The organism is Enterobacter sp. FW301-JW81 (assembly GCF_058788735.1).
In genome coordinates this window covers 409,723-465,969 of record NZ_JBYTBA010000004.1, presented here as the reverse complement: position 1 = coordinate 465,969, position 56,247 = coordinate 409,723, and the positions used below count along the sequence as shown (strand labels likewise).

Here is a 56,247-nt window from a genome sequence, read left to right as displayed (position 1 = left end):
AAGTATTTTGTTGGTGAAGGTAAAGCAGTTGAAATTGCGGATGCCGTAAAAGCAACCGGCGCGTCAGTCGTGCTGTTTGACCATGCGCTGTCTCCGGCTCAGGAACGTAACCTGGAACGTCTTTGCGAATGCCGTGTTATCGATCGCACGGGTTTGATTTTAGATATTTTTGCTCAGCGTGCACGTACCCACGAAGGTAAGCTGCAGGTTGAGCTGGCGCAGTTGCGCCATCTGGCGACGCGGCTTGTGCGTGGCTGGACCCACCTTGAAAGACAGAAAGGCGGGATTGGTTTGCGCGGTCCGGGTGAGACCCAGCTCGAAACCGACCGTCGTTTGCTGCGTGGCCGTATTACCCAGATCCTCTCACGTCTGGAACGCGTTGAGAAACAGCGTGAGCAAGGGCGCCGCGCGCGCTCAAAAGCCGACATCCCGACGGTGTCGCTGGTGGGGTATACCAACGCCGGTAAGTCCACCCTGTTTAACCAGATTACTGAGGCCCAGGTGTATGCCGCAGACCAGCTGTTTGCGACCCTGGACCCAACGCTGCGTCGTATCGACGTTGCGGACGTCGGCGAGACGGTGCTGGCGGATACCGTAGGGTTTATCCGCCATCTGCCGCACGACCTGGTCGCGGCGTTTAAAGCGACCCTGCAGGAGACGCGACAGGCGACCCTGCTGGTACACGTGATTGACGCTGCAGACGTCCGCGTGCAGGAGAACATCGACGCGGTAAACGTGGTGCTCGAAGAGATCGACGCCCACGAGATCCCAACTCTGTTGGTGATGAACAAGATCGATATGCTGGAGGATTTCGAGCCGCGTATCGACCGAGATGAAGAGAACAAACCGATTCGGGTCTGGCTTTCTGCCCAGACCGGTATTGGTGTGCCACTGCTTTTCCAGGCTTTGACAGAACGTCTTTCCGGTGAGGTAGCCCAGCACACGCTGCGATTGCCGCCACAGGAAGGCAGGCTGCGCAGCCGGTTTTATCAGCTTCAGGCGATAGAAAAAGAGTGGATGGAGGATGACGGCAGCGTGGGGATGCAGGTGCGTATGCCGATCGTTGACTGGCGTCGCCTCTGTAAACAAGAACCTGCGCTGGTCGACTATATCGTCTGATCAGAAAGGGGATGCCTGAATAATTCGCCCTTGCATAACAAATATGGAGCATATACATGGCGTGGAATCAGCCCGGTAATAACGGACAGGACCGCGACCCGTGGGGAAGCAGCAATAATCAAGGCGGCAACTCTGGGGGAAATGGCAACAAAGGTGGTCGCGAGCAGGGGCCGCCGGATCTGGATGATATCTTCCGCAAGCTAAGCAAGAAGCTTGGTGGTCTTGGCGGAGGTAAAGGCTCTGGCTCAGGTGGAAATTCCACCCAGGGGCCGCGCCCGCAAATGGGTGGCCGCGTGGTGGGCATTGTTGCCGCTGCCGTAGTAATCATCTGGGCTGCTACCGGGTTCTACACCATTAAAGAAGCGGAACGCGGCGTCGTTACGCGTTTTGGTAAGTTCAGCCATCTGGTTGAGCCGGGCCTGAACTGGAAGCCGACCTTCATTGACGACGTGACCGCGGTAAACGTGGAATCTGTCCGTGAACTGGCGGCATCGGGTGTGATGCTGACGTCTGATGAGAACGTGGTGCGCGTTGAGATGAACGTGCAGTACCGCGTCACCGATCCTGAACGTTATCTGTTTAGCGTGACCAGCGCCGATGACAGTCTGCGCCAGGCGACCGATAGCGCCCTGCGCGGGGTAATCGGCAAGTACACCATGGACCGTATTCTGACCGAAGGTCGTACCGTTATTCGTAGCGATACCCAGCGTGAGCTGGAAGAGACCATTCGTCCGTACAACATGGGTATCACTCTGCTGGACGTTAACTTCCAGGCCGCTCGTCCGCCGGAAGAGGTGAAAGCCGCGTTTGATGACGCGATTGCTGCCCGTGAAAACGAACAGCAGTACATCCGTGAAGCGGAAGCGTACACCAACGAAGTTCAGCCGCGTGCTAACGGTCAGGCGCAGCGTATTCTTGAAGAAGCGCGCGCGTACAAGACCCAGACCATCCTGGAAGCCCAGGGTGAAGTGGCGCGTTTCGCGAAGATCCTGCCGGAATATAAAGCGGCTCCGGAAATTACCCGCGAGCGTCTCTATATCGAGACCATGGAAAAAGTGCTCAGCCACACGCGTAAAGTGCTGGTTAACGACAGCAAAGGCGGAAACCTGATGGTCCTGCCGCTGGACCAGATGCTGAAGGGCGGTTCTGCACCGGCTGCGAAAGACACCAGCGGTGCGAATAACCTGCTGCGTCTGCCACCAGCCTCTTCAGGCAGCGCCAGCGCGAACACAACGCCTTCTTCGAACGATGGTGACATTATGGACCAACGCCGTGCTAACGCGCAGCGTAACGACTACCAGCGTCAGGGGGAATAAGGATGCGTAAGTCAGTTATTGCGATCATCGTCATCGTACTGGTCGTGCTGTATACCTCGATCTTTGTGGTTAAAGAAGGCGAGCGTGGGATCAAATTCCAGTTCAGCAGCGTCGTCCGTGACGGTGACAAGCGGCCGGTGATTTATGAGCCGGGTCTGCACTTCAAGGTGCCGTTCATTCAGTCGGTGAAAACGCTCGATGCGCGTATCCAGACGATGGATAACCAGGCCGACCGTTTCGTAACGAAAGAGAAGAAAGACCTGATCGTTGATTCCTATATCAAATGGCGCATCAGTGATTTCAGCCGTTACTTCCTGGCGACAGGCGGCGGCGACGTTTCTCAGGCGGAAGTGCTGTTGAAACGTAAGTTCTCTGACCGTCTGCGCTCTGAGATTGGTCGTCTGGATGTGAAAGATATCGTCACCGACTCCCGCGGTCGTCTGACGCTGGAAGTGCGTGATGCGCTGAACTCCGGTACAGCGGGCACGGAAGATGAAGTCTCAACGCCGGCTGCAGATGATGCGATTGCCAAAGCGGCAGAACGCGTTCAGGCTGAAACCAACGGCAAAGTGCCGGTGATCAACCCGAACAGTATGGCCGCGCTGGGTATCGAAGTGGTTGACGTGCGTATCAAGCAGATCAACCTGCCGGTGGAAGTGTCCGAGGCGATTTACAACCGTATGCGCGCCGAGCGTGAAGCGGTAGCCCGTCGTCACCGTTCACAGGGTCAGGAAGAGGCTGAGAAGCTGCGTGCCGCAGCGGATTACGAAGTCACCAAGACGCTGGCAGAATCTGAGCGTCAGGGCCGTATTCTGCGCGGTGAAGGTGATGCGGAAGCCGCGAAGCTGTTCGCTGATGCCTTCAGCCAGGATCCCGACTTCTACGCCTTTATCCGTAGCCTGCGCGCCTATGAGAATAGCTTCCAGAGCAACCAGGATGTGATGGTGCTCAGCCCGGACAGCGATTTCTTCCGTTATATGAAGACGCCGACTAACGCAACGCGATAAACTCAGGCTCGTTTGAGTATTCAAACCACCGCTCCCAACGGAGCGGTGGTTTTCTTTTATAAGGATTAAAAATGAATTCAACGATCTGGCTGGCACTGGCGCTCGTTTTAGTCCTGGAAGGACTGGGTCCGATGCTTTATCCGCGCGCGTGGCGTCGTATGATCGCCACAATGAGCCAACTTCCGGATAATATTTTGCGTCGTTTTGGCGGCGGTCTTGTGGTTGCTGGCATCGTTATCTACTACATGTTGAGGAAAACGATTGGCTGATCAAAAAGTGGTCGGATTTGGCGTACTTTGAGGTCAAAAAGTGCTGTATATCTGAAAAAGCGATGGTAGAATCCATTTTTAAGCAAACGGTGATTTTGAAAAAAATGGGTAACAACGTCGTCGTACTGGGCACCCAATGGGGTGACGAAGGTAAAGGGAAGATTGTTGATCTTCTGACTGAACGGGCTAAATATGTTGTACGCTACCAGGGCGGTCACAACGCAGGCCATACTCTCGTAATCAACGGTGAAAAAACCGTCCTCCATCTGATTCCATCAGGCATTCTTCGCGAAAACGTCACCAGCATCATCGGTAACGGCGTTGTGCTGTCTCCAGCTGCGCTGATGAAAGAGATGAAAGGTCTGGAAGACCGTGGTATCCCTGTTCGTGAGCGTCTGCTGCTCTCTGAAGCCTGCCCGCTGATCCTGGATTATCACGTGGCGCTGGACGTTGCGCGTGAAAAAGCACGCGGCGCGAAAGCGATCGGTACCACCGGTCGTGGTATCGGCCCGGCTTATGAAGATAAAGTTGCACGTCGCGGTCTGCGCGTGGGTGACCTCTTCGACAAAGCAACTTTTGCTGAAAAACTGAAAGAAGTGATGGAATATCACAACTTCCAGCTGGTGAATTTCTACAAAGCTGACGCTGTTGACTACCAGAAAGTGCTGGATGACGTCATGGCGATTGCAGACATTCTGACCGGTATGGTTGTTGATGTATCCGATCTGCTGGACCAGGCGCGCAAGCGTGGCGATTTCGTCATGTTTGAAGGTGCGCAGGGTACGCTGCTGGACATCGACCACGGTACCTATCCGTACGTAACCTCTTCTAACACCACCGCAGGTGGCGTGGCGACCGGCTCTGGCCTGGGTCCACGCTATGTGAACTACGTTCTGGGCATCATCAAAGCGTACTCCACTCGCGTGGGTGCGGGTCCATTCCCGACCGAGCTGTTTGATGAAACCGGCGAGTTCCTGTGCAAGCAGGGTAACGAGTTTGGCGCGACCACCGGTCGTCGTCGTCGTACCGGCTGGCTGGATGCGGTTGCCGTGCGTCGTGCAGTGCAGATTAACTCCCTGTCTGGCTTCTGCCTGACCAAGCTGGACGTACTGGACGGCCTGAAAGAAGTGAAAATCTGCGTAGGCTACCGTATGCCAGATGGCCGCGAAGTGACCACCACTCCGCTGGCAGCTGACGACTGGGAAGGCATCGAGCCAATCTACGAAACCATGCCGGGCTGGTCTGAGACCACCTTCGGTGTGAAAGAGCGTAGCGGCCTGCCTCAGGCGGCGCTGGATTACATCAAGCGCATTGAAGAACTGACCGAAGTGCCGATCGACATTATCTCAACCGGCCCGGATCGTACTGAAACGATGATCCTGCGCGACCCGTTCGACGCATAATCTTCGTGAATGCTGGCCTGCGGGGTGACCCGTAGGCCGGATAAGCGTAGCGCCATCCGGCGACCGCTCCTGGATCTCCGCTTTTTCGCCCCGTCTGTCAAATAAATTAGCCGCCAACTATCTGGCTGGTTTATCATCATTAATGAATATCTCTGCGGTTTGTCCGCGATTTCCCTTTTTCCTGAGGTTGATGTGCAGTTAACAAGTTTCACCGATTACGGCTTACGTGCGCTGATCTACATGGCGTCGTTACCCGATGGGAAAATGACCAGTATCTCTGAAGTGACAGAGGTCTACGGCGTATCCCGTAATCATATGGTCAAAATAATCAATCAACTTAGCCGTGCCGGATACGTTGCTGCCGTCCGCGGGAAGAATGGTGGGATCCGTCTCGGTAAACCGGCACAGAGTATTCGTGTTGGCGATGTGGTACGTGAACTGGAACCGCTATCTCTGGTGAACTGCAGCAGCGAGTTCTGCCACATTACGCCCGCTTGTCGCCTGAAACAGGCGCTTTCTAAGGCCGTGCAAAGTTTTCTCATGGAACTGGATAACTACACGCTGGCCGATTTGGTTGAAGAGAATCAACCGCTTTATAAATTATTGCTGGTGGAATGAAGAAAATTTCCACCGGAGCTGACAACGGAGGAACCGACATGTCACACGATCCTTTCCAGGAACGCGAAGCCGAAAAATACGCGAATCCTATCCCCAGCCGCGAGTTCATCATTGAACACTTAACAAAACGCGAAAAACCCGCCAATCGTGAAGAACTTGCCGTTGAATTAAACATTGAAGGTGAAGAGCAAATTGAAGCCCTTCGCCGCCGCCTGCGCGCAATGGAGCGCGACGGGCAGCTGGTCTTTACCCGCCGCCAGTGCTACGCGCTGCCAGAACGCCTCGATCTGCTGAAAGGGACCGTTATTGGTCACCGCGATGGCTTCGGCTTCCTGCGCGTTGAAGGGCGTAAAGACGATCTGTACCTTTCATCTGAACAGATGAAAATGTGCATCCACGGTGACCAGATCCTGGCACAGCCGCTGGGCGCCGACCGTAAAGGTCGCCGCGAAGCGCGCGTCGTGCGCGTTCTGGTGCCAAAAACCAGCCAGATTGTTGGCCGCTACTTTACTGACGCGGGCGTGGGCTTCGTGGTGCCGGACGACAGCCGTCTGAGCTTCGACATCCTGATCCCACCTGAAGAGGTAATGGGTGCCCGCATGGGCTTTGTGGTGGTGGTGGAACTCACCCAGCGCCCAACCCGTCGCACCAAGGCGGTAGGTAAAATCGTCGAAGTACTGGGCGATAATATGGGCACCACGATGGCCGTTGATATGGCGCTGCGTACCCATGAAATTCCATATGTCTGGCCGAAAGCGGTTGAAGAGCAGATCGAAAGCCTGCGTGAAGAAGTGCCGGAAGAGTCCAAAGTGGGCCGCGTGGATCTCCGCTCCCTGCCGCTGGTCACGATCGATGGTGAAGACGCCCGCGACTTCGATGACGCCGTCTACTGCGAGAAAAAACGCGGCGGCGGCTGGCGTCTGTGGGTGGCTATTGCGGACGTCAGCTACTACGTCCGTCCGCATACCCCGCTGGATAACGAAGCGCGCAGCCGTGGCACCTCAGTGTACTTCCCGTCGCAGGTTGTCCCTATGCTGCCGGAAGTGCTGTCTAACGGCCTGTGCTCCCTGAACCCGCAGGTTGACCGTCTCTGCATGGTTTGTGAGATGACCATCTCCACCAAAGGGCGCTTAACGGGCTACAAGTTCTACGAAGCGGTAATGAGCTCGCACGCGCGTCTGACCTATACCAAGGTCTGGCATATGCTGCAGGGCGACCAGGAGCTTCGCGAGCAGTATGCGCCGCTGGTCAAACATATTGAAGAGCTGCATAACCTCTACAAAACGCTGGACCAGGCGCGCGAAGAGCGCGGCGGGATCTCGTTTGAGAGCGAAGAGGCGAAGTTTATCTTCAACGCTGAACGCCGCATTGAGCGTATCGAACAGACCCAGCGTAACGATGCGCACAAGCTCATCGAAGAGTGTATGATCCTGGCGAATATCTCGGCGGCACGCTTCGTCGAAAAAGCCAAAGAACCGGCGCTGTTCCGTATTCACGATAAGCCGACCACGGAAGCCATTACGTCGTTCCGCTCCGTGCTGGCCGAACTCGGTCTGGAGCTGCCGGGCGGCAACAAGCCAGAGCCGCGCGATTACGCCGAGCTGCTGGAGTCCATTAGCGATCGTCCGGATGCAGAAATGCTGCAGACGATGCTGCTGCGCTCAATGAAGCAGGCGATTTACGATCCGGAAAACCGCGGCCACTTTGGCCTGGCGCTGCAGTCTTACGCCCACTTTACGTCGCCGATCCGTCGTTACCCTGACCTCTCCCTGCACCGCGCGATCAAGTATCTGCTGGCGCAGGAGCAGGGCCACAAAGGGAACACCATCGAAACCGGTGGCTACCACTATTCGATGGAAGAGATGCTGCAGCTGGGTCAGCATTGCTCCATGGCCGAACGTCGTGCCGATGAAGCCACTCGTGACGTGGCGGACTGGCTGAAGTGTGACTTTATGCTGGACCAGGTCGGTAACGTCTTCAAAGGCGTGATTGCCAGCGTGACCGGCTTTGGTTTCTTCGTTCGTCTGGACGAGCTGTTTATCGACGGTCTGGTGCACGTTTCCAGCCTGGATAACGACTATTATCGCTTCGACCAGGTCGGCCAGCGCCTGATTGGTGAATCCGGCGGCCAGACCTATCGTCTGGGCGACCGTGTGGAAGTGAAGGTCGAGGCCGTGAATATGGACGACCGTAAAATCGACTTCAGCCTGATCTCCAGCGAACGCGCGCCGCGTAACGTCGGTAAAACCGAGCGTGAAAGGGCGAAAAAAACCGGTAACGGTAAACCGGGCGGCAGTAAACGTCGTCAGGCGGGCAAGAAGGTAAACTTCGAGCCGGACAGCGCCTTCCGCGGCGAGAAGAAGCAAAAGCCGAAGGCGGCGAAGAAAGAAGCTCGTTCAGCGAAAAAGCCTTCTGCTAAGACCCAGAAAATCGCTGCCGCCACCAAAGCCAAGCGCGCGGCCAAGAAAAAGCAGGCGGAGTAATTTTCCCCTCACCCTGACCCTCTCCCCACCAGGGAGAGGGGTAATATTTATTACGAGAACCATCAATGAGTGAAATGATTTACGGCATCCACGCGGTGCAGGCCCTGCTGGAGCGCGCACCGGAGCGTTTTCAGGAAGTGTTTATTCTGAAAGGGCGTGAAGACAAGCGTCTGATGCCGCTGATCCACGCGCTGGAAGCGCAGGGCGTGGTGATCCAGCTGGCAAATCGCCAGTTCCTGGATGAGAAAAGTGAAGGCGCGGTTCACCAGGGGATTATCGCCCGCGTGAAGCCGGGCCGTCAGTATCAGGAAAACGATCTGCCGGATCTGATCGCCGAACTGGAGAATCCGTTCTTCCTGATCCTCGATGGCGTAACCGATCCGCACAACCTCGGCGCGTGTCTGCGCAGCGCGGATGCGGCGGGCGTGCATGCGGTGATCGTGCCGAAAGATCGTTCTGCACAGCTGAATGCGACGGCGAAGAAAGTGGCCTGCGGCGCGGCGGAAAACGTTCCGCTGATCCGCGTGACCAACCTGGCGCGCACCATGCGTCTGCTGCAGGAAGAGAACATCTGGATCGTCGGTACCGCCGGTGAAGCGGATCATACCCTGTATCAGAGCAAAATGACCGGCCGCCTGGCGCTGGTGATGGGGGCTGAAGGTGAAGGTATGCGTCGCTTGACGCGTGAGCACTGCGATGAGCTGATCAGCATCCCGATGGCGGGCAGCGTGTCGTCCCTGAACGTTTCCGTTGCGACGGGCATCTGCCTGTTTGAAGCGGTGCGTCAGCGGGGATAGCCTGTTGTGCCGGGTGGCGGCTTCGCCTTACCCGGCCTACAAAGGCACGGTACCGTAGGCCCGGTAAGCGCAGCGCCACCGGGCATTAACCTCACTCCTCTAACGACCGCAAATGGTCATCCTTCCTCAGCGTCAACAGCGCGACAATACTCACTACCGCCGTCGCCATCACGTAATACGCCGGAATATCCAGGTTCCCCGTCTGCTTAATCAGCCCGGTAATGATTAGCCCCGCACATCCCGAGAAAATCGCGTTCGACAAAGAGTAGGCCAGCCCCAGCCCCGTATAGCGCACGCGCGTCGGGAACATCTCCGAAAGCATCGCGGGACCCGGACCTGCCAGCATGCCCACCAGACCACCGGCAATCAATACCACGACCGCTTTCACCGCCAGCGTGCTGGACTCCGCCTGCAAAATTTTCAGCAGCGGCAGGGCGAGGAGCAGCAGCAGTACGGTAGCGATAATCATCACCGTACGGCGGCCAATCCTGTCACTCAGGATCCCTGACGGGATAATCGTTAGCGCAAAACCAATGTTCGATATCACCGCTATCAGCAGCGCCTGGTTAAACCCGGTGTGCAGCGCTGACTGCAGATAGGTCGGCATAATGACCAGATAGGTATACCCCGCCGCGGACCAGACCATTACGCGGCCAATCCCCATCATGATGGCTTTGACCGTGGCGACGGTATCCGCCTGAGCAACGAGCGATTTTTCCTGCTGCTGCACAAAGCTTGGCGTCTCCTCCATACTGACACGCAGCCACAGCGCCACAACGCCCATGGGCAGCGCCAGGAAGAACGGAATGCGCCAGCCCCAGTCATGCAATGCCTCAGGCATGAGGAGGACGGAGAGCAGCGCCACGATGCCTGCGCCCGCTAACAAGCCCAGCGCCACGGTAAAGGACTGCCACGCGCCATACAGGCCGCGCTTGCCGCGTGGGGCAAATTCCGTCATCAGCGAGACCGCACCGCCGTACTCGCCGCCCGCGAACAACCCCTGCAGGATACGCAGCAGCGTGATAATCAGCGGCGCAGCGATACCGATGCTGGCGTAGACCGGCACAAGACCGATGGCGGCGGTAGCGAGCGTCATCAGCACCAGCACAATAATCAGCGTCGGTTTTCGGCCGATGCGGTCACCGATGCGGCCAAACACTACCGCACCCAGCGGACGGAAGAAGAAAGCGATGGCAAATGAGGCGTAGGTAAGGATCAGGCTGGTGAGCCCCGCTTCCCCTTCAAGCTGGAAGAAATTCTTCGCAATGACGGTCGCCAGAAAACCGTAGACCGCAAACTCATACCACTCGATAAAGTTACCAATGGAGCCTGCAATTAATGCTCGTTTGTGCGCGTCCGGTTGCATAACTTTCCTCACTGAAAGGGGGGGAGAATAAATTATTCAACAAAGCCGAAGGGATGAAATAGTTTATTCTTATGTTCTGTGAGCCATTTCACGAATGATATCAGCGGGATCGCCACTGTGTGACGTCACTCCCATGCAGCGTTAACGGGGTCTGTCCATACTTACCTTCATTGCCACTGAAGGAGGGAGACAGCATGCACTGGCAAACGCATACCGTTTTCAATCAACCCGCACCGCTCTCTAACAGCAACCTTTTCCTCTCGGATTGCGCCCTGCGTGACGCGGTGACGCGAGAAGGAGCCGAGTGGGATATCGAACTTCTCGCCAGTATTGGCCAGCAGCTTGGTACGGCAGAATCACTGGAGCTGGGCCGATTGGCTAACGTTAATCCGCCGGAGCTGCTACGCTATGACGCCACCGGAGAGCGGCTGGATGACGTCCGCTTTCACCCGGCCTGGCACTTGCTGATGCAGGGGCTGTGTGCCAACCGCGTACATAACCTGGCATGGGAAGAGGAGGCGCGGAAAGGCGCGTTTGTCGCCCGGGCCGCGCGTTTTGTCCTGCATGCTCAGGTTGAGGCGGGCACGCTTTGTCCCGTCACCATGACGTTTGCCGCGACGCCGCTGTTGCAGCAGGCGCTTCCCAAAGCCTTTCACGACTGGCTAACGCCATTGATGAGCGATCGTTACGATCCTCATCTCGCCCCCGGCGCGCAAAAGCGCGGCCTGCTGATCGGCATGGGGATGACGGAGAAGCAGGGCGGCTCGGACGTGCTCAGTAACACCACCAAAGCGGAGAAATGCAGCGACGGCAGCTACCGGCTGGTGGGGCACAAATGGTTTTTCTCCGTCCCGCAAAGTGATGCGCACCTGGTGCTGGCCCAGGCGAAAGGCGGGCTATCCTGCTTTTTTGTGCCGCGCTTTTTGCCCGACGGACAGCGCAACGCCGTCCGGCTGGAGCGCCTCAAGGACAAGCTCGGGAACCGCTCCAACGCCAGCAGCGAGGTGGAGTTTCTTGATGCCTCCGGCTGGCTGCTGGGGGAGGAGGGCGAAGGGGTTCGGCAGATACTCAAAATGGGCGGACTGACGCGCTTCGACTGCGCGCTGGGCAGCCACGGGCTGATGCGGCGGGCGCTCTCGGTGGCGCTGTACCATGCCCATCAGCGTCAAACCTTTGGCAAAAACCTCATCGATCAGCCGTTAATGCGCGAGGTATTAAGCCGGATGGCGCTGGTGCTGGAGGGACACACGGCGCTGCTGTTCCGCCTGGCTCGCGCGTGGGATAAACGCGCCGATCCGCAAGAGGCTGCCTGGGCGCGGCTGTTTACCCCGGCCGCGAAATTTAGCGTGTGTAAAGCGGGCATTCCGTTTGTGGCTGAAGCGATGGAGGTACTGGGAGGAATCGGGTACTGCGAGGAGAGTGAACTTCCCCGCCTGTACCGCGAGATGCCGGTGAACAGCATCTGGGAAGGATCCGGCAATATCATGTGCCTGGACGTGCTGCGCGTACTGGCGAAGCAGCCAGGTATTCACGACCTGCTTGCCGATGAGTTTGCACAGGTAAAAGGGCAGGACAGACACTTCGACCGCAGCTGGCGGCAGCTTCAGCAAAAGCTGCGTAAGCCGCAGGAGGCACAGGGCCGGGAGATTGCTCAACAGCTCTTTTTACTGGGCGCCGGCAGCCAAATGCTGCGGCACGCATCGCCCCCGGTGGCGCAGGCGTGGTGCCATATGATGCTGGACACCCGTGGCGGTACGCTGATGAGCGAGCAGGTACAAAGTGACCTGCTGCTGCGCGCCACGGGCAGGGTTGGCTAGCTTTTAAGCTGGAACAGGCTCACCAGCTGGGTCAGGTGTGAACCCTTCTCGCGCAGCGTTTGTGCGGTTTGCTCGCTGCGCGAGATACGATCGGCATTGATATGCGACGCTTCGCCAATATGGGTCATGGCGAGATTCACCTGGCCTATGCCTGCGGATTGCTCGCGTGACGCATGGTTAATCTCGGTGACCAGCTGGCTGATGTTATCGATATGAATGATGATGTCATCCATCGCCAGGCGCGTCTGTTCAGACAGCGCATGGCCCTCACTCACTTTTCTGAGCGTATCGCCGATCAGCTGTTCAATCTCCTTCACCGCGTTAGCGCTGCGTCCTGCCAGAGCACGAACTTCCTGCGCGACAACGGCAAACCCTTTTCCGTGCTCGCCCGCGCGGGCCGCTTCCACTGCCGCATTCAGCGCCAGAATATTCGTCTGGAAAGCGATGGACTCGATCACGCGGGTGATGTCTTCGATGCGTTTTGACGCTTCGCGAATGTCGTCCATGGTCGACACCGCGTGGGTGACCGTTTCACCGCCCTGATGGACCGCGAGCGAGGTTTCGCCCACCAGCTGCTGGGTTTGCTCCATGTTAGCGGCATTTTGCTGTACGGTCGCGGCCAGCTGCTCCATGCTGGCGGAGGTCTCTTCCACGCTGCTGGCCTGCTTGTTGATCTGCTCTGAAATCTCGCCTGTATCGGAGGCCAGCGCGTTGGTACCCAAATGGATCTCGCCTGCGGCCTCGCGAACCTGCAAAACAATTTTTTGCAGGCCGCCGCCGATGCCGTTGATGGCATCGATCAGCTGGCCGACCTCGTCCTGGCGCGTCACGGGCAGGCTGGAGCGGAGATCGCCTGCGGCGTATTGCCGGGCAAGATGGATCACATTACGCAGCGGTCGGGTCAGCACGCGGCGAATAAGAATCACGAACAGGCCAGCAAAGAGGATGGATAAGACCACGCCGGCCAGCAGGAAACGGTCGCGCATGGCGGTGACGCTTGAGAGCAGCACCGATTTATCCACTTCACCCACGATAGTCCAGTTCCAGCCTGGCAGCGGGGTATAAGCCATCTTCAGCGTGCGACCGTCGTCGCTTGTGCGTTCCAGCGTGCCGGGCTTATCACCCAGAAGCTGCTGCTGCGTCGCGCCATCCCACTTCGGCAGTTGCCCTTCTTCAGTGGCGTGGAACAGGTATTGCCCGCGCGTTTTACCGCTGCTGCGATCCAGCACAAAGAAGTGACCGCTTTCGCCCAGGCGGCGGTTGAGGATTTTCTCGCGCATCACATTCCAGGAGTGGGTAATGTCCACTCCGACAAAGACAATCGCAATGACCTGTCCTTCGGCGTTTTTCATGGGCTGGTACTGGGTGATGTAGCGTTTGCCAAACAGCAGCGCCAGGCCACGGTAGACGTCACCTTTGTTGACGGCGGCAAAGGCCGGGCTGGAGGTATCCAGAACGGTACCCATTGCCCGTTCGCCATTCTCTTTGCGAAGAGACGTGGCCACGCGGACAAAGTCGTTACCGCTGCGTACAAACAGCGTCGAAATGGCTCCCGTACGGTTCAGGAACTCGTCAGACAGGGTGTTGTTTTCATGCAGCCCGGTTTCGCCACCTTTCAGAAGTGGAACGCTGAGCCCGTTAATCGTCTGGGGTTGGGAATTATCAATATTCAGCGGCTGCGGTAAAAAGGTGGTAAACAGCCGGGTATAACTCTCAACCTCTTCACTCAGACTGGTGTTAAACATCTGCACCATGTCGACCATGCCGGTGGACTGATTATGCAGGTCTTCTACCGCAAGGGCTTCAAGCTGCTGGCTGGCTTTTTGGCTGAGCAGAAAAGTGAAAAGCAGAAACAGCGTGGCGACACTGACGCCCGTCAGCAGCGATAGCTTCGTCCCCAGTCCTGCACGGCGAAAAACGTTGATCATAAATTGCTCATCATTGAAAAGGTATGGTTCTTCAACGGCAGAGCGGAGATTACGTTTACTTAATTAATGTAACAAAATGTTATTTTATTGTTCTTGATTGGTTTTCTATAAGATAAAAAATTTGCAAAAACGAAAAGCCACTAAAAATAAGTGGCTTTTATCAGGAGGGATATTACACGTAGAGAATGGCCTGTACCCGCCAGTGGTCGATATGGTTATCTTCCTGCATCTGGATGATGCGATACCATGAAGCACCCTGCTCATCGGCCTTTAATGCCACGACACGTTCAACGTCCTGCGGACTCCCCGAGATATTATTCACGGAGATCTGGCCAATTTCATTCAGGCCAGTCACACAGTCAGCACTGGCGAATTCTGCTGACTGCGCGGTGGTGCTCACAAGGCCTGCAGAGAGCAACAGTGAGGTCAAAGCAAGAGTTCGTTTCATCGTCAGCTCCATTTCACATATCTCCGGTATCCGCCGGGCAATCCTTCGCGAATAAACTCCTTTCCATTGACGCGGGCATGGAGTTTATTGTGGACAGGAAAATGTCTATGGACGCAAAGCAGTGTAAATGTCGTTCAAATGAAAACCATTATTTACGGTACAAAATAGCCTGCGAGTACCACTGTCCCGTTATGATGGTTTCATCGATCATAATGATGACGTAATAATCTGCTTTGGCGGCGACGGCCTGTGCTTTTATTGCCGCTTCTGCGTCATCCGGAGAACCGCGAACCAGCGCGGAGACGGTGCCCATTCGTTGTAATCCTTCCGTCTGATTACGACGAATCTCCTGTGGATGATCGGCGACCGGTGGAGCGGGTTGCGGCGTTCCCTGAAGCGCGCTACAGCCACTAAGCAGAAACACCAGCAATAAAGCAGCAAACCTGCGCATAACCATATCTCGTTTCCTGATAGCCATAGTGTAGTTGTCTGTGAATTTAGTTTTGGGGGAATGTTCCCGAAGTGTTATCTGGGACGTATATTTCGAATGAAAATGGCGTGAAAGCGTAACCCAGTTCTCAACATTATGAATCATACATTCGCACAGGGTCGACAATGATTGAAATTGAAATACGCCACCTCGGCGACCATGAAATTTTACACGCGATGCCCGCGGGAAAACGTGATAAACCGCTGCCTGTTGTCGTTTTTTATCATGGCTTTACGTCATCGAAGCTGGTCTACAGTTATTTTGCGGTGGCGCTGGCGCAGGCGGGTTTTCGGGTAGTGATGCCGGATGCTCCCGACCACGGCGCACGCTTTGCGGGCAATGAACAGGCGCGGCTTGGGCGGTTCTGGCACATTCTGTACGGTAGTCTGACCGAGTTTGCCGGGTTGCGCGATGCGCTTTATGAGGCCGGGCTGGTGGCCGATAATCGGCTGGCAGTCGCCGGGGCGTCGATGGGCGGTATGACCGCGCTGGGAATTATGACGCATCATCCTGAAGTGAGGTCCGTCGCCTGTCTGATGGGCTCGGGCTATTTTACGTCGCTGGCGAAGACCCTATTTCCTCCTCAGGATATAGCGGAAATCGCCGCGACGCTGGAAGGGTGGGAAGTGACCCGGGCACTGCCGCGCCTGGCCGATCGCCCGCTGCTGCTGTGGCACGGTGATGCAGATGATGTGGTCCCGCCCGACGGAACCTTCCGCCTGCAGCAGGCGCTGCAGCACGAGGGGCTGGATGGCAACCTGACCTGCCTGTGGGAAGCGGGCGTCCGCCACCGCATCACCCCAACGGCGCTGGACGCCACGGTGGCGTTTTTCCGCAAACACCTCTAAACGCGCAGGATTTTCACGCCCTGATCTTCCAGCTTCTTGAGGATTTCAGGGTTGGCACCTTTGCCGGTGATCACCATATCGATCTGTTCGGCACGGCTGAATAACATCCCTGCGCGTTCGCCGACTTTGCTGCTGTCGACCAGCACAACGAGCTTGCCCACGACGTTGAGCATGTTTTGTTCCGCCATCGCGGTGAGCATATCGGTTTTATAGAGGCCATCTGCGGTAAGGCCTTTCCCGCTGGTAAACATCCAGTGCCCGGCATAGAGGCTGTTTTCACTGTCCTGCGGGCTGAGCGTAATGGACTGGCTTTTGTTGTACTGGCCGCCCATGATCACGACGCTCTCATGCTCCTGATCGATAAGATAGTTGGCGAGCGGTAGGTAGTTGGTGATGATTTGCACCGGCTTGCCGCACATTTCGCGGCCCAGCAGAAACGCCGTGGAGCCGCAGTTGATAACGACGCTCTCACCGGGATTCACCAGCTGGGAGGCCGCTCGGGCAATGCGCACCTTTTCATCGTGATTTTGCGCCTGATGAATATTCATCGGTGTCCAGCGGGGGCGCTGCTGGCTGATTGCTTCCGCCCCGTTGCGAACCTTTTTGAGTTTGCCGCTTTCATCCAGCTTGTTGATATCCCGCCGCGCCGTTGCCGGGGAAATACCTAAACGTTCGATCACTTTCTCGACGGTGATAAACCCTGTTTGCGCCAGGAGTTCCAGGAGAATTTGATGCCGTTGCGCTTCCGTCATGAGCTATTCCGATAAGAATTGATTTGAAAAGATGATATTTGAAATAGCGTGAAATTACTAAAAGAAATATGACATCGCCAGACATCCGTCTGGCGATGTGGTTGCACAATCAGAGGAAGGACTTGAACGGCAGATCTGGCTCAATGGTGAAGCAATCATCGAAACCACGTGGGTAGTGATATTCCAGATTATCTTTGTCCAGCGGCCAGGTGAACTTGCCGCCGACCTGCCAGATGAACGGCTTGAAGCCGTACTTCAGGCGATCTTTTTTCATCTCCCACAGCACGCGGATTTCCTGCGGATCGGCCTGGAAGTTTGACCAGATATCGTGGTGGAACGGGATCACTACTTTGGTGTTCAATGCTTCCGCCATGCGCAGCATATCGGCGCTGGTCATCTTGTCAGTAATGCCGCGCGGGTTCTCGCCGTAGGAGCCCAGCGCTACGTCAATCTGGTGCTCGTTACCGTGCTTAGCGTAGTAGTTGGAGTAGTGAGAGTCACCGCTGTGGTACAGGGAACCGCCAGGGGTTTTAAACAGGTAGTTCACCGCACGCTCATCCATACCGTCCGGCAGTACGCCAGCGGCTTTCTGGTCGGCTGGCAGGGTAATCAATGCCGTACGGTCAAAGGCATCCAGCGCGTGAATTTCAATATCTTTGATTTTCACCACGTCGCCAGGCTTCATCACGATGCAGCGCTCTTTCGGCACGCCCCAACCGATCCACAGATCCACGCAGGTCTGTGGCCCGATAAACGGCACATCCTCAGCGCAGTTTTGCATGACCGCTGCTGCCACGTTCACGTCGATATGATCGTTGTGATCGTGAGTGGAGAGAACGGCATCGATCTGACGAATCGCAAACGGATCGAGCACAAACGGCGTAGTACGCAGGTTCGGCTGCAGTTTTTCAACGCCCGCCATGCGCTGCATCTGATGGCCTTTTTTCATCAGCGGGTTGCCGTGGCTCTGTTTGCCCGTGCCGCACCAGAAATCGACGCAAATATTCGCGCCACCCTCTGATTTCAGCCAGATGCCGGTGCAGCCCAGCCACCACATAGCAAAGGTACCAGGAGCAACCTTTTCCTGCTCGATCTCTTCATTCAGCCAGCTACCCCATTCCGGGAAGGTGCTCAGAATCCATGATTCACGGGTGATGGTGTTTACTTTACTCATCGTTTTGGCTCCTGGTTTTAATCAAAAGTAATCATTAGGTGATTTGTTGTGATTAATGCTTGCACCATTTGATGCGCTTTGCAATGGCTAAAATGAGGAATTTTATCTGTTCGACTTAACGGATTATCCGCTTTTTCCTTGTTAGACTATTGCGCATTAAAGATTAATTATATGAATAATAAGGATTAATTAATTTTTATCATGCGGTAGTGAAAATCATTACTAACACCATGGAAATAAATTGCGTGATGCGTCACAAATAATCAAATTCAATCTTGTGGTGATTATTTGTGATTAATAGAGTGGTGGAACCAACCACACAGGGATTGCCCCTCGTGTTCTCATTTCTGGAGAGAGTTATGGAGATCCTCTACAACGTCTTTACCGTGTTCTTCAATCAGGTAATGACTAACGCCCCGCTGTTGCTGGGGATTGTGACGTGCCTGGGCTATATCCTGCTGCGCAAAAGCGTGAGCGTGATTATCAAAGGCACGATTAAGACCATCATCGGTTTCATGCTGTTGCAGGCGGGGTCAGGCATCCTGACCAGCACGTTCAAGCCGGTCGTGGCCAAAATGTCGGAAGTGTATGGCATCAACGGTGCCATCTCTGATACCTACGCCTCAATGATGGCCACCATCGATCGCATGGGAGATGCCTATAGCTGGGTGGGTTACGCGGTTCTGCTCGCCCTGGCGCTGAACATCATCTACGTTCTGCTGCGCCGCATTACCGGTATTCGCACCATCATGCTGACGGGACACATTATGTTCCAGCAGGCGGGGCTGATTGCGGTTTCTCTCTATATCTTCGGCTACCCCATGTGGACCACGATTATCTGCACCGCGGTGCTGGTATCGCTCTACTGGGGGATCACCTCCAACATGATGTACAAGCCAACGCAGGAAGTGACCGACGGCTGCGGCTTCTCCATCGGCCACCAGCAGCAGTTCGCCTCCTGGATTGCCTACAAAGTCGCACCGTATCTGGGTAAAAAAGAAGAGAGCGTTGAAGACCTTAAGCTGCCTGGCTGGCTGAATATCTTCCACGACAACATCGTTTCAACCGCCATTGTGATGACCATTTTCTTCGGTGCCATTCTGCTCTCCTTCGGTATTGACGTGGTGCAGGCGATGGCGGGGAAAACCCACTGGACGGTTTATATCCTGCAGACCGGTTTCTCCTTCGCGGTGGCGATTTTCATTATTACTCAGGGCGTGCGCATGTTCGTTGCCGAGCTGTCAGAAGCTTTCAACGGCATCTCCCAGCGCCTGATTCCCGGTGCAGTTCTGGCCATCGACTGTGCCGCAATCTACAGCTTCGCGCCAAACGCGGTGGTCTGGGGCTTTATGTGGGGCACCATCGGCCAGCTGATTGCGGTGGGCATTCTGGTGGGCTGCGGCTCGTCCATTCTGATCATTCCTGGCTTTATCCCGATGTTCTTCTCCAACGCCACTATCGGCGTCTTCGCGAACCACTTTGGCGGCTGGCGCGCGGCGCTCAAGATTTGCCTGGTAATGGGCATGGTTGAAATCTTCGGCTGCGTGTGGGCGGTCAAGCTCACCGGTATGAGCGCCTGGATGGGCATGGCGGACTGGTCAATTCTGGCACCGCCGATGATGCAGGGCTTCGCCTCCGTCGGCCTGGTCTTTATGGCCGTCATCATCCTGATTGCTCTGGCTTATATGTTCTTCGCGGGCCGCACGCTGCGCGCTGAAGAAGATGCGGAAAAACAAACAGCAGAAGTTTCTGCTCATTAAGGAGTTTCGATTATGACCGTACGTATCCTGGCTGTCTGTGGCAATGGGCAAGGTAGCTCCATGATCATGAAGATGAAAGTGGACCAGTTTTTAACCCAGTCAAACATCGATCACACGGTGAACAGCTGCGCAGTGGGTGAATATAAAAGCGAGCTGAACGGCGCGGACATCATCATCGCCTCTACCCATATCGCCGGTGAAATCACCGTGACGGGCAATAAATATGTCGTGGGGGTACGCAATATGCTGTCGCCTGCGGATTTCGGTCCCAAGCTGCTGGAAGTGATCAAAGAACACTTCCCACAAGACGTGAAGTAAGGACGCGCCATGAAACTACGTGATTCGCTTGCAGAAAATAACTCCATCCTTTTACAGGCTGAGGCCAGCACCTGGCAGGAAGCGGTAAAGCTGAGCGTGGATTTACTGGTCAAGGCTGACGTGGTCGAGCCGCGTTACTACCAGGCCATTCTTGATGGCGTGGCGCAGCACGGTCCTTACTTTGTCATTGCGCCAGGTCTGGCCATGCCGCATGGCCGCCCGGAAGAGGGCGTGAAGAAAACCGGCTTTGCGCTGGTGACGCTGAAAACGCCGCTGGTCTTTAACCATGAAGATAACGACCCGGTTGACATCCTGATCACCATGGCGGCCGTTGATGCCGACACCCACCAGGAGGTGGGCATCATGCAGATCGTCAATCTGTTTGATGATGAAGCTAATTTTGACCGTTTACGCGCCTGCCGCACCGAGCAGGAAGTGCTGGATTTAATCGATACCGCCACTGCGGCGGCAGTCTAAGAGGAATTGAAAATGTCATTACCTATGTTGCAGGTCGCGCTCGACAACCAGACTCTGTCTCACGCCTACGAAACGACTCGCCTGATTGCGGAAGAAGTCGACATCATCGAAGTGGGCACCATTCTGTGCGTCGGCGAGGGCGTTCGCGCCGTTCGTGACCTGAAGGCCCTCTACCCACATAAAATCGTGCTGGCGGATGCCAAAATTGCTGACGCAGGCAAAATCCTCTCCCGCATGTGCTTCGAAGCCAACGCCGACTGGGTCACCGTGATCTGCTGTGCGGATATCAACACTGCGAAAGGCGCACTGGACGTGGCGAAAGAGTTTAACGGTGACGTGCAGATTGAGCTGACCGGCTTCTGGACCTGGGAGCAGGCGCAGGAGTGGCGTGACGCAGGTATCCAGCAGGTGGTTTATCACCGCAGCCGTGATGCGCAGGCAGCTGGCGTGGCATGGGGTGACGCGGATATCAGCGCGATTAAGCGTCTGGCGAATATGGGCTTTAAGGTAACCGTCACCGGCGGCCTGGCGCTGGAAGATCTGCCGCTGTTTAAAGGCATTCCAATCCATGTCTTTATTGCCGGTCGTAGCATTCGTGATGCGGCGTCTCCGGTGGAAGCGGCGCGTCAGTTCAAACGCTCTATCGCTCAGCTTTGGGGCTAAGGAGCGGGTATGTTGTCAAAACAGGTCCCGCTTGGCATCTATGAAAAGGCACTCCCTGCGGGGGAGTGCTGGCTGGAGCGGCTGCAGCTGGCAAAAGAACTGGGTTTCGATTTTGTCGAAATGTCAGTGGATGAGACGGACGAGCGCCTCTCTCGCCTCGACTGGAGCCGGGAGCAACGTCTGGCGCTGGTGAGCGCTATCGCTGAAACGGGCGTGCGAGTGCCCTCCATGTGCCTCAGCGCCCATCGCCGTTTTCCTCTTGGGAGTGAAGATGATGCCGTGCGTGCGCAGGGGCTGGAGATCATGCGTAAAGCCATTCGCTTTGCCCAGGATGTCGGTATCCGCGTGATTCAGCTGGCGGGTTATGACGTTTACTATCAGGAAGCCAATGACGAAACGCGCCGTCGTTTCCGCGATGGTCTGAAAGAGAGCGTTGAGATGGCAAGCCGCGCGCAGGTCACGCTGGCGATGGAGATCATGGACTACCCGTTGATGAACTCCATCAGCAAGGCGCTGGGCTACGCGCACTATCTCAATAATCCATGGTTCCAGCTTTATCCCGATATCGGCAACCTGTCGGCATGGGATAATGACGTACAGATGGAGCTGCAGGCGGGCGTCGGTCATATCGTGGCGGTGCACGTCAAAGATACCCGTCCAGGCGTATTCAAAAATGTTCCGTTCGGTACCGGGGTGGTGGATTTCGAACGGTGCTTTGAAACGCTCAAACAGACTGGTTATTGCGGGCCTTACCTGATTGAGATGTGGAGTGAAACGTCGGACGACCCGGCGGCAGAAGTGGCAAACGCACGGGACTGGGTGCGTGAGCGCATGGCGCGGGCGGGGTTGCTGGAGGCTGAACATGCTTAAGCTCAAGCAGCAGGTCTTTGAGGCCAACATGGATCTTCCTCGTTATGGCCTGGTGACATTTACCTGGGGTAACGTCAGCGCTATCGATCGCGAGCAGGGCCTCATCGTCATTAAGCCCAGCGGTGTGGCGTATGACGCCATGAAAGCAGACGATATGGTGGTGGTGGATCTCGAAGGGCGTGTCGTTGACGGCAAATGGCGGCCTTCGTCGGATACCGCGACTCACCTGGCGATGTATCGGCGTTATCCGTCGCTTGGTGGGGTCGTACATACCCACTCGACCCATGCCACCGCCTGGGCACAGGCGGGTCTGCCTATACCGGCACTTGGGACGACGCATGCGGACTACTTCTTTGGCGACATTCCCTGCACGCGCGCATTAACGCAGGCTGAAGTGGAAGTCGAGTACGAGCTCAACACCGGGAAGGTCATCATCGAAACGTTGGGCGAAAGTGAACCGCTGCATACGCCGGGGATTGTGGTGTACCAGCACGGCCCGTTCGCCTGGGGTAAAGATGCTCACGGCGCGGTACATAATGCCGTGGTGATGGAAGAGGTGGCCAAAATGGCGTGGATTGCCCGCGACATCAATCCACAGCTTCAGGGCATTGATGATTACCTGATGAACAAGCATTTTATGCGTAAGCACGGCCCGAATGCCTACTACGGGCAGAAGTGAATAAGCGCTCTGGAATACCGAAAAACAGTTGTAACCGGTGGTATTCCGGAGCCATTCATAAAAAAAAGCCCCCGGGCAGGGGGCAACGTAAACTATGGCTATGTTCTCGTTGTTGGCTTTCCTGGTGCTAGCGTTAAAGCGTTATCGGTAAATATCTGCACTGGCGTGCATGTTGCCGTTGCTGCCGGGCTCACGGGTTAACATCACGTGGTAATAGGTTGCGCCCTGCGCATCGGTTTCTTCGTTTAGTGCCTGATCTGCTTCACTTTCCGTGGCGAAATTATGATTGATGTAAATGACGCCCAAGCTTTGCACATCATCCATGTTTCTGGCCTGCCGGCCGTCTATTTTGATGGCTGCCATCGCGTTTGCACTGAGCAAAAGCGCCGCCATTACGGCTAATGCGATTTTTTTCATGATATGCGCTCCACGACTGCGTGCTGTGAGAGGGGGGATGCTCCTTCTTGAATTCAGGTGGTCTCTGATTAAAGTGTAATCACTCCTCCGGCGAGGATGCGTGACCATTTCTGATGCAGTTGTTCAAAAAAACAACGCTTCCTGATGCGATTAATTTTAAATCACCCACTTAGACCCGCTTCGCGCTTTGTGCGAATTATTTGCGCAATCAGCTTGAGTTTCCTGGGGGGCGCAAGTATTATGACGCGTCAATTTTTCAGCCGACCTTTAACACGTTCCTTGCCTCCCCGGGCCTCGGCTGACCCAGACAGGAGGCTGAATAATCCGTAAGGAGCAATTCGATGCGTCATTACGAAATCGTTTTTATGGTCCATCCTGACCAGAGCGAACAGGTTCCGGGTATGATCGAGCGTTACTCTGCTGCCATCACTGGTGCAGAAGGTACGATCCACCGTCTGGAAGACTGGGGCCGCCGTCAGCTGGCTTACCCGATCAACAAACTGCACAAAGCACACTACGTTCTGATGAACGTTGAAGCTCCGCAGGAAGTGATCGATGAGCTGGAAACTACCTTCCGCTTCAACGATGCCGTTATCCGCAGCATGGTTATGCGTACCAAAAACGCAGTTACCGAAGCATCTCCGATGGTTAAAGCGAAAGACGAGCGCCGTGAGCGTCGCGATGATTTCGCAAACGAAACCGCAGATGATTCTGATGCTGGGGATTCTGAAGAGTAATTTCTGATGACCAACCGTCTGGCGTTGTCCGGCATCGTATGCAGGGCTCCCCTTCGAAAGGTCAGTCCATCAGGAATTCCTCATTGCCAGTTCGTGCTTGAGCATCGTTCTGTGCAAGAGGAAGCCGGTTTTCACCGGCAGGCGTGGTGCCAAATGCCCGTTATTATTAGCGGATACGAAAACCAGGCCATTACTCACAGTTTAACGGTCGGTAGCGCAGTAATCGTTCAGGGGTTCATTTCTTGCCACAAGGCAAAGAACGGCCTGAGCAAAATGGTTCTGCATGCCGAGCAGATTGATTTGATAGATTCTGGAGACTAGCCATATGGCACGTTATTTCCGTCGTCGCAAGTTCTGCCGTTTCACCGCGGAAGGCGTTCAAGAGATCGACTATAAAGATATCGCAACGCTGAAAAACTACATCACCGAAAGCGGTAAGATTGTCCCAAGCCGTATCACCGGTACTCGTGCAAAATACCAGCGTCAGCTGGCTCGCGCTATCAAACGCGCTCGCTACCTGTCCCTGCTGCCGTACACTGATCGTCATCAGTAATCGGGCACGGTCCATTAATACGACTTTAAGAGGATAAGGTAATGCAAGTTATTCTGCTTGATAAAGTAGCAAACCTGGGCAGCCTGGGTGATCAGGTAAACGTTAAAGCGGGCTACGCTCGTAACTTCCTGGTTCCACAGGGTAAAGCTGTTCCAGCTACCAAGAAAAACGTAGAGTTTTTCGAAGCACGTCGCGCTGAACTGGAAGCCAAACTGGCTGACGTTCTGGCGGCTGCTAATGCTCGCGCTGAGTCAATCAACGCACTGGGCACTGTTACCATCGCTTCCAAAGCTGGCGACGAAGGTAAACTGTTCGGTTCCATCGGTACCCGCGATATCGCTGATGCAGTAACTGCTGCTGGCGTTAAAGTGGCTAAGAGCGAAGTTCGTCTGCCGAACGGCGTTCTGCGTACCACTGGTGAGCACGAAGTTGACTTCCAGGTTCACAGCGAAGTGTTCGCTAAACTGGTTGTTAACGTTGTAGCTGAGTAATTTTTTACTCTGCTCACGTCGAAGCGCCGGCCTTGTGCCGGCGTTTTGCTTTTCTGGGGAGCCAGAATTCATCATTTCTTCTTGTATGGTAGCTATTCCTGTCGCATTCTCTGATAATAAATTGAAACGCAATTTTATTTATGAGATTTGTCATGGATTCCGCTCTGCCCACGCCTGTCTTTGCTCGCCGAAAGGTGGCCTATGCCTGCGCCACGCTCTGCTGTCTGCTCTGGGGTAGCTCCTACCCGGCCATTAAAAGTGGTTATGAGCTTTTCCAAATCGCAACCGATGATATTCCATCGAAAGTGGTGTTTGCCGGATACCGTTTCCTGTTTGCCGGTGTGTTGCTGCTGCTGTTTGCATTGGCCCAGCGAAAACCGATTGGCAGGCTTACGCCCACGCAGTTTGGCCAGCTCACCATCCTCGGCCTGACCCAGACGACTATTCAGTACACTTTCTTCTATATAGGCCTGGCCTACACGACGGGGGTGAATGGTTCAATCATGAACGCCACTGGAACCTTCTTCAGCGTGCTGTTGGCGCACTTTATCTACCACAACGACAAACTCAGCTATAACAAAACGCTGGGCTGTATTCTCGGGTTTACCGGGGTGATGTTGGTGAACTTCCACAGCGGGTTAAGCGATTTCCAGTTTGTCTGGAATGGCGACGGGTTTGTGGTGCTGGCTGCTTTTATTCTCTCCGCTGCCACGCTTTACGGAAAACGCATCTCCCAGACCGTCGACCCCACGGTGATGACGGGCTGGCAGCTGGCTATCGGTGGACTGGTGTTGGTGGGGGGCGGATATGCGACAGGCGGAACGCTGGAAGTGCACAGTATGAAGGCCATCGCCGTGCTGGGGTATCTGACGCTGCTCTCATCCGTAGCCTTTGCGCTGTGGAGCGTGCTGCTGAAAGTAAACCGCGTCAGTATGATTGCACCGTTTAACTTCGTTGTGCCGGTAGCAGGCACAGTATTATCCGCCATTTTCCTCGGGGAAAATATTCTGGATATCAAATATGCGATTGCGCTGGTATTGGTCTGTTCGGGGATCTGGTGGGTAAATAAGCGGAGTGCCTGAGAACAGTGTGCCGGGTGGCGGCTACGCCTTACCCGGCCTACAGAACTAGCGTGCGCGAATAAAACTGCCGTCAGGCTGGCGGGTAAACAGCACCTGTTGACCATTGCCTGTATCAATCGTTAAGCCTGTCACCACACCGCTGGCATTCTGGCGAATCTGCACCATCTGACCATTCTGCAAGTTACTGAGCGGCTTACCCGCGCCTTCCACTTTCGCCATAGCATATACGTCGGTCGGCGGCAGGTTATGGTCGCGGAACAGCTGCGCCAGGGTTTTGCCCGGCTCTACGCGATAGTAACGCCACTGTTGCTCAATGCCGGTGGGCTGCTGCGTCTGTGGCTCAGCGGTAGCCTGCTCCTGCGGCTGTTCTTCCTGAACGGGCTCTGGCTCAACAGGCGCGACCTGACCCGGATCGTTAGACGGGGCGACGAGCTGCGTCTGCATCGGCTGTGCGTCAGGCTGCGGCCGCGTTTGCGACTGAATGTCCAGCTGAGCGTTGCGGGTGACGGGCGCGTTATCAACATCATCGCCCCCGGAAGGAAGCAGGAAGCCCACGATCACCATCAGCGCGCCAATGATGATCCCTCTGCGATGCAAAGGAGGCAGCGGATCCATGATGCGAAAATTGTCCGGCGCCTGCCAGATTTTCGCCAGGGTAGGTTTCAGTTCAAATCGCCCGGGCATGGCACTCCTCCTGCTCCGCGTATTTTTTATCCTGTGCTCCGAAGTATAGTTTGCTAACTGCCTGAACGGCGTAGCAAACCCGACATCCGTGACATCAGTTCGGGATTAATCCTGGTTATCTCTATTGTTTCTGTTTCGTCGCGGTTTGTCACCTTAACTTCAGACAAAGTTTTACCCATAAGGGCATGGCTGATATGCTGCCCGCTACTTTAAATGTGATGGAAGGAAAACCCATGACCACCCCGACTTTTGACACTATCGAAGCGCAGGCAAGTTACGGTATCGGCTTGCAGGTAGGACAGCAGCTGAGCGAATCCGGCCTGGAAGGTCTGTTACCAGAAGCGCTGGTGGCGGGTATCGCTGACGCGCTGGAAGGCAAACAGCCTGCCGTTCCGGTCGACGTTGTGCACCGCGCGCTGCGTGAAATCCACGAACGTGCTGACGCCGTGCGTCGCGCGCGCTTTGAAGAAATGGCAGCCGAAGGCGTGAAATATCTGGAAGAGAACCGTGAGCGTGAAGGCGTGAACAGCACCGAGTCCGGTCTGCAGTTCCGCGTGATCAATCAGGGCGATGGCGCAATCCCGGCGCGTACCGATCACGTTCGCGTACACTACACCGGTAAGCTTATCGACGGCACCGTCTTCGACAGCTCCGTGGCACGCGGCGAACCGGCTGAATTCCCGGTGAATGGCGTTATCGCGGGTTGGATCGAAGCGCTGACCCTGATGCCAGTGGGTTCCAAATGGGAACTGACTATCCCACATAACCTGGCATACGGCGAACGTGGCGCTGGCGCGTCCATTCCGCCATTCAGCACCCTGGTGTTTGAAGTCGAGCTGCTGGAAATTCTGTAATCGACTTTTCTTATTTCCTCTTCCCGGTTGGGGAGAGGAAAATAGTGTTAAAACCTATAGTTACGACGCAATCAACATTTTATCTTGCAAACGAAACAGTTGCGTGTATTTTTGTGAGCTGTTTCGCGCTGTATGAGTGATATGACACTCACTTTCAACATATTGTTAACATAATATCTAAATCATAGTATTCATCCCGCCGATTCTTACCTAATATCGATTAGCCCTTACAAGGGAACGTCATCCTTTGACGTATTTAAAGGCCAGAAGAGCCTTAACAACACAGACAGGCATAAACAGGAAAATATCACATGGTAGATCAGGTCAAAGTCGTCGCCGACGAAGAGGCGTCGTCTGAACAGTCGCTACGGCGCAATCTCACAAACCGTCATATTCAGCTCATCGCCATTGGGGGTGCCATCGGTACCGGGCTGTTTATGGGGTCAGGCAAAACCATTAGTCTGGCCGGGCCGTCAATCATATTCGTTTATATGATTATCGGCTTTATGCTGTTCTTCGTGATGCGTGCAATGGGTGAATTGCTGCTCTCGAACCTCGAATACAAATCCTTCAGCGACTTTGCTTCAGACCTGCTCGGACCGTGGGCGGGCTATTTCACCGGCTGGACCTACTGGTTCTGCTGGGTCGTGACCGGTATGGCGGATGTCGTGGCGATTACGGCTTACGCGCAGTTCTGGTTCCCGGGGCTGTCGGACTGGGTGGCTTCGCTGGCGGTCATTGTTCTGCTGCTGAGCCTGAACCTCGCCACCGTTAAAATGTTCGGTGAGATGGAGTTCTGGTTCGCGATGATCAAAATCGTGGCGATTGTCGGGCTCATCGTTGTGGGTCTGGTGATGGTTCTTACTCATTTCCAGTCGCCAACGGGCGTTCAGGCCTCGTTTACCCATCTGTGGAATGACGGCGGCTGGTTCCCGAAAGGCATCAGCGGCTTCTTTGCCGGCTTCCAGATTGCGGTGTTTGCTTTCGTGGGGATTGAGCTGGTGGGAACCACGGCAGCAGAGACCAAAGATCCCGAGAAGTCTCTTCCGCGCGCCATTAACTCCATTCCGGTTCGTATCATCATGTTCTACGTCTTCGCGCTGGTCATTATTATGTCCGTGACGCCGTGGAGCTCCGTGGTGCCAACCAAGAGCCCGTTCGTTGAACTGTTCGTGCTGGTAGGCCTGCCTGCTGCCGCGAGCCTGATTAACTTCGTGGTGCTGACCTCTGCGGCTTCATCTGCCAACAGCGGCGTGTTCTCAACCAGCCGTATGCTGTTTGGTCTGGCGCAGGAAGGCGTGGCGCCGAGCGCCTTCGCGAAGCTGTCTAAGCGTGCGGTACCGGCGAAAGGTTTGACCTTCTCCTGCATGTGCCTGCTGGGTGGCGTGGTGATGCTCTACGTGAACCCAAGCGTGATTGGCGCGTTTACCATGATTACCACGGTCTCTGCGATCCTGTTTATGTTCGTCTGGACCATCATCCTGTGTTCATACCTGGTGTACCGCAAGCAGCGTCCACACCTGCATGAAAAATCGATCTACAAGATGCCGCTGGGTAAGCTGATGTGCTGGGTGTGCATGGCGTTCTTCGTATTCGTGCTGGTTCTGCTGACGCTGGAAGATGATACCCGTCAGGCGCTGATCGTCACGCCGCTGTGGTTTATCGCGCTGGGGCTGGGCTGGGTGTTTATCGGTAAGAAACGTATGGCAGGCATGCGTTAAGCCTGTTGCCGGGTGGCGCTGACGCTTACCCGGCCTACGTTCGAGGAGTTGTAGGCCCGGTAAGCGCTAGCGCCACCGGGCCTTTTTATTCCCCGGCTAATGCACGCGGGAACAGAACGTTGTTCTCAAGACTGATGTGTTCCATCAGATCGTCGATCGTTTCGTTAATGCCGTTGTACATCGCTTTCCACGTTGTGCACGCTTCTGGCGGCGGCGTGACGTTGTTGGTGGTGTGTTTGATCACTTCCAGCAGCTCGCCGGCGTCATCATGTTCGCTTTCCATCACGCTGATTGGCCCCATTGCCTGGCTACCCATTCCCTGTTTGATCATCGGGAAGAGGATCTGTTCTTCTTTCATCATGTGGCTGGAAAGCTCTTCGTGCAGCATCGTCAGGTATTTCGCCAGGCCGCGCGGTACGGAAGGTTTGTCGGCGTGTACGCGCTCCACTTTGGTTGCCTGCAGGATCAGCTCCGGCAGCTGTTCACGGTGACGGTCATGGTAACGCACGATGATATGGTCAATGATTTCCGCGAGCGGGGCGGTTCGCCAGTCTTTATCGACGGGTTGCTGGGCCAGCTCCGCCAGCTCTGCTTCAATCACCTCAACGTCCAGCTCCTTGCGGGAAGCCGCACGTGCCAGGGTTTGCTTACCGCCGCAGCAGTAATCCATATCGTATTTACGGAACAGCGCAGAAGCGCGAGGAATGGAGAGCGCCAGCTCGCCGAGGGGTTGGTCGCGAAAGGCCATATCAGTTACCTCGTCATCAATAATATAAGTTGCATATTAAATGCATCTTTAAGGCGGCGCTATACCCCTTTAGAGGGAAGGGTAAAAATGAGATGTAGATCACAAAAAATAGCCTTTTTAACTCCCTGAATGGGCTCAGGAAAATGGTTTAGAAACTTTTTAAAGGTGTAGAAACAGTAAACAACCCGCCGCGCCTGCCGATATATCCACGTCAGACAAACCTGCATATAACAAAGGCTACGCATGTTTAAACGTATAAAAGTCATTACCCTTCTTATTTCGGTGCTGCTTGTGCTCGGCATCATGCAAGTGATTTCCGCGGGTATCTTTATCAACGCGCTGAATAACGATAAAGACAACTTCACCGTATCGCAGCTCTCCAGCAAGAACGTGGCGGAGTTTACCGATGCGTGGATCAGTCTGAACCAGGCGCGCGTCACCCTGAACCGCGGGATGCTGCGTCTGCAAAGTAGCATGGCCTCTCAAATTAACGGCGGCCAGTTGAACGAGCTGGTGACCACGGCGAAAAACCTGCTGGCTGAAGCCCAGGTTCATTACGATAAATATTATGCGTTGCCAAATACCCCAGGGCTGGATGAGAACCTGGCTAACCGACTCGAAGAGCAGTACCGCATATACTCTTCCACGCTGACGCAAATGAACGTTCTGCTGGGCCAGGGCAATCTGGAAGATATGTTCAAGCAGAATGCCGAACAAAAGCAAAACGCGATGCAGACGGTTTATCGTGAATGGCGTGAAGCGCAGGCCGCGCTCACGGATAAAGGCATTCAGGATAATGAAAGTGATTACAAGCACATCCTGTGGATCCTCTCTGCGGTCATGCTGCTGGTGGTTGTGGTGATTATCTCCAGCTGGATTGCCATGCGCCGCGTGCTGCTGCTGCCTCTGGAAGAGGTGATTAACCATATCCGCGCCATTGCGGCAGGGGATTTAACCCAGCCGATTCAGGCAGACGGTAAAAATGAAATGGCGATCCTGGCGCGCAACGTGCAGGAAATGCAAACCTCGCTGGCGAACACCGTGGGGGTGGTGCGGGAAGGTGCAGATACCATTTATACCGGTGCAGGTGAAATTTCTGCCGGCAGTAACGATCTCTCTTCCCGCACCGAGCAGCAGGCCGCTTCTCTGGAAGAGACGGCTGCCAGCATGGAACAGCTGACGGCAACCGTAAAGCAGAACGCCGATAACGCGCGTCAGGCTTCGCGTCTGGCGCTGGATGCCTCCTCAACCGCGAAGAAGGGCGGCAACGTGGTGGAAGGCGTGGTACGCACGATGGACGAGATCGCTACAAGCTCCAGCAAAATCGCGCAAATTACTAACGTGATCGACGGGATTGCCTTCCAGACTAACATCCTGGCGCTGAACGCGGCGGTGGAAGCGGCGCGTGCAGGCGAACAGGGCCGTGGCTTTGCGGTCGTGGCCGGTGAAGTGCGTACCCTTGCCCAGCGCAGCGCCCAGGCGGCAAAAGAGATAAAAGCGCTGATCGATGATTCCGGCGAGCGCGTAAACGCGGGTTCGCAGCTGGTTAATGAAGCCGGCGCCACGATGGCAGAGATTGTGAATGCGGTCACCCGCGTTACCGACATCATGGGTGAGATTGCCTCGGCCTCTGACGAGCAGAGCCGCGGTATCGATCAGGTAGGTCAGGCGGTGGCCGAGATGGACCGCGTGACCCAGCAGAACGCCTCGCTGGTTGAAGAGTCTGCGGCCGCGGCGGCGGCGCTGGAAGATCAGGCTGCACGCCTGAACGAAGCGGTGGCGGTGTTTAAAATCACCCGCAACCAGGCGGTGAAGGCGGCTCCGGTGAAAACCTATGTGCCTAAAGCGCAGCCCGTAGCGGCTGCGTCTGAAGCGAACTGGGAAACGTTTTAATATCATGCCGGGTGGCGCTGACGCTTACCCGGCCTACAATACCGCTCCTCGTAGGCCGGGTAAGGCGTAGCCGCCACCCGGCAAAAATCACAGCTCCGACGCCGGAACGACCCTCGGTTTTTCCGGCTTCGCCCTTACCGCCATCACCACCCCTACCACCAGCAACGCAATCCCGCAGGCCGTTAACAGCGGCGGCACGCTCTGGCGCATCAGGAAGGTATAAAGCAGCCCGGCCAGGGTTTCGAAGACAATCAGCGGCCCTAAGATCACCGTCGGCAGCTTCTGGCTGGCAATGTTCCAGCACAGCGCACCCACCCATGAACACAGCACCGCAATCGCCACCATCAGGCCAATAAACACCCACGGTCTTGGCCCGAAGGGCTGGGCGAAGTCGGGCTGTTGATGGCCTAACCAGATGCACGCCCCGACATACCCCACCAGTGAGACGGGTAGCGTGACCAGCGCCTGTGCCGTCGCCCACATCATCGGATGCTTGTCCGGGTTCTCCCGCAGCCAGCGCGCATTGCGCAAGGCATACCAGGCCCAGCAGGCCACGGAAATGAACGCCAGCAAAATGCCAGAACCGTAACGCCACAGGTCAAAATCCACCAGCCCATGACGCAGCTCGGCGATATTGACGCATACCAGACCCACGGCGGTGCAAATCAGCGCTGGCGTCATTTTTGACCACGCCAGTTTGCCGTCGCGGTGGCTGTAGAGCAGGTTCGCAAAGACGGGGATAACGACCGGCAGCGTGCCGATAATCATGGTGGATACCGGCGCGCCGGTGCGCTGAATGGCGCTGGCGAGGCAAACGTAATAGATAAGATTGCCCATCATGGTCAGCGCCAGCGCGGTGCTCCAGTCCTGACGGCTGAGCTGGCGCAGGCGCGCGCGTCCCAGCCACGCCAGGGGCAGGGCAATCAGCCCCAGCGCAAGGTAACGTCCGGTCGACTGCAGTATTGCCGGGTACTCGGGCACGATCAGCGGGCCGACAAAAATCAGTCCCCACATCATCCCGGCCAGCAGGGCATACAACACACCACTAATCATTTTTCCATCCACATTGATTCACGTTGCGCTCAGTGTAGGCGGGAGAAAGGGGCGCGTATTGTATGAGATTGCGCATTAGCGCCGGGTGACCTGCTTCTGGTAGCGCACGGGCGTAATGCCGTAGCGGCGGGTAAACGCGCGGGTTAAATGCGACTGGTCGGTCAGCCCGGCCGCGGCAGCGACTTCGGCTGCGGGCATGCCGTGCGTGAGGAACGCTTTGGCGCGCCACAGGCGGATGGCCATCAGCATCTGATGCGGCGTCACGTGAAAATGGGCTTTGAACTGGCGCTGGAAATGGTAAGGGCTCAGCGAGACGATGCTTGCCAGCTCGTCCAGCGTCAGGGCGTGCATATAGTTATCGTGCAGATACTCGCGTACCCGTTCGAACCGATGCGCACCTTCGTGAACGACCGGCGCGTGGCGGGCTAACGGCTGAAAGGTCTCGATCAGATCCAGCAGCAACCCTTTTTGCGCCAGCGGATCGTCCGTATGCCACAAGCCATAAATGAGCCTGCCGATTTGCTGCGAGCGCAGCGGGTCATAACGGGTTACATCGCTAAACCACCAGTGCCGGAGGCCGGTGACCTCTTCCAGCAGGTCGGGCTCGATATAAACCATCCGGTAGCGCCAGCCGTCTTCGGTGGCGGACTCGCCGGTATGGATCTCGTCCGGGTTCATGGTCACGACGGATTTTTCAGGGGCGAGATGCTGGGTGCCGCGATAGCGAAAGCGTTCGGCACCGGTTTCAATGGTGCCGATACCGAAGGCTTCGTGCGTGTGAGGCTCAAAGGCATAGCGGGAAATATGCGCGTGATAGAGCTCGATGCCCGGCACCTGCGCCAGATGGCGAAAGCGCGCGCTGTCTCTCTCATCAATGAACTGTTCCGGTACGCCTTGCACGGTGAGCCTCCTCGTGGGTCATCTCTTCATTATCAAAGATGACCCGAGGGGATGCCACAAAAAATAACCAGTCCTTAACAATTACAGGATGGCTTTGACGCTCTCCGCCAGCGTTGTGGTCGGGCGGCCGATCAGCTTGCTCAGGGTACGGCTGTCGTCGAACAGGCCGCCTTTCGAGGCGCCCACGTCGGAGTCCGCCAGCATATCCGCCAGCCCGGCAGGCAGGCCAACGCCCTTCAGCGCGGCGGCAAAATCCGCTTCGCTCAGGTTCTGATACGCCACCGGCTTACCGCTCTGCTCGCTCAGTTCAGCAGCCAGTTCGCTCAGCGTCCACGCGCTGTCGCCCGCCAGTTCATACACCTTACCAGCGTGACCTTCCTCAGAAACGACTTTGGCTGCAGCCGCCGCGTAATCTGCACGGGTCGCAGAGGCAATTTTGCCTTCGCCTGCCGCACCAATAAAGACGCCATGCTCCAGCGCCGGCGGTGCGCTCGCCAGATAGTTTTCGGTGTACCAGCCGTTGCGCAGCAGGGCATATGGCACGCCTGACGCTGCCAGCGCTTTTTCGGTCTGGACGTGTTCAACGTGAAGACCGAGCGGTGATTTGTCCGCATGCAGCAGGCTGGTGTAGGCGATAAATTTCACGCCGGCGGCTTTGGCGGCGTTAATGACGTTCTGGTGCTGGGTCGCGCGCTGGCCCACTTCGCTGGAGGAGATCAGCAGCAGTTTATCCACGCCGCTCAGCGCGGCGGTGAAGGTGACTTCGTCCGTATAATCAGCCTGACGAACCACAATACCCTGCTGGCTTAAGGCTTCCGCTTTCGCCGGGTTACGTACGATGGCTACAATCTGGCTGGCCGGTACGGTTTTCAACAGCTGTTCGATAACGAGATGGCCAAGCTGGCCGGTAGCGCCGGTAATTGCGATCATGATGAATCTCCTTCGTGTTTGTCTGGTGTTGTGGCACACTAGCACCATAGCTAACTTTTAGTAAGTACGTACAAAAAGGTAAGTATGAAAACAACGATTCCGACGCTCAGCGAACAAATGCGCGATGGCAATCTCTTCGCGGAACAGTGTCCTTCGCGGGAGGTGCTTAAACACGTGACCAGCCGCTGGGGAGTACTGATTCTGCTGGCCCTGCGCGCGGGAACGCACCGCTTTAGCGATCTGCGCCGTAAAATGGGCGGAGTAAGCGAAAAGATGCTGTCCCAGTCACTCCAGGCGCTGGAGCTGGACGGGTTTGTCGATCGCGTGTCGTATCCGGTTGTGCCGCCGCACGTAGAGTATAGCCTGACGCCGTTGGGTATTGAGGTCAGCGAGAAAGTCGCCGCGCTGGCGGACTGGATTGAGGTAAATACGCCGAAGGTGATGGCGAATCGGGACGATCGTGCGGCGTAAAAGCCGGGTGGCGGCTTCGCCTTACCCGGCCTACCCGCAGTTCGTAGGCCGGGTAAGCGAAGCGCCACCCGGCACAATCACCGCTACTTGCTCAAATCCACCTGATAAATCGCGAACCCGATATCATCCGTCGCCACCTTTTTCATCGGATACTGCGCCTTATCCTTAATAAACGCGGCTGCCTTATCGGACGGTGACGTTTCAACGCGGATGTCCAGCGGCGTATCGCTGTGGATCGGCGCCAGACGCCAGTTGTTATCCACTGCCGGGTGAATTTCCCCTGCCTTTTTCGATTCGGCGCCGATCCATGCCGCCAGCACCGAGCGGTTTTCGTCCGGCGAGGCGAAGGCGATGTGGCTGTCTCCCGTACCGGCAAACTTACCGCCGTAGGCGCGATAGTTATTGGTCACGACCAGGAAAGTGGCTCCCGGGTCTATCGCCTTGCCGTTGAAGGTCAGGTTTTTGATGCGTTCCGCCTGCGGGTTAACTGCATGACACTCGCCGTCATATTTCGCCGGCTGGGTGACGTCAATCTGGTAATTCACGCCGTCGATCACGTCGAAGTTGTAGGTGCGGAAACCGTCCCAGTTAATCAGCGACTGCGGCTTACTGCTGTGCGGGTCAATCTGGTTAAACTGCCCGGCGGAGCACTCCAGCCACTCTTTCACCTCCTGGCCGGTCGCTTTTACTACCACCAGCGTGTTCGGGTAGAGGTAGAGATCGGCGGCGTTACGGAAGGTCAGCTGGCCTTTTTCGACTTCCACATAGCTTGCCGGGTCATTCTTACGCCCGCCTACCTTGAATGGCGCAGCGGCGGAGAGCACCGGCAGTTTTGCCAGATCCGGATCGCCCTGAATAAAGTGTTCGGCATAGGCTTTCTGCGCCATATTGACCACCTGAACGGTTGGGTCATCCTGAACCAGCGCCAGGTAGCTGTACATGTTGTCGGCGGATTTGCCGATCGGTTTGCTGACGAAGTCGCGCGTGGCGTCGTGATCGTGCATCAGCACCTCGACCAGTTTTTTATCTTCCGCCGCCAGTGACTTTTTAGCCGCCGCGTCGTAAATCGGGCGCGCTTCGGCTTTTGACTGCGTGACCTTCCAGCTGCCGCCGTCGTTATTCAGCACCAGATCCACCACGCCAAGATGGTCGCCCCACATGCCTGGCATCACCGACGGCACGCCATTGAGCGTCCCTTTTTCGATATCCGCCCCTTTGATGCTGGAAAAATCTTTGCCCGGGAAGACCGCGTGAGCGTGGCCGAAGAGGATCGCGTCAACGCCCGGAACTTCACTCAGGTAGTAAACGGAGTTTTCGGCCATGGCCTGATACGGATCGGCAGAGAGGCCGGAATGGGCGACGACGACCACCAGATCCGCCCCTTTCTCACGCATTTCCGGCACGTATTTACGCGCCGTCTCGGTAATGTCGTTAACGGTGACTTTGCCGCTGAGGTTCGCCTTATCCCACGTCATAATTTGCGGCGGTACGAAGCCGATATAGCCGATTTTCAGCGTCTGCTTTTTACCGTCCTGGTCGACTACCTCTGTTTCTTTAATCAGGTAAGGCGTAAACAGCGGCTTTTGGGTCTTAACGTCGATGATATTGGCGTTAACGTACGGGAATTTGGCTCCTGCCAGCGCGTCATGCAGGTATTTCAGGCCGTAGTTGAATTCGTGGTTACCGAGGTTGCCGACGGCATAGTCCAGCGTGTTCATTGCTTTATAAACAGGATGGATCTCGCCTTTTTTCAGGCCTTTCGCCGCCATGTAATCGCCGAGCGGGCTGCCCTGAATGAGATCGCCGTTATCGACCAGCACGCTATTTTTCACCTCACCGCGCGCGGCGTTTATCAAACTTGCCGTGCGTACCAGTCCGAATTTTTCCGTCGGGGTATCTTTGTAGTAGTCGAAGTCCATCATGTTGCTGTGAAGATCGGTCGTTTCGAGAATACGCAGATCGACCGTCGCCGCCTGTACGCTCGCTGCAATCAGCGTCGCCAGGAGCGTTGCGCTAAACTTAATCATCAGAGGAGTCCTTTTTTCGATCCATGCCACAAAAGAGTATGTATCTATAGCGTGTTGCTTACAGAAATGTGAATCCTGACAGAAAAAAGCGACCTGAAACCGGAATTGCTTCACAGATAGCGGAATTGTTCACATTACGATATAACTAAAACAAAGAGTTAACCTCACTGCGTTAACAAAGAGGTGGAAAATGCTAGATAAAATTTGTCAGCTCGCACGGGATGCGGGAGATGCCATCATGCAGGTGTATGACGGTAATAAACCGATGGAGGTTGTCAGCAAAGCCGACGACTCTCCGGTCACGGCGGCAGATATCGCGGCGCATAAGGTGATCCTGCAAGGGTTACAGGCCTTAACGCCGGACATTCCCGTTTTGTCTGAAGAAGCGCCGCAAAGCTGGGACGAGCGCCAGCACTGGCAGCGCTACTGGCTGGTCGACCCGCTGGACGGGACAAAAGAGTTCATCAAGCGCAACGGTGAGTTCACCGTCAACATTGCCCTGATTGAGAAAGGCAAAGCGGTGCTGGGCGTGGTATACGCGCCGGTAATGAAGGTGATGTACAGCGCCGCAGAAGGGAAGGCCTGGAAGGAAGAGTGCGGCGTGCGCAAGCAGATCCAGGTGCGGGATGCGCGTCCACCGCTGGTGGTGATCAGCCGCTCGCACAGCGACAGCGAGCTGCAGGAGTATCTGCAGCAGCTGGGTGAACACCAGACCACCTCGATTGGCTCATCGCTGAAGTTCTGCCTGGTGGCGGAAGGTCAGGCGCAGCTGTACCCCCGCTTTGGACCAACCAACGTCTGGGATACCGCGGCAGGTCATGCGGTTGCCGCGGCCGCCGGAGCGCACGTTCATGACTGGCAGGGCAAGCCGCTGGACTATACCCCGCGCGAATCGTTCCTCAACCCCGGCTTCCGCGTCTCTATTTATTGAGCCAACAGCTTATGCAGCAGGTCGACAACCTGCTGCACCTCTTCCTGGGTTAACGCACCGTCTTTGACCCACTGCACGCGGCCCTCTTTATCGAGCACAACGATCGCAGAACTCTCTTCCTCCAGCTGCCAGGCCTTACGGGTTACGCCGTTGCTGTCGACAATAAACTGCGACCACGGGTAGAGCTTTTTATTGCTCTCAAGGCTTGAGCGCACAAACATTCCGGAGCCTGGAATGGCGTCGTCAGTGTTAACAATGGTGGTCGTCTGGTAGCGGTCATGGGGGAATTTTGCGGATTTGATCGCTTCCACCAGGTTGGCATTTTTCTCTTTTGCGGATGTACGACCGGCAATATGTTGTACAACTCTCACTTTGCCTGCGAGCTGCGCGCTATTCCAGGGTTTGTAGCTAAACTTATCATTGTCGAGAATCAATTCTCCCCGGTCAGCAATGCCGACTGGCGGTATACGTTGTCCTTTTTCAATGTTGTGAGCGGAAGCCCACAGAGGCAGCAGCAGGCAAGCTGCTGCAAGGATATTACGTAGGGTCATGGCGTTTCCTTATTGTTTGCAGGTGATCCGACCACTTGGTCATACGCTTTAATGATAAGTGCGATCAATGTGGTTTTCCCGCAATCCGGATGCCAGTTTGCGGGTGAACGCACATATCCATGAAAAAACGACGGCTTATACTGCCCTCAGTGACGGTTTGCAAAGATTATTCTGAATAATTGTAATCAAACGGTAAATAAACTTATGCATACTGGGTAACAACGTAGTTCTGGTCTATAGTCATTGGGCATTAAAATTTGCGCTCAGGACAGTCGGGCCGATTGTGGCACCGCAAGAGCGTATGATTCGCAGGAGATACAAGAATGAAAATTTTCCAACGCTACAACCCGCTTCAGGTGGCGAAGTACGTGAAGATCCTGTTCCGTGGACGGTTGTATATCAAGGATGTTGGCGCTTTTGAGTTTGATAAGGGCAAGATCCTTGTCCCAAAAGTGAAGGACAAACAGCACCTGTCTGTGATGTCCGAAGTCAACCGTCAGGTTATGCGTCTGCAAACTGAGATGGCTTAACCAACGTGCTATGCAGTAGATAAAAAGACGGCTCCCAATGGGAGCCGTTGATGTTTGTGGGGGCAGGAGCCTTACGCCGACACCTTCTCTTCCGCATCCGGCAGCTTCGGCACCAGTACGGTCGGTTTGTTGTCGATTCGCGTCACCAGCAGCTGGTCGATGCGGTAGTTATCAATATCCACCACCTCAAACTTATAGCCGGAGAACTTCACCGAGTCGGTACGTTTCGGGATTTTACGCAGCATAAACATCATAAAGCCGCCGATGGTCTCGTAGTTGCCGGACTGCGGGAACTCGTCGATATCCAGCACGCGCATCACGTCTTCAATCGGCGTACCGCCATCAATCAGCCATGAATTTTCGTCACGCTGAACAATCTGCTCTTCCAGCCCCTGGCCAACAAGGTCGCCCATCAGCGTGGTCATTACGTCGTTGAGGGTGATAATACCGACCACCAGCGCGTATTCGTTCATGATAACCGCGAAATCTTCCCCGGCGGTTTTGAAACTTTCCAGCGCTTCTGAGAGCGTCAGGGTGTCCGGCACAATCAGGGTATTGCGGATCTGTACGCCGCTGTTGAGCGCCAGGCTCTGGTTCGCCAGCACGCGGTTCAGCAGGTCTTTGGAGTCGACGTAACCGATGATGTGGTCGATATCCTCATTGCAGACCAGGAACTTAGAGTGCGGATGCTCCGCCACCTTGGTCTTCAGGCTCTGCTCGTCTTCGTGTAAATCGAACCAGATAATATTTTCACGGCCCGTCATGGAAGAGGGCACGGTACGGGATTCCAGTTCGAATACGTTTTCAATCAGCTCGTGCTCCTGCTTACGCAGCACCCCGGCCAGCGCGCCGGCTTCCACGACCGCATAAATGTCGTCAGAGGTGATGTCATCTTTACGCACCATCGGCAGCTTAAAGATGCGGAAAATCACGTTCGCCAGGCCGTTGAAGAACCACACCAGCGGACGGAACACGTACAGACAGAAGCGCATCGGGTTGATGATACGCAAAGCCACGGCTTCTGGCGCAATCATACCGATGCGTTTCGGGGTAAGGTCAGCGAAGAGGATGAACAGCCCGGTCACCAGCGAGAAGGAAAGGATAAAGCTCAGCTGTTCGGCCAGTTCAACGGACATGTACTTTACAAAGAGGCTATAAAACGCCGGGGAAAACGCCGCATCGCCCACGATACCGCCGAGAATGGCGACCGCGTTGAGGCCGATCTGCACCACGGTGAAGAACATGCCGGGGTTTTCCTGCATTTTCAGGATGCGGGTGGCATTGATGTTGCCTTCGTCTGCAAGCAGCTTCAGTTTGATTTTACGGGATGCGGCCAGCGAGATCTCAGATATCGAGAAAAATGCACTGACGGCAATAAGACAAAGTATTACTAAAATACTGTTTAACATAGTTTATCCGGCTTATCGCCAGATCCTCAGAAGGGGAGTTGATACCATTTGTCTGAAGACACATTGAACGTCAGCTCGTAGCGTTGAGCCGATTATTTCAGCGGGTAGTATAGCGTAAAGAGATGTAAATCTGCCAGAGGTCACATTTTTGGCATAAAACAGACCGGACAGCCTGATGCTGTCCGGTAAGAGGGGTTATTTCGCGGCGGATAAACGGGCGTTTCCTTCTGCCCGTCGGGTCGCATCGCCTCCCCATACCTGGTCGTACTCATAGCCTGTAAGCTGTTTGATCACCACGCGGGTCCTGGCGTCGCAGTCACGATAGTCTCCGCCCAGCTTGCGGCGCGCAATCTCCCTGAGGAGCAGCTTATGCGTCTCGCGGGTGAGCCTGAACTTGTAGGTCGTGAAGAAGCTTACCGCCAGCAGGGCGGCCGTCGCGAAAATCATCAGGCCTATAATCGCCCCCAGCGCGCTTTCAGGCTGCGCGCCGCTGCCCTTCACAAAGCCGGACTCCTGCAGCACCAGGCCAATAATCATGATGGCAATCGCCACGGTGCTTTTGCGCGTCAGGACCATCACGCCGGCAAAAATGCCTTCGCGGCGCTGCTGGGTTACCATCTCGTCAATATCCGGAATGAAGCTGTAGATGTTCCACGGAATGTAATAGAGGCCAGAGCGGGCGGCACCGAGCAGGATAAAGACCGCCGAGAACAGCAGCGTCGGCACCTGCGTTTTGGTCAGGTAAACCGTAAACAGGAAGGCCAGTACCAGGAAAATACAGCCGTAGGAGAGACGCAGGGCGGCAGACGGCGTCATGTTCAGACGGTTCAACAGCAGCATAAATCCATAGGTGCCGGGCACCGAGGCGAAAGCCGCAATGCTCAGCCAGCCCGACACGGCTGCCGCATCCTGGCTCAGGCAATAAACGACATAATAGGTAAAGACCGACCCGAATACGTCCATCGCCGTAAACGAAAAGATATAAATAATAATGTGCAGACGGAACGCGCGAATACGGAAGGAGGAGAAGAGATCCAGCACCAGATATTTCAGGTGATTGAGGATCCCGCTGCTGCGGTGATTCTCTACTTTAAACGTAGACTCCTGTTGCACATCCTTCGCTTCCCACGTGGTGTACCAGGTAATAAATACCGCAATGCAGAAGATGCAGGAAAAGATCAGCCCGGTCAGCGTATAGGTAAACGGATTATCTTTACCGGTGAACTGCATAATGACGCCGGGAACCGAAACCGCAAGAAAACCGCCCAGCTGGGAGCAGATCATACGCACGCCGGAGAGGCGGCTACGCTCTTCGTAGCGGTTAGTCATCTCAGCCGCCAGGGTCTCCCAGGGCACCAGCACCATCGCCGACAGTAATTCAATGGAGAGGTAAGTGCCCAGGTAGTACCAGTACCCCATATCGGTCATCCACAGCAGGGCATATAAAAACATTAACGGGGAACTGAGTAATAAAAAGAAGCGGCGACGGCCAAATTTACGCCCGAGCCAGGTATCGCCGAAATTATCGGTGATATACCCCATAATCGGGCTTAACAGCGCATCGATAACGCGGGCAATGGCAAATATAGATCCCGCTTCAATAACCGAGAGCCCGCAGTAGGTGGTATAAAAAAATAACAGCCAGGTGCCGATAATGGCGAAAGCGCCTCCGCCAAAAAGATCGGTTATGCCGTAGCCAAGCGCCACGCCATAACCCACTCTACGTTCAGTTGGTTTGACCATAATAATATCCAGTGTAGGGTAGCTATAAACCCATATTTGGGTCGTTTTTTTATTTACTGCTGGAATACAAATTACGTTCTAATTATTGATATCTATCCATTGTCTTAATTGAGATGAGCGGTAAATAGCCTCCACAAGGGTGAGTGATTTTCCGGCTTCACGGATGTCGGTGTAACCCGCGTTTCCCGGGTGGGTGATAGCGTGATAAAAACGGCGGATCGCCTGCTCGTGTCCCAGGCCCCAGTAGCTTTTGACCGAGCCGTCAGGCGAGTCGTCGGTCGCCAGCCTTACGCGCTCGCCCGGCGTCACGCGCCAGAGCACATTGTCATTCAGCAGCAGCGAGCCCCGCTCACAGTGGATCTCCATCAGGAGCGGGGAGTCGGTGGTGTTGCAGTTGCTGGCGTAAAACAGACCGCGTGCGCCGTTGGCAAAATGCAGCGTCGCCATTGCGCTATCTTCGCCTTCGGTCACGTCCGCCAGCTCACCGCTATCGACCACGCCTTTCACGCGCGTTGCGCCGCCAGCGAACCACTGCATCAGGTCGAGGGTATGAATGGCCTGGTTGATCAGCAGGCTGCCGCCTTCCGTTGCCAGCCGCCCGCGCCACGGGCTTTCGGTGTAGTACGCGCCCGCGCGCGACCACGTCAGCACCGCCTTGATGCTGAGCATTTTTCCCAGCCCGCCATCGTCCAGCGTCTGGCGAATGCGCAGGCTGGTGGGGTTGAGCCGGTTCTGATAGCACACGCCGAGCAGGCCCGGCGCCCGTTCAGCGGCGCGGGTGATATCCACGAGTTCGCTGCTGTTCATGCCCACCGGTTTTTCGCAGAAAACATGCTTCCCGGCGGCGAGAGCCGCCAGGATCATGCTTTTATGCTCGAAATGCGGCGTGCAGATATGGACCACGTCGATGGCATCATCCAGCAGCATTTCCCGGTAATCCTGATAAAAGCGGCACTGGTAGCCCATCGCCAGCTTCAGCCCTTTGACGCTATCGGTATCGACCAGCGCGCGCAGCGCAACGCTGGGGAGCTGGCGCAGCGCGTTTACATGGCAACCGTGAATCGCCCCTGCGCCAATTAAGGCCGTGTTCAGGATCGTCATCGTCGCCTCCCGTTATTCCGTCGCGTTGGCCAGCATCTGAGCCTTCACGCAGAGCTCCGCCGCCCTGAAGGCGTGTGCCTGGGTCATGGCGTTTTCAGTACGATGCAAGCAGTCGAGGATCAGTTCGCCAAAGAACGGGAACCCCACCTGTCCAGCGACCGGATAGCGGAACTCTCCCTCTTTATTAACGAGATACACCACGTCCTGCTCGCCGCGGGTGAGATCGACATATTTGCGGATTTCGATATAGCCTTCGGTGCCGAGTAGCGTCAGGCGGCCATCGCCCCAGGTAGAGAGACCGTCAGGGGTAAACCAGTCGCAGCGGAAATAGCCGCTGGCGCCGTTTTCCCCTTTCAGCATGGCATCGCCAAAATCTTCAAAGGCGGGATACTGCGGGTGTTTAACGTTGCGCACCTGGCTTGCCACCACGGTGGCGTCGCTGTTGCCGGTGTAAAAAAGGAACTGCTCAATCTGGTGGCTGCCGATATCGCACAGAATGCCCCCGAAATAGCGTCGATCGTAGAACCAGTCCGGGCGGCCGCTCCCTTCCCGGTGCGGGCCAGTCCCCAGCGTTTGTACGACGCGGCCAATGGCCCCTTGCTGCACCAGCTGTCCGGCAAAGACCGCGCTCTCAACGTGCAGGCGTTCGCTGTAGTACACGGCGTATTTCCGCCCCGTTTTTTTCACCATGGCTTTGGCATCTTCCAGCTGCTCAAGGGTGGTGAGCGGCGCTTTATCCGTGAAGTAGTCCTTGCCTGCCGCCATCGCTTTCAGCCCCAGCGCGCAGCGCTCGGAGGGTATAGCGGCCCCTGCCACCAGACGCACCTCGTCGTCGGCGAGTATCACGTCCAGGGATTCTGCAACCTTTGCCTGCGGATACTGCTGGATGAATTTATCCACTTTTGCCGGGTCAGGGTCGTACACCCATTTGAGCGTGGCGCCAGCTTCAATCAGGCCGTTACTCATGCCGTAAATATGGCCGTGGTCGAGCGCGGCCGCGGCAAAGACAAATTCGCCTTCCTTCACGACCGGCTGTGGCTTACCGACCGGCGCGTAGTTCATACCGTCATTTTTGTTCATGGTGTCACTCCTTCATCCAGATCTTTGCCAAGGGGAATCGCACCGACTTCGCTGAAGTTGGCAACGCTTGCGGATTTTTCATAAAAACGGGGGGCGAGAGCGTTCGTCCCGCCGGTGCGGTAAAACGGATCGTCGCGCTGAATCGGCAGCGAGACCACGCTGCGGGTAATGGCGGATTTATAAATCGCGGTAATCAGCTCCAGGGAGCGTTTGCCCTGCAGGCCGTCCACTAACGGCGCCGAGCCGTGCTCGATGGCATAAAGCAGGTCGTTAATCTGCCCGGTGTGCAGCGTCCACTCGAGCTTCGGCGTCTCCTGAAAAACGGCGTTGAGCTGCGCTTCCCGCTGCAGATCCCGATCCTCCTGCGGGAAGCCGTTATCGGCGCTGAGGCTGGCAAAGGCCTGCCACGGGGCGGAGATGCGCGCCTTGTCACCCTGGATAATGATTTTCTGATCTTCCCCGTGGTGCACGACCGAGGCGGTAAGCTGTGTGAGCGCGCCGCTGGGGTATTTAAATATCGCGGCGCTGAGATCTTCGACTTCAGCGTTGTCGTGCGCCACGTTGGTCATCATGGCCACCACCTCGGACGGGAAGCCCAGCATCCACTGAATGGCGTCGATGTGGTGAACCGCGTGGTTAAGCGTGCAGCCGCCGCCCTCTTTTTCCCAGGTACCGCGCCACCACAGGTCGTAGTAGCAGTGTCCGCGCCACCAGAACGAATCCACCTGGGCATGGCAGACCTTGCCAGCAAGCCCTGAATCCAGCGCTGCTTTTAAACGCCAGAAGGCGTCGGTAAAGCGGTTTTGCGCAATGATGGCGAGCGTTTTGCCGCTGGCCTTCTGCGCGGCGAGCATGGCGTCGCACTCCTCCAGCGAGGCGGCCATCGGCTTTTCGCACAGCACATGGCGGCCGGCATTGAGGGCATCAATGCTTATCTCCGCATGGACGTAGGGCGGCGTGCAGACGTCGACGATGTCGATATTCGGCTCTGACGCCAGCATCTGCTGGTGGCTTTCATACACGCGGGCGTCCGTCAGGCCGTAGCGCGTTTTTTTCTCGTGGGCTTTTTCCGGGTAGATATCCACCAGCGCGACGATCCGGCAGCGCTGGCCAAACTGCAAATAGCCCTGAATATGGTTATGCGAGATATTCCCTGTTCCCACGATAGCGACATTTAACATCGTTTCTTCTCCGGAGTTACCAGGTGCCGGAGGCATCCAGCGTGACGCTGGCTGTCTCTTTAGCCACTGAGGTGCTGATGCGCTGCTGAAGCAGGCGCAGATACTGTTTCTCGTTGAGCGGGAGTTCGACCCAGTCGTCGGTCCAGGTGGAGAGGTGCATGGCGTTGGAGAGCGTCAGCCCGTTGATCCCTTCCAGGCCCGGTGCAATGAGCGGTTCGCCGCGCAGGATGGCGGCACAGAAATTGGCGGTTATGACGTGGTGTTCGCTGCACTCCGGGGCGACGGGAAGCGTGACCTCCCAGCATTCGGGTTCACCAAAACCGTTTTGCCAGCGGGCGTTAAAATCGGTTTCGGACTCACGCAGCCGCCAGTAGCGCAGCTTCCCCTCTTCGACGACCACCTTGCCGCGATCGCCGACGATTTCCAGCCGGTTGGTCCCCGGCGTTTCCGCCACGGTCGTGATAAACACCCCCGTCGCGCCGCTGGCGTACTCGGCATAGGCGGTGACCTCGTCCTCCACTTCGATATCGCGATGCTTGCCGAACTGGCAAAACGCGCGCAGGCGAACCGGCATGCCGACCAGCCACTGCCAGAGATCGAGCTGATGCGGATCCTGGTTGAGCAGTACGCCGCCGCCTTCTCCTTTCCAGGTGGCGCGCCAGCCGCCGGAGTTGTAGTAGCTCTGCGAGCGATACCAGTTGGTGATGATCCAGTTGGAGCGGCGGATCTCGCCCAGCTCGCCGCTGTCGATCAGATCTTTCACCTTCTGGTAGAGCGGGTTCGGGCGCTGGTTGTACATGATGCCGAACACCACGTCGCACGCCTGGGCGCAGGCGTTCATCTCCTGAACCTGGGCGGTATACACGCCCGCCGGTTTTTCACACAGGGTGTGGATGCCGTGGCGCATTGCCAGCATCGACAGGCGCGGGTGGTCGTAGTGGGGAGTCGCGACAATCACCGCGTCGATAAGCCCGCTCTGGAGCATCTCCTGCGCGTCGCTGAAAAGAGGGAGGGTGCCGACCAGCTGGCGAATGGCCGGGTGTTTTTCCACTGCATTATCGCAAACCGCCGCCAGGCAGGCGTCGCTGACCGTACCCGCCAGTAAATAACGCGCGTGGACCGTACCGATATTACCTATTCCAATAATGCCAAAACGTACCTTCTCCATGTCACACCTTAATTTCAGTTGAAATGAGTGATGACCGGAAAATAGGAAAGGGGAGCGGCAGCGACAATGTGTTTTTGTGAGAATACTCGCAGGGTGGTTAAGTAATCTCCAGGCTTCGTGAAATTTGTTTTTAAAATCAACGTGCTGTTTCTGCAAATATTTGCAAAAACTGATTGAGAGCGAGGTCACACTATGTCGGGAAGGTTAAAAATGGAGGAGATCGCGGCGCTCACGGGCTATTCCGTCAGCACCGTTTCGCGGGTCCTGAGCGGCAAGTCGTACACCAGCGAGAAAGCCCGAGAAGCAATTGTGCGTACCGCGAGGAAGCTGGGCGTGCTTGAGTCGATGGCAAGCGGGCGGCTGCTGATTAACGGCATCGCGGTCTTTGCCCCGGAAAGAACCTTTCAGGGACGTGGGGACATTTTTTATCTGGAAGTGACCAAAGGTATTGCTGAAGCCTGCGCGCCGCACAACGTGTGGGTCAGCTGCTGTGGATTAGAAGAACAGCACGCCGATGTGAAATTATTTATGGAAAAGGCCAGTCATAAGAATATCAACGCGATAATCATTATTGGAACTGATGATTCCACCATATTTAAACTGGCGAGCACGCTGAATAAGCCCTGCGTATTGATTAACTCCGTTGACCGGGATCGGGTGCTGGATTCCGTGTCGCCCGACCACCGGGCGATTGGTTTCACCGCCATGCAGTACCTTTTTGAGCAGGGGCATCGCCGGGTGCTCACGCTCACCTGCCTGCGCCGGGATACGCTCTACGCGCGTCTGGACGGCATCAAGGAGGCATACCGCCATTTTCACGTTGCCTTTGATCCCCAGCGCGATTTATTAGTGACGGAGTGGTTTACGGCAGACGAGGCCGAGCGGGCGCTGGACGCGTGGCTGATGAGTCATGACAGATCCCAGTGGCCGGAGGTGATTTTCCCGAACAGTACCAGCATGACGGAAGGCGTGGTCAGGGCGTTAACGCGCCACGGGCTGCGCATTCCGGAAGACATTTCGCTCATCACGACCGATTTTGCCTGGAATTTAGCGCACCGTCTGGAAAGACCGATCACGGGCGTTACGGTGCCCTGCCGAGAGCTGGGGATTGAGGCCGTTCACCTGCTGCAAACGCGGCTCAACCGACCGCAGGCGCCGGTCTTTAACCTGCTGCTGCAGGGCAAAGTGATGGACTACGGCTCGGTCAGTAACGCCACGCGCCACGCGGCTCGCGTGGCGCTGGACCAATAATTACGCCAGCTGCGGCGGCAGGCAGACGCCGATGCCCCCGATACCGCAGTAGCCATAGGGGTTTTTATGCAGATACTGCTGGTGATCGTCCTCGGCATAGTAGAACGGTTTCGCCGTCGCAATTTCCGTGGTCACCTCGCGCGTATCGCCAGCTTCGCGCATGGCCTGCTGGAAACGCTCAAGGCTGGCGCGCGCGGCGGCGTCCTGCTCCGGCGTGAGCGGATAAATAGCCGAGCGGTACTGGGTGCCGTGGTCGTTGCCCTGACGCATGCCCTGCGCCGGGTCGTGATTTTCCCAGAAGACCTGCAGGAGCTGCTCGTAGCTAATCACCGCAGGGTCATAAACCACGCGAACCGCTTCCGCATGACCGGTTTCCCCGGAGCAGACTTCGCGGTAGGTTGGATTAGGCGTGTAACCGCCCGTGTAGCCGGCCGCCGTGCTGTATACGCCGGGCAGCTGCCAGAAGAGGCGTTCAACGCCCCAGAAGCAGCCCATCGCGAACAGGGCGATTTCCATCCCTTCTGGAACGTTGGTCATGGAATGGTTATTGACGGCGTGTAAGGTCGCCACAGGCATAGGGGTGTTGCGTCCCGGTAATGCATCGGCTTGTGAAACCAGATGCTTTTTGTCGAATAAACTCACGATGGGGCCTCACGGGGTGCGATGTTTCAGTTAAGGTTGTCACGAAGCGTTTAATTGAACACAATAAATGCGCTGAATGAGTCTAGATTTAATCATAAGAAATATTTGGGTGTTACACCCATTTTCAACCCGCGATTTGGGTTTTTGGCCAACGGGCCGTATTTTGCCGCGGAGCGGCACTTCATTTGCTTCCAGGGTGGAAACAGGGATATTCAGGAGAAAACGTGACAAAAATCCGCCAGTTATGTTTAGTCAGTGTATTGCTGACAAGCGGGATTGCCAGCGCGGCGAATGTCCGTTTGCAGGTTGAGGGGTTATCCGGGGCGCTACAAAAAAACGTGCGTGCGCAGCTATCGACCATCCAGAGCGATGAGGTGACGCCGGACCGGCGTTTTCGCGCGCGCGTGGATGACGCCATCCGTGAAGGGCTGAAAGCGCTGGGTTATTACGAACCCACCATTGATTTTGACCTCCGTCCGCCGCCAAAGAAGGGGCGCCAGGTGCTGATTGCCCGCGTTTCGCCGGGCGAGCCGGTATTGATTGGCGGCACCAACGTGGTGCTGCGCGGCGGTGCGCGAACGGATCGGGATTACCTCGATCTGCTGAGTACGCGTCCAAAAATAGGCACCGTGCTGAATCACGGCGATTACGATCATTTTAAAAAATCCTTAACCAGCGTCGCGCTGCGTAAAGGCTACTTCGACAGCCAGTTCAACAAAAGCCAGCTTGGAGTGTCGCTGGAACGACGTCAGGCCTTCTGGGATATCGACTACGACAGCGGGGAGCGCTACCGTTTTGGCGATGTGACGTTTGAAGGGTCGCAAATTCGCGAAGAGTACCTGCAAAACCTCGTTCCCTTCAAAAAAGGGGATTACTACCAGTCGAGCGACCTGGGAGAACTGAACCGCCGCCTCTCCGCCACCGGCTGGTTTAACTCCGTGATTGTCGCACCGGAATTTGATAAGTCGCGCAAAACCAAGGTGTTGCCGCTGCATGGCGTTGTCTCGCCGCGCACCGAGAACACCATTGAGACCGGTGTGGGCTATTCGACGGACGTTGGCCCACGCGTGAAAACCTCGTGGAAAAAACCGTGGATGAACTCCTACGGCCACAGCCTGACTACCAGCCTGAGCCTCTCTGCGCCCGAGCAGCAGCTGGATTTCAGCTACAAAATGCCGCTGCTGAAAAATCCGCTTGAGCAGTATTACCTTCTGCAGGGCGGCTTTAAGCGCACCGATTTAAACGATACCGAGCAGGACTCGACCACGCTTGCGGTATCGCGTTTCTGGGATCTCTCCAGCGGCTGGCAGCGCGCCATTAACCTGCGCTGGAGCCTTGACCACTTTACCCAGGCCAACGTCACCAACACCACCATGCTGCTTTACCCGGGCGTGATGATCAGCCGCACCCGCTCGCGCGGTGGCCTGATGCCGACCTGGGGCGACTCACAGCGCTACTCCATCGATTATTCCAACACCGCCTGGGGCTCCGACGTGGACTTCTCCGTCTTTCAGGCGCAAAACGTCTGGATCCGCACGCTGTACGACAAACACCGCTTTGTGATGCGCGGTAATCTCGGCTGGATTGAGACGGGCGATTTCGAGCGCGTTCCGCCGGACCTGCGCTTCTTCGCCGGGGGCGACCGCAGCATTCGCGGGTATAAGTTCAAATCGATCTCACCGGAAAACGAAAAAGGCCAGCTGACCGGGGCGTCAAAACTGGCGACCGGCTCGCTGGAGTACCAGTACAACGTCAGCGGCAAGTGGTGGGGCGCCATGTTTGTTGACGGCGGTGAAGCGGTGAACGATATCCGCCGCAGCGATTTCAAAACCGGCGCGGGCGTAGGCGTGCGCTGGCAGTCACCCGTCGGGCCCATCAAGCTCGATTTCGCCGTTCCGGTGGGCGACAAAGAAGAACACGGATTACAGTTTTACATCGGTCTGGGGCCTGAATTATGAGTCTATGGAAGAAGATAAGCCTCGGGGTGCTGATTTTTATCGTGCTGCTGCTCGGTACGGTGGCGTTTCTGGTGGGAACGACGACCGGGCTGCATCTGCTGTTTAACGCCGCGAACCGCTGGGTGCCCGGGCTGGAAATCGGCCAGGTGACGGGCGGCTGGCGCGACCTGCGCCTGAAAAACATCCGCTATGAGCAGCCGGGCGTGGCGGTGAACGCCGGCGAATTCCACCTCGCGGTGAAGCTGGGATGCCTGCGCGACAGCAAGCTCTGCGTTAACGATCTGTCGCTAAAAGATGTCAACGTGGCGATAGATTCGAAAAAAATGCCGAAGTCTGCGCCGGTGGAGGAAGAGGACAGCGGCCCGCTGAATCTCTCCACCCCGTATCCGATCGCGCTTTATCGGGTGGCGCTGGATAACGTCAATATCAAAATCGACGACACCACCGTGTCGGTGATGGATTTCACCTCCGGCCTGCGCTGGCAGGAGAAAAACCTGACCCTGACGCCTACGTCGCTGCAGGGTTTACTGATTGCGCTGCCGAAAGTGGCGGACGTGGCGCAGGAAGAGATCGTCGAGCCGAAGATCCAGAACCCGCAGCCGGAAGAAAAGCCGCTGGGCGAAACGCTGAAGGACCTCTTCTCGAAGCCTGTCCTGCCGGAGATGACCGACGTTCATCTGCCGCTGAACCTCAACATTGAGGAATTCAAAGGCGAGCAGTTGCGCCTGACCGGCGATACCGATCTGACGGTTTACACCATGCTGCTGAAGGTCAGCAGCATTGACGGCAATATGAAGCTCGACGCGCTGGATATCGACACCAACCAGGGCTCGGTTAACGCGTCAGGGAATGCCCTGCTGCGCGACAGCTGGCCGGTGGATATCACGCTGAACAGCGCGCTCAACATCGATCCGCTGAAAGGCGAAAAGGTGAAGGTCAAAGTGGGCGGGGCGCTGCGCGATAAGCTGGACGTCGGCGTGAATCTCTCCGGCCCGGTGGACATGGTGCTGCGTGCGCAAACCCAGCTGGCGGAAGCCGGGCTGCCGCTTAATCTTGAGGTTGTCAGCAAGCAGCTTTACTGGCCGTTCACCGGCGAAAAGCAGTTCCAGGCCGATGACCTGAAGCTGAAGCTGAGCGGCAAGATGACCGATTACACGCTCTCGTTCCGCACCGCGGTGAAGGGGCAGGGCGTGCCGCCTGCAACCATCACGCTGGATGCGAAGGGCAACGAACAGCAGGTCAACCTCGACAAGCTGACCGTCGCGGCGCTGGAAGGTAAAACCGAGCTGACCGCGTTGCTCGACTGGCAGCAGGCGATCAGCTGGCGCGGCGAGCTTAAGCTGACGGGCATTAACACCGCCAAAGAGGTGCCGGACTGGCCGTCAAAACTGGATGGCCTGATCAAAACCCGCGGCAGCCTGTACGGCGGCACGTGGCAGATGGACGTGCCGGAAATCAAGCTCACCGGTAACGTGAAGCAGAACAAGGTTAATGTTGAAGGCTCGGTCAAAGGCAACAGCTACCTGCAGTGGGTCATTCCGGGACTGCACGTGGCGCTGGGCCGCAACACGGCGGATATCAAAGGCGAGCTGGGGGTGAAAGATCTCAATCTGGATGCCACCATCGACGCGCCGAACCTGGATAACGCTCTGCCGGGCCTTGGCGGCACGGCGAAAGGGTTAGTGAAAGTGCGCGGCACGGTCGACGCGCCGCAGCTGCTGGCGGATATCACCGCCAATAACCTGCGCTGGCAGGAGCTGAGCGTTGCCCGCGTCCGCGTGGAAGGGGATGTGAAATCCACCGATCAGATCGGCGGTAACCTGAACCTGCGCGTGGAGCGCATTTCTCAGCCGGACGTCAACATTAACCTGGTCACTCTGGACGCCAAAGGGAACGAGAAGCAGCACGACCTCCAGCTGCGCGTGCAGGGCGAGCCGGTCTCCGGCCAGCTTCACCTGACCGGCAGCTTCGACCGCAAGGAAGAACGCTGGAAAGGAACGCTGGACAACACCCGCTTCAACACGCCGGTTGGGCCGCTGGCTCTGTCACGCTCCATCGCGCTCGACTACCGAAACGCCGAGCAGAAGATCAGCATTGGGCCACACTGCTGGACCAACCCGAATGCGGAACTCTGCGTGCCGCAGACCATCGATGCGGGAGCGGAAGGGCGCGCGCAGATCAACCTCAATCGCTTCGATCTGGCGATGCTGAAGCCGTTTATGCCGGACACGACCCAGGCCAGCGGCGTCTTCAGCGGGAAGGCCGATGTCGCCTGGGATACCACGAAAGAGGGGCTGCCGCAGGGCAGCGTCACCCTTTCCGGGCGTAACGTGAAGGTGACGCAGGAGGTCAACGATGCGCCGCTGCCGGTGGCATTCGACACCCTGAACCTGAGCGCGGACCTGCATAACAACCGCGCGGAGCTGGGGTGGCTTATCCGTCTGACCAACAACGGTCAGCTGGACGGGCAGGTACAGATTACCGACCCGCAGGGACGGCGTAATCTGGGCGGCAACGTCAACATCCGTAACTTCAACCTGGCGATGGTGAATCCGATTTTCGCCCGCGGGGAAAAAGCAGAGGGCATGCTCAACGCCAACCTGCGCCTGGCCGGCAACGCGCAAAGCCCTCAGCTGTTCGGTCAGTTGCGGCTCAGCGGCGTAGATATTGACGGCAACTTTATGCCGTTCGATATGCAGCCCAGCCAGATCGCGATGAACTTCAACGGCATGAGCTCGACGCTGAGCGGCTCGGTATTAACGCAACAGGGACAAATCAACCTGAGCGGCGACGCGGACTGGAGCCAGCTCGATAACTGGCGGGCCCGTATTGCCGCGAAAGGCAGTAGGGTGCGCATCACCGTACCGCCAATGGTGCGCCTGGACGTCTCGCCAGATGTGGTCTTTGAAGCCACGCCAAGCCTCTTTACGCTTGACGGACGCGTTGACGTGCCGTGGGCGCGCATCGTGGTCCACGACGTGCCGGAAAGTGCGGTTGGCGTCTCAAGCGATGAAGTTATGCTCAATGAAAATCTGAAACCTGTCGAACAGAAGAGCGCAGGCATACCGATTAATAGTAACCTTATCGTGCACGTGGGGAATAACGTGCGGCTGGATGCGTTTGGGCTGAAGGCGCGGCTCACGGGTGACCTGAAAGTGGCTCAGGATAAACAAGGGCTTGGCCTGAACGGGCAAATCAATATTCCTGAAGGGCGTTTCCACGCCTATGGTCAGGATCTGATTGTCCGTAAAGGCGAGCTGCTGTTCTCCGGTCCACCGGATCAGCCTTTGCTGAACATCGAAGCGATTCGTAACCCGGAAGCGACGGAAAACGACGTTATCGCGGGCGTCCGCGTCACCGGCTCCGCCGACGAACCGAAGGCGGAGATCTTCTCTGACCCGGCGATGTCGCAGCAGGAAGCCCTCTCTTACCTGCTCCGAGGGCAAGGTCTGGACAGCGGTCAGAGCGACAGTGCGGCGATGACCTCGATGTTAGTGGGTCTGGGGGTTGCACAAAGTGGGCAGGTTGTGGGTAAAATCGGCGAGACGTTCGGCGTAAGCAATCTGGCGCTGGACACCCAGGGCGTGGGTGACTCCTCGCAGGTGGTGGTCAGCGGCTATGTACTGCCGGGTCTGCAGGTAAAATATGGTGTGGGGATCTTTGACTCACTGGCAACACTCACGTTACGCTATCGCCTGATGCCTAAGCTATATCTGGAAGCAGTGTCCGGCATAGACCAGGCACTTGATCTGCTCTATCAGTTTGAGTTTTAGCAATGCGAATATTTGTCTACGGCAGTTTAAGAACCAGGCAAGGCAACAGTCACTGGATGACCAATGCCCTGCTGCTGGGGAATTACAATATCGAGAACTACCAGTTGTACAGCCTGGGCCACTATCCAGGCGCGGTTCCCGGCGAAGGAACGGTACAGGGTGAGGTTTATCGTATTGATAACGCGACGCTTGCCGAACTTGATGCCTTGCGCACCAGGGGCGGTGAATACGCGCGCCAGTTGATCCAGACGCCGTACGGAAGTGCGTGGATGTACGTCTACCAGCGTCCGGTCGAAGGGTTAACGCGGATTGTAAGCGGTAACTGGTTAGACAGAGACCAGTACTGAAAAAAACAACGCCACCGTGAGGTGGCGTTGTTTTTTTTGTTCCTTCAACTCTCTTCTGTATCCCGGCTCTGGGTTAAAAACAGAGGAACGAACAGCATGATGTACGGGGCAATAAGCCATAACAAACACAGGGCGCGTGAACGGCCATAGTAGTTTATGCACCGCGTATTGCTTGAAATGACGGGCAGGAAAAACAGTAAAAACAGCAGAATCGCATAATCGCTTCGATAAGGGATCCATAAGTAAAACAAAAACCAGGCGAGCTGGAATGTCATGATGCAGAGATACTGCCATTTGCTGTCTTTACCGTAACAGTCAAACGCCTTTATGTAGCCCATTTTTATGCTTTGAAGAAAGAAACTTAGCATGTATAACGCTCACGATCGCGACGGTCAGGAGTGTGCTCGTCAGCAACGCCCCTAAAAAATAGCTGTGGGTGATATCAGTAGCACCCGAGCCTAAAGTATGCAATTTACTATATCCTCTATCTACTGCAACAAAAAGCGTATATAGCCCGATGTTAATACAGAACTGAAGCAGACAAGAAGTGACAATATTCCTTGGGATTCTTTTTAATAGAGTGAGTAACGCATAAATAATACTTGCTGATAGAGCGAAGTAAAGCCCGTTAAATAAACTAGATAGTAAGGAGCTGCTTAATTCGCTGAATATTAAATTATCGCTTCCATAGTACCATGACAGATATTCAACATACGTACCTCTGCCAAATATAAAGGAGGCAATAATAAGGACGAATAGGCTCACGATATGGTTTTTCTTACTCATAATTTTGCTCCCTTAGATAGCAGCTCCTTCATCGTTTTACTGGCTTCTAGCTGATCTTTGATTATGGCAAGGTCACGAGTATTGTGGTTATATTTTGCAATAGCGGTTGGCGTACCTTTACCACCATTGTCCATAAAGAAGACAATATCCTTACGACCATAAAGAAGAACTTGTGGGATGGGATCTCGCCCATAACTCACCGCCTGCGGCAGGGAGTGGATAGACTCTGTAGTGAGGAACCGAGGAATATTTTCATGCTCAATATTACCTAAAGGTGTTGTGGCAACAAGAGAGCCAATAAAATCGGTCGTATACACTAACGCATCTGTATCTTTGGTCGTTACTTTTGAACCCGTAATATATTTTATCTGTTGCCAAAGGGTAATATCTTTAGGGATAACCTTAACGCCATCCATAAACATATCTTGCTTGCGTTTTAGCTGAATGACAGTACGGTGCACCTGTGTCATAGAGGGGCTGATTTCCCCAATAGAAGGCATAAGACCATCGCGAGAATAAAGTCGTTCAATGATAAAATAAATCCCTGTTGGGCGGGCAACATCAATGTTAATGGATGACATAAGAATCCTATAATGAGTGGGGATTAATGTTCATCATGACAGTATGTTGTGA

At 55.9% G+C, this 56,247-nt stretch carries 55 protein-coding genes (1 of these 55 only partly in view); 31 read left to right on the top strand and 24 right to left on the bottom strand.

Annotated features, from left to right (window positions below; all coding sequences use genetic code 11):
• The 8 genes from hflX to rlmB form a co-directional block, all read left to right on the top strand.
• Positions 1–1,119 carry the 3' portion of a ribosome rescue GTPase HflX gene (gene hflX / locus AC3WOK_RS15620; RefSeq protein WP_063430455.1) on the top strand. It extends 162 nt beyond the left edge of the window, so only the last 1,119 of its 1,281 coding nucleotides appear in the window; the start codon falls outside the window, past its left edge; the stop codon is at positions 1,117–1,119.
• 56 nt (positions 1,120–1,175) lie between these two features.
• Positions 1,176–2,435, top strand: coding sequence for an FtsH protease activity modulator HflK (gene hflK, locus AC3WOK_RS15615; protein WP_047346123.1), 1,260 nt, complete (start codon positions 1,176–1,178; stop codon positions 2,433–2,435).
• 2 nt (positions 2,436–2,437) lie between these two features.
• On the top strand, positions 2,438–3,442 hold the full coding sequence (hflC, locus tag AC3WOK_RS15610) for a protease modulator HflC (protein ID WP_059311860.1): 1,005 nt from the start codon (positions 2,438–2,440) through the stop codon (positions 3,440–3,442).
• 71 nt (positions 3,443–3,513) lie between these two features.
• Positions 3,514–3,711: a DUF2065 domain-containing protein gene (locus tag AC3WOK_RS15605; RefSeq protein WP_003855996.1), complete on the top strand. Its 198-nt coding sequence runs from the start codon at positions 3,514–3,516 to the stop codon at positions 3,709–3,711.
• A 104-nt stretch (positions 3,712–3,815) separates the two neighbouring features.
• Positions 3,816–5,114, top strand: coding sequence for an adenylosuccinate synthase (locus tag AC3WOK_RS15600; protein WP_047346433.1), 1,299 nt, complete (start codon positions 3,816–3,818; stop codon positions 5,112–5,114).
• Positions 5,115–5,306: 192 nt separating this feature from the next.
• Entirely contained in the window at positions 5,307–5,732 is a 426-nt protein-coding gene (gene nsrR / locus AC3WOK_RS15595; protein ID WP_010427492.1) for a nitric oxide-sensing transcriptional repressor NsrR, read from the top strand.
• A 38-nt stretch (positions 5,733–5,770) separates the two neighbouring features.
• Positions 5,771–8,215: a ribonuclease R gene (rnr, locus tag AC3WOK_RS15590; RefSeq protein WP_492354785.1), complete on the top strand. Its 2,445-nt coding sequence runs from the start codon at positions 5,771–5,773 to the stop codon at positions 8,213–8,215.
• Between the two features lie 65 nt (positions 8,216–8,280).
• Positions 8,281–9,012 carry a 23S rRNA (guanosine(2251)-2'-O)-methyltransferase RlmB gene (gene rlmB / locus AC3WOK_RS15585; RefSeq protein ID WP_021240712.1) on the top strand — a complete coding sequence of 244 codons (732 nt, stop codon included), beginning with the start codon at positions 8,281–8,283 and terminating at the stop codon, positions 9,010–9,012.
• Between the two features lie 91 nt (positions 9,013–9,103).
• Here rlmB and AC3WOK_RS15580 read toward each other — a convergent pair whose 3' ends face one another.
• Entirely contained in the window at positions 9,104–10,378 is a 1,275-nt protein-coding gene (locus AC3WOK_RS15580; RefSeq protein ID WP_492354784.1) for an MFS transporter, read from the bottom strand.
• A 194-nt stretch (positions 10,379–10,572) separates the two neighbouring features.
• Between AC3WOK_RS15580 and AC3WOK_RS15575 the strand changes: the two genes are divergently transcribed.
• Positions 10,573–12,195 carry an isovaleryl-CoA dehydrogenase gene (locus AC3WOK_RS15575; protein ID WP_492354783.1) on the top strand — a complete coding sequence of 541 codons (1,623 nt, stop codon included), beginning with the start codon at positions 10,573–10,575 and terminating at the stop codon, positions 12,193–12,195.
• Here the strand turns inward: AC3WOK_RS15575 and AC3WOK_RS15570 are convergent.
• The 3 genes from AC3WOK_RS15570 to bsmA form a co-directional block, all read right to left on the bottom strand.
• Positions 12,192–14,123 (bottom strand): methyl-accepting chemotaxis protein, encoded by a 1,932-nt coding sequence (locus tag AC3WOK_RS15570; RefSeq protein ID WP_492354782.1) that lies wholly within the window; start codon positions 14,121–14,123, stop codon positions 12,192–12,194. The genes AC3WOK_RS15575 and AC3WOK_RS15570 overlap by 4 nt on opposite strands.
• A 172-nt stretch (positions 14,124–14,295) precedes the next feature.
• The gene (yjfN, locus tag AC3WOK_RS15565) at positions 14,296–14,583 is read right to left on the bottom strand and encodes a DUF1471 family protease activator YjfN (protein WP_021240708.1); all 288 of its coding nucleotides are present in this window, start codon (positions 14,581–14,583) and stop codon (positions 14,296–14,298) included.
• A 136-nt stretch (positions 14,584–14,719) separates the two neighbouring features.
• Positions 14,720–15,049 (bottom strand): biofilm peroxide resistance protein BsmA, encoded by a 330-nt coding sequence (gene bsmA / locus AC3WOK_RS15560; protein WP_048339024.1) that lies wholly within the window; start codon positions 15,047–15,049, stop codon positions 14,720–14,722.
• A 137-nt stretch (positions 15,050–15,186) separates the two neighbouring features.
• Between bsmA and yjfP the strand changes: the two genes are divergently transcribed.
• Positions 15,187–15,909 carry an esterase gene (yjfP, locus tag AC3WOK_RS15555; protein WP_063957358.1) on the top strand — a complete coding sequence of 241 codons (723 nt, stop codon included), beginning with the start codon at positions 15,187–15,189 and terminating at the stop codon, positions 15,907–15,909.
• Here the strand turns inward: yjfP and ulaR are convergent.
• Entirely contained in the window at positions 15,906–16,661 is a 756-nt protein-coding gene (ulaR, locus tag AC3WOK_RS15550) for an HTH-type transcriptional regulator UlaR (protein ID WP_059311867.1), read from the bottom strand. The two genes, yjfP and ulaR, sit on opposite strands and share 4 nt — an antisense overlap.
• Before the next feature lie 109 nt (positions 16,662–16,770).
• Positions 16,771–17,835 (bottom strand): L-ascorbate 6-phosphate lactonase, encoded by a 1,065-nt coding sequence (ulaG, locus tag AC3WOK_RS15545; protein WP_492354781.1) that lies wholly within the window; start codon positions 17,833–17,835, stop codon positions 16,771–16,773.
• A 359-nt stretch (positions 17,836–18,194) separates the two neighbouring features.
• Between ulaG and ulaA the strand changes: the two genes are divergently transcribed.
• Genes ulaA through AC3WOK_RS15515 form a run of 6 tightly spaced genes read left to right on the top strand, consistent with a single transcriptional unit; the run spans position 18,195 to position 22,602 of the window.
• Entirely contained in the window at positions 18,195–19,595 is a 1,401-nt protein-coding gene (gene ulaA / locus AC3WOK_RS15540) for a PTS ascorbate transporter subunit IIC (protein ID WP_059311869.1), read from the top strand.
• Positions 19,596–19,607: 12 nt separating this feature from the next.
• Positions 19,608–19,913 (top strand): PTS ascorbate transporter subunit IIB, encoded by a 306-nt coding sequence (ulaB, locus tag AC3WOK_RS15535; protein ID WP_000218355.1) that lies wholly within the window; start codon positions 19,608–19,610, stop codon positions 19,911–19,913.
• 9 nt (positions 19,914–19,922) lie between these two features.
• Entirely contained in the window at positions 19,923–20,390 is a 468-nt protein-coding gene (gene ulaC, locus AC3WOK_RS15530; protein WP_492354780.1) for a PTS ascorbate transporter subunit IIA, read from the top strand.
• 12 nt (positions 20,391–20,402) lie between these two features.
• On the top strand, positions 20,403–21,053 hold the full coding sequence (ulaD, locus tag AC3WOK_RS15525) for a 3-keto-L-gulonate-6-phosphate decarboxylase UlaD (protein ID WP_063957365.1): 651 nt from the start codon (positions 20,403–20,405) through the stop codon (positions 21,051–21,053).
• Positions 21,054–21,062: 9 nt separating this feature from the next.
• Positions 21,063–21,923 (top strand): L-ribulose-5-phosphate 3-epimerase, encoded by an 861-nt coding sequence (locus AC3WOK_RS15520; protein ID WP_063430273.1) that lies wholly within the window; start codon positions 21,063–21,065, stop codon positions 21,921–21,923.
• The gene (locus AC3WOK_RS15515; RefSeq protein WP_447854998.1) at positions 21,916–22,602 is read left to right on the top strand and encodes an L-ribulose-5-phosphate 4-epimerase; all 687 of its coding nucleotides are present in this window, start codon (positions 21,916–21,918) and stop codon (positions 22,600–22,602) included. Before AC3WOK_RS15520 ends, AC3WOK_RS15515 begins: the two co-directional genes overlap by 8 nt.
• 141 nt (positions 22,603–22,743) lie before the next feature.
• On the opposite strand, the gene yjfY is transcribed toward AC3WOK_RS15515, so the two are convergent.
• Positions 22,744–23,019, bottom strand: coding sequence for a DUF1471 family protein YjfY (gene yjfY, locus AC3WOK_RS15510; RefSeq protein WP_047346137.1), 276 nt, complete (start codon positions 23,017–23,019; stop codon positions 22,744–22,746).
• A 341-nt stretch (positions 23,020–23,360) separates the two neighbouring features.
• Between yjfY and rpsF the strand changes: the two genes are divergently transcribed.
• The 5 genes from rpsF (at position 23,361) to AC3WOK_RS15485 (ending at position 25,882) form a co-directional block, all read left to right on the top strand.
• Positions 23,361–23,756 (top strand): 30S ribosomal protein S6, encoded by a 396-nt coding sequence (rpsF, locus tag AC3WOK_RS15505; protein ID WP_014068637.1) that lies wholly within the window; start codon positions 23,361–23,363, stop codon positions 23,754–23,756.
• Between the two features lie 6 nt (positions 23,757–23,762).
• A complete protein-coding gene (gene priB / locus AC3WOK_RS15500; RefSeq protein ID WP_492354779.1) occupies positions 23,763–24,077 on the top strand; it encodes a primosomal replication protein N in 315 nt (104 codons plus the stop codon).
• A gap of 4 nt (positions 24,078–24,081) precedes the next feature.
• Complete coding sequence (rpsR, locus tag AC3WOK_RS15495; protein ID WP_000135199.1) at positions 24,082–24,309, top strand: 30S ribosomal protein S18; 228 nt, start codon at positions 24,082–24,084, stop codon at positions 24,307–24,309.
• A 41-nt stretch (positions 24,310–24,350) separates the two neighbouring features.
• A complete protein-coding gene (rplI, locus tag AC3WOK_RS15490; protein ID WP_059311871.1) occupies positions 24,351–24,800 on the top strand; it encodes a 50S ribosomal protein L9 in 450 nt (149 codons plus the stop codon).
• A 152-nt stretch (positions 24,801–24,952) separates the two neighbouring features.
• Positions 24,953–25,882, top strand: a complete 930-nt coding sequence (locus AC3WOK_RS15485) for a DMT family transporter (protein WP_492354778.1) — start codon at positions 24,953–24,955, stop codon at positions 25,880–25,882.
• 45 nt (positions 25,883–25,927) lie between these two features.
• Here the strand turns inward: AC3WOK_RS15485 and AC3WOK_RS15480 are convergent, their stop codons facing one another.
• Positions 25,928–26,566, bottom strand: coding sequence for a LysM-like peptidoglycan-binding domain-containing protein (locus tag AC3WOK_RS15480; RefSeq protein ID WP_492354777.1), 639 nt, complete (start codon positions 26,564–26,566; stop codon positions 25,928–25,930).
• 233 nt (positions 26,567–26,799) lie between these two features.
• On the opposite strand from AC3WOK_RS15480, the gene bamJ reads away from it, so the two are divergent.
• Together bamJ and cycA are read left to right on the top strand one after the other, a co-directional pair.
• Positions 26,800–27,420 (top strand): BamJ family beta-barrel-assembly machinery protein, encoded by a 621-nt coding sequence (bamJ, locus tag AC3WOK_RS15475; RefSeq protein ID WP_008502892.1) that lies wholly within the window; start codon positions 26,800–26,802, stop codon positions 27,418–27,420.
• 311 nt (positions 27,421–27,731) lie between these two features.
• Positions 27,732–29,141, top strand: coding sequence for a D-serine/D-alanine/glycine transporter (gene cycA, locus AC3WOK_RS15470; RefSeq protein ID WP_032662435.1), 1,410 nt, complete (start codon positions 27,732–27,734; stop codon positions 29,139–29,141).
• An 85-nt stretch (positions 29,142–29,226) separates the two neighbouring features.
• Here cycA and ytfE read toward each other — a convergent pair whose 3' ends face one another.
• Positions 29,227–29,889: an iron-sulfur cluster repair protein YtfE gene (gene ytfE / locus AC3WOK_RS15465; protein WP_047346141.1), complete on the bottom strand. Its 663-nt coding sequence runs from the start codon at positions 29,887–29,889 to the stop codon at positions 29,227–29,229.
• A gap of 243 nt (positions 29,890–30,132) precedes the next feature.
• Between ytfE and AC3WOK_RS15460 the strand changes: the two genes are divergently transcribed.
• Positions 30,133–31,782: a methyl-accepting chemotaxis protein gene (locus AC3WOK_RS15460; RefSeq protein WP_047346142.1), complete on the top strand. Its 1,650-nt coding sequence runs from the start codon at positions 30,133–30,135 to the stop codon at positions 31,780–31,782.
• Between the two features lie 87 nt (positions 31,783–31,869).
• Here the strand turns inward: AC3WOK_RS15460 and AC3WOK_RS15455 are convergent, their stop codons facing one another.
• From AC3WOK_RS15455 to AC3WOK_RS15445, 3 genes are all read right to left on the bottom strand, one after another.
• The gene (locus AC3WOK_RS15455) at positions 31,870–32,835 is read right to left on the bottom strand and encodes a DMT family transporter (protein ID WP_059311913.1); all 966 of its coding nucleotides are present in this window, start codon (positions 32,833–32,835) and stop codon (positions 31,870–31,872) included.
• 75 nt (positions 32,836–32,910) lie between these two features.
• Positions 32,911–33,735, bottom strand: a complete 825-nt coding sequence (locus AC3WOK_RS15450) for an AraC family transcriptional regulator (protein WP_492354776.1) — start codon at positions 33,733–33,735, stop codon at positions 32,911–32,913.
• A gap of 81 nt (positions 33,736–33,816) precedes the next feature.
• On the bottom strand, positions 33,817–34,665 hold the full coding sequence (locus AC3WOK_RS15445; RefSeq protein WP_492354775.1) for an SDR family oxidoreductase: 849 nt from the start codon (positions 34,663–34,665) through the stop codon (positions 33,817–33,819).
• A gap of 84 nt (positions 34,666–34,749) precedes the next feature.
• Between AC3WOK_RS15445 and AC3WOK_RS15440 the strand changes: the two genes are divergently transcribed.
• Positions 34,750–35,136, top strand: a complete 387-nt coding sequence (locus tag AC3WOK_RS15440) for a winged helix-turn-helix transcriptional regulator (protein ID WP_059311910.1) — start codon at positions 34,750–34,752, stop codon at positions 35,134–35,136.
• A gap of 83 nt (positions 35,137–35,219) precedes the next feature.
• On the opposite strand, the gene AC3WOK_RS15435 is transcribed toward AC3WOK_RS15440, so the two are convergent.
• The gene (locus AC3WOK_RS15435) at positions 35,220–37,163 is read right to left on the bottom strand and encodes a bifunctional 2',3'-cyclic-nucleotide 2'-phosphodiesterase/3'-nucleotidase (RefSeq protein ID WP_492354774.1); all 1,944 of its coding nucleotides are present in this window, start codon (positions 37,161–37,163) and stop codon (positions 35,220–35,222) included.
• Between the two features lie 190 nt (positions 37,164–37,353).
• On the opposite strand from AC3WOK_RS15435, the gene cysQ reads away from it, so the two are divergent.
• On the top strand, positions 37,354–38,094 hold the full coding sequence (gene cysQ / locus AC3WOK_RS15430) for a 3'(2'),5'-bisphosphate nucleotidase CysQ (protein ID WP_047346148.1): 741 nt from the start codon (positions 37,354–37,356) through the stop codon (positions 38,092–38,094).
• On the opposite strand, the gene AC3WOK_RS15425 is transcribed toward cysQ, so the two are convergent.
• Positions 38,088–38,645 (bottom strand): YtfJ family protein, encoded by a 558-nt coding sequence (locus tag AC3WOK_RS15425; protein WP_492354773.1) that lies wholly within the window; start codon positions 38,643–38,645, stop codon positions 38,088–38,090. The genes cysQ and AC3WOK_RS15425 overlap by 7 nt on opposite strands.
• Positions 38,646–38,968: 323 nt before the next feature.
• Between AC3WOK_RS15425 and AC3WOK_RS15420 the strand changes: the two genes are divergently transcribed.
• Positions 38,969–39,175: a DUF1107 domain-containing protein gene (locus AC3WOK_RS15420; RefSeq protein WP_008501430.1), complete on the top strand. Its 207-nt coding sequence runs from the start codon at positions 38,969–38,971 to the stop codon at positions 39,173–39,175.
• Between the two features lie 71 nt (positions 39,176–39,246).
• Here AC3WOK_RS15420 and paeA read toward each other — a convergent pair whose 3' ends face one another.
• The 6 genes from paeA to AC3WOK_RS15390 all read right to left on the bottom strand — a co-directional run bounded on the left by paeA (position 39,247) and on the right by AC3WOK_RS15390 (position 46,857).
• Complete coding sequence (gene paeA / locus AC3WOK_RS15415) at positions 39,247–40,584, bottom strand: polyamine export protein PaeA (protein ID WP_047346150.1); 1,338 nt, start codon at positions 40,582–40,584, stop codon at positions 39,247–39,249.
• A 195-nt stretch (positions 40,585–40,779) separates the two neighbouring features.
• On the bottom strand, positions 40,780–42,327 hold the full coding sequence (locus AC3WOK_RS15410; RefSeq protein ID WP_492354772.1) for an MFS transporter: 1,548 nt from the start codon (positions 42,325–42,327) through the stop codon (positions 40,780–40,782).
• Between the two features lie 78 nt (positions 42,328–42,405).
• Positions 42,406–43,428 (bottom strand): Gfo/Idh/MocA family protein, encoded by a 1,023-nt coding sequence (locus tag AC3WOK_RS15405; protein ID WP_492354771.1) that lies wholly within the window; start codon positions 43,426–43,428, stop codon positions 42,406–42,408.
• A 12-nt stretch (positions 43,429–43,440) separates the two neighbouring features.
• Positions 43,441–44,508 (bottom strand): Gfo/Idh/MocA family protein, encoded by a 1,068-nt coding sequence (locus tag AC3WOK_RS15400; RefSeq protein ID WP_492354770.1) that lies wholly within the window; start codon positions 44,506–44,508, stop codon positions 43,441–43,443.
• A complete protein-coding gene (locus AC3WOK_RS15395) occupies positions 44,505–45,689 on the bottom strand; it encodes a Gfo/Idh/MocA family protein (RefSeq protein ID WP_492354769.1) in 1,185 nt (394 codons plus the stop codon). Before AC3WOK_RS15395 ends, AC3WOK_RS15400 begins: the two co-directional genes overlap by 4 nt.
• A 16-nt stretch (positions 45,690–45,705) precedes the next feature.
• Entirely contained in the window at positions 45,706–46,857 is a 1,152-nt protein-coding gene (locus AC3WOK_RS15390; RefSeq protein ID WP_063430253.1) for a Gfo/Idh/MocA family protein, read from the bottom strand.
• 192 nt (positions 46,858–47,049) lie between these two features.
• On the opposite strand from AC3WOK_RS15390, the gene AC3WOK_RS15385 reads away from it, so the two are divergent.
• The gene (locus AC3WOK_RS15385) at positions 47,050–48,108 is read left to right on the top strand and encodes a LacI family DNA-binding transcriptional regulator (RefSeq protein ID WP_047346156.1); all 1,059 of its coding nucleotides are present in this window, start codon (positions 47,050–47,052) and stop codon (positions 48,106–48,108) included.
• Here AC3WOK_RS15385 and msrA read toward each other — a convergent pair whose 3' ends face one another.
• Positions 48,109–48,750: a peptide-methionine (S)-S-oxide reductase MsrA gene (gene msrA, locus AC3WOK_RS15380; protein ID WP_045355646.1), complete on the bottom strand. Its 642-nt coding sequence runs from the start codon at positions 48,748–48,750 to the stop codon at positions 48,109–48,111.
• 224 nt (positions 48,751–48,974) lie between these two features.
• Between msrA and tamA the strand changes: the two genes are divergently transcribed.
• From tamA to AC3WOK_RS15365, 3 genes are read left to right on the top strand one after another with little or no spacing between them, the layout of a single operon-like run.
• A complete protein-coding gene (gene tamA, locus AC3WOK_RS15375) occupies positions 48,975–50,708 on the top strand; it encodes an autotransporter assembly complex protein TamA (protein WP_063957376.1) in 1,734 nt (577 codons plus the stop codon).
• On the top strand, positions 50,705–54,481 hold the full coding sequence (gene tamB, locus AC3WOK_RS15370; RefSeq protein WP_063957377.1) for an autotransporter assembly complex protein TamB: 3,777 nt from the start codon (positions 50,705–50,707) through the stop codon (positions 54,479–54,481). Before tamA ends, tamB begins: the two co-directional genes overlap by 4 nt.
• A gap of 2 nt (positions 54,482–54,483) precedes the next feature.
• Positions 54,484–54,828, top strand: coding sequence for a gamma-glutamylcyclotransferase family protein (locus tag AC3WOK_RS15365; protein ID WP_024907288.1), 345 nt, complete (start codon positions 54,484–54,486; stop codon positions 54,826–54,828).
• On the opposite strand, the gene AC3WOK_RS15360 is transcribed toward AC3WOK_RS15365, so the two are convergent.
• The 3 genes from AC3WOK_RS15360 to AC3WOK_RS15350 are packed head-to-tail and all read right to left on the bottom strand — an operon-like array spanning position 54,808 to position 56,195.
• The gene (locus AC3WOK_RS15360; RefSeq protein ID WP_165602452.1) at positions 54,808–55,122 is read right to left on the bottom strand and encodes a hypothetical protein; all 315 of its coding nucleotides are present in this window, start codon (positions 55,120–55,122) and stop codon (positions 54,808–54,810) included. The two genes, AC3WOK_RS15365 and AC3WOK_RS15360, sit on opposite strands and share 21 nt — an antisense overlap.
• A gap of 21 nt (positions 55,123–55,143) precedes the next feature.
• Positions 55,144–55,614: a hypothetical protein gene (locus tag AC3WOK_RS15355; RefSeq protein ID WP_063430246.1), complete on the bottom strand. Its 471-nt coding sequence runs from the start codon at positions 55,612–55,614 to the stop codon at positions 55,144–55,146.
• On the bottom strand, positions 55,611–56,195 hold the full coding sequence (locus tag AC3WOK_RS15350) for a hypothetical protein (RefSeq protein WP_134349458.1): 585 nt from the start codon (positions 56,193–56,195) through the stop codon (positions 55,611–55,613). Before AC3WOK_RS15350 ends, AC3WOK_RS15355 begins: the two co-directional genes overlap by 4 nt.
• Positions 56,196–56,247 lie beyond the last annotated feature (52 nt).

Coding starts and splice junctions, on each gene's coding strand:
- AC3WOK_RS15445 (WP_492354775.1), bottom strand. CDS start 34,665: ATGATCGCAATTACCGGCGCTACCGGCCAGCTTGGCCATCTCGTTATC.
- AC3WOK_RS15455 (WP_059311913.1), bottom strand. CDS start 32,835: ATGATTAGTGGTGTGTTGTATGCCCTGCTGGCCGGGATGATGTGGGGA.
- ulaB (WP_000218355.1), top strand. CDS start 19,608: ATGACCGTACGTATCCTGGCTGTCTGTGGCAATGGGCAAGGTAGCTCC.
- ulaR (WP_059311867.1), bottom strand. CDS start 16,661: ATGACGGAAGCGCAACGGCATCAAATTCTCCTGGAACTCCTGGCGCAA.
- AC3WOK_RS15580 (WP_492354784.1), bottom strand. CDS start 10,378: ATGCAACCGGACGCGCACAAACGAGCATTAATTGCAGGCTCCATTGGT.
- AC3WOK_RS15400 (WP_492354770.1), bottom strand. CDS start 44,508: ATGAACAAAAATGACGGTATGAACTACGCGCCGGTCGGTAAGCCACAG.
- AC3WOK_RS15350 (WP_134349458.1), bottom strand. CDS start 56,195: ATGTCATCCATTAACATTGATGTTGCCCGCCCAACAGGGATTTATTTT.
- bamJ (WP_008502892.1), top strand. CDS start 26,800: ATGACCACCCCGACTTTTGACACTATCGAAGCGCAGGCAAGTTACGGT.
- ytfE (WP_047346141.1), bottom strand. CDS start 29,889: ATGGCCTTTCGCGACCAACCCCTCGGCGAGCTGGCGCTCTCCATTCCT.
- AC3WOK_RS15605 (WP_003855996.1), top strand. CDS start 3,514: ATGAATTCAACGATCTGGCTGGCACTGGCGCTCGTTTTAGTCCTGGAA.
- AC3WOK_RS15360 (WP_165602452.1), bottom strand. CDS start 55,122: ATGGCAGTATCTCTGCATCATGACATTCCAGCTCGCCTGGTTTTTGTT.
- yjfY (WP_047346137.1), bottom strand. CDS start 23,019: ATGAAAAAAATCGCATTAGCCGTAATGGCGGCGCTTTTGCTCAGTGCA.
- cycA (WP_032662435.1), top strand. CDS start 27,732: ATGGTAGATCAGGTCAAAGTCGTCGCCGACGAAGAGGCGTCGTCTGAA.
- yjfP (WP_063957358.1), top strand. CDS start 15,187: ATGATTGAAATTGAAATACGCCACCTCGGCGACCATGAAATTTTACAC.
- ulaA (WP_059311869.1), top strand. CDS start 18,195: ATGGAGATCCTCTACAACGTCTTTACCGTGTTCTTCAATCAGGTAATG.
- rpsR (WP_000135199.1), top strand. CDS start 24,082: ATGGCACGTTATTTCCGTCGTCGCAAGTTCTGCCGTTTCACCGCGGAA.
- AC3WOK_RS15570 (WP_492354782.1), bottom strand. CDS start 14,123: ATGATCAACGTTTTTCGCCGTGCAGGACTGGGGACGAAGCTATCGCTG.
- AC3WOK_RS15480 (WP_492354777.1), bottom strand. CDS start 26,566: ATGCCCGGGCGATTTGAACTGAAACCTACCCTGGCGAAAATCTGGCAG.
- hflC (WP_059311860.1), top strand. CDS start 2,438: ATGCGTAAGTCAGTTATTGCGATCATCGTCATCGTACTGGTCGTGCTG.
- AC3WOK_RS15515 (WP_447854998.1), top strand. CDS start 21,916: ATGCTTAAGCTCAAGCAGCAGGTCTTTGAGGCCAACATGGATCTTCCT.
- AC3WOK_RS15390 (WP_063430253.1), bottom strand. CDS start 46,857: ATGGAGAAGGTACGTTTTGGCATTATTGGAATAGGTAATATCGGTACG.
- rpsF (WP_014068637.1), top strand. CDS start 23,361: ATGCGTCATTACGAAATCGTTTTTATGGTCCATCCTGACCAGAGCGAA.
- bsmA (WP_048339024.1), bottom strand. CDS start 15,049: ATGGCTATCAGGAAACGAGATATGGTTATGCGCAGGTTTGCTGCTTTA.
- ulaD (WP_063957365.1), top strand. CDS start 20,403: ATGTCATTACCTATGTTGCAGGTCGCGCTCGACAACCAGACTCTGTCT.
- ulaC (WP_492354780.1), top strand. CDS start 19,923: ATGAAACTACGTGATTCGCTTGCAGAAAATAACTCCATCCTTTTACAG.
- AC3WOK_RS15425 (WP_492354773.1), bottom strand. CDS start 38,645: ATGACCCTACGTAATATCCTTGCAGCAGCTTGCCTGCTGCTGCCTCTG.
- AC3WOK_RS15600 (WP_047346433.1), top strand. CDS start 3,816: ATGGGTAACAACGTCGTCGTACTGGGCACCCAATGGGGTGACGAAGGT.
- AC3WOK_RS15485 (WP_492354778.1), top strand. CDS start 24,953: ATGGATTCCGCTCTGCCCACGCCTGTCTTTGCTCGCCGAAAGGTGGCC.
- tamB (WP_063957377.1), top strand. CDS start 50,705: ATGAGTCTATGGAAGAAGATAAGCCTCGGGGTGCTGATTTTTATCGTG.
- rnr (WP_492354785.1), top strand. CDS start 5,771: ATGTCACACGATCCTTTCCAGGAACGCGAAGCCGAAAAATACGCGAAT.
- AC3WOK_RS15420 (WP_008501430.1), top strand. CDS start 38,969: ATGAAAATTTTCCAACGCTACAACCCGCTTCAGGTGGCGAAGTACGTG.
- AC3WOK_RS15520 (WP_063430273.1), top strand. CDS start 21,063: ATGTTGTCAAAACAGGTCCCGCTTGGCATCTATGAAAAGGCACTCCCT.
- rplI (WP_059311871.1), top strand. CDS start 24,351: ATGCAAGTTATTCTGCTTGATAAAGTAGCAAACCTGGGCAGCCTGGGT.
- AC3WOK_RS15395 (WP_492354769.1), bottom strand. CDS start 45,689: ATGTTAAATGTCGCTATCGTGGGAACAGGGAATATCTCGCATAACCAT.
- paeA (WP_047346150.1), bottom strand. CDS start 40,584: ATGTTAAACAGTATTTTAGTAATACTTTGTCTTATTGCCGTCAGTGCA.
- priB (WP_492354779.1), top strand. CDS start 23,763: ATGACCAACCGTCTGGCGTTGTCCGGCATCGTATGCAGGGCTCCCCTT.
- AC3WOK_RS15405 (WP_492354771.1), bottom strand. CDS start 43,428: ATGACGATCCTGAACACGGCCTTAATTGGCGCAGGGGCGATTCACGGT.
- AC3WOK_RS15575 (WP_492354783.1), top strand. CDS start 10,573: ATGCACTGGCAAACGCATACCGTTTTCAATCAACCCGCACCGCTCTCT.
- rlmB (WP_021240712.1), top strand. CDS start 8,281: ATGAGTGAAATGATTTACGGCATCCACGCGGTGCAGGCCCTGCTGGAG.
- AC3WOK_RS15440 (WP_059311910.1), top strand. CDS start 34,750: ATGAAAACAACGATTCCGACGCTCAGCGAACAAATGCGCGATGGCAAT.
- cysQ (WP_047346148.1), top strand. CDS start 37,354: ATGCTAGATAAAATTTGTCAGCTCGCACGGGATGCGGGAGATGCCATC.
- AC3WOK_RS15355 (WP_063430246.1), bottom strand. CDS start 55,614: ATGAGTAAGAAAAACCATATCGTGAGCCTATTCGTCCTTATTATTGCC.
- AC3WOK_RS15385 (WP_047346156.1), top strand. CDS start 47,050: ATGTCGGGAAGGTTAAAAATGGAGGAGATCGCGGCGCTCACGGGCTAT.
- hflK (WP_047346123.1), top strand. CDS start 1,176: ATGGCGTGGAATCAGCCCGGTAATAACGGACAGGACCGCGACCCGTGG.
- yjfN (WP_021240708.1), bottom strand. CDS start 14,583: ATGGAGCTGACGATGAAACGAACTCTTGCTTTGACCTCACTGTTGCTC.
- AC3WOK_RS15365 (WP_024907288.1), top strand. CDS start 54,484: ATGCGAATATTTGTCTACGGCAGTTTAAGAACCAGGCAAGGCAACAGT.
- AC3WOK_RS15460 (WP_047346142.1), top strand. CDS start 30,133: ATGTTTAAACGTATAAAAGTCATTACCCTTCTTATTTCGGTGCTGCTT.
- AC3WOK_RS15410 (WP_492354772.1), bottom strand. CDS start 42,327: ATGGTCAAACCAACTGAACGTAGAGTGGGTTATGGCGTGGCGCTTGGC.
- AC3WOK_RS15435 (WP_492354774.1), bottom strand. CDS start 37,163: ATGATTAAGTTTAGCGCAACGCTCCTGGCGACGCTGATTGCAGCGAGC.
- ulaG (WP_492354781.1), bottom strand. CDS start 17,835: ATGAGTAAAGTAAACACCATCACCCGTGAATCATGGATTCTGAGCACC.